This window comes from Chloracidobacterium sp. (genome assembly GCA_016720705.1).
In the GTDB taxonomy this organism is placed as follows: Bacteria; Acidobacteriota; Blastocatellia; order Pyrinomonadales; family Pyrinomonadaceae; genus OLB17.
The window spans coordinates 1-57,671 of the sequence record JADKKB010000008.1; the positions used below are offsets into that span (position 1 = coordinate 1).

A 57,671-nucleotide genomic window follows, 5' to 3' on the forward strand; every position below is an offset into this window, starting at 1 on the left:
GGGTTGATAAAACAATTTCTCCGGCAAAGTTGAGCGAGCTCGCCGAGTTGAGATTTGTTGGAATGTTTTGTCCGACAATAACGAGGCCGAAACTGGAGTTGTTGAGCCTTGTCTGAAGTTTCCCTAGAGATTGAGGCTCCGTCTACCCGGTTCGCGGATCGTAAAAACCAAAATTGCTTTGCTTTCCCTGAACTATCTCCGTTGCCTTGATCTCCCTTTCAGTCTCCTGGGATATCTTTCAGCGGCAAATGGAGTCGGAAGCGTGCTGCCGAATCTGCCTTGCTGCCTTAAGCCGGCGATACACCTGCACGCCGCGCGAAACACTTAGCCCCAGAGTTTCCATGTACGGCGGACACACGTTGACCGTCCTCCGTTGCGAGGGCGTTGATTATTCGTCCGTTCGACTACAGATTTCGTCCATAAAGATACATAGAGACGGTCCTTCGCCGGCGTTATAAGCAGCTAAAACAGACTCCAGTCTCCAATCAAATAGGCGTCCCAAATACTCCACATACTTCGCTGCCGCTGATAGCGATGAGGTCGCTCATACGGGTTCGTAAACCCAAACCGGGCAACAATCGCGGGCATGAACTGCATCCAATCCCACGGGCGTTCTTTGGACTGGTCAGCCATGGCCGGAACCGCGTTCGTTATGAAGCAATAGTCCATAGGATGAGCGGGTCACGCCTTCGCTTTTGCGGCCTTACTATCGTCGCCTCGAATAACCTGGACGTGAAAGTACGTCCATTCTTCCGGTGATGTTCGAAAGCAGTTGTTTTTCCTGCGCTCTAGCAGCTAAGAAACCAGTAAAAGTATGAATAACAATGCTGATCGGGTGTGTGATTCATTGTTTTCACTTATCACTCGTCCTTCGCTAACCGATGCGCCGCCGATGTGTGCCGCCGATGGGCCGCGTGCCGATCTCGAACGGCACGAACCTTGCAGAGCGGTGAAAGTATTGACGCATCTGGCCCTTTTTCCGGGTTCGTCAACGAAAACTTATAAACCGAGGACGACTATGAAAAAAAACTACTGACACTTATCAAAAGCCATGTACCTGCACTGGCGCCGCTCGGATTAATGTTGCTTTTCACGCAACTGACTTCTGCACAAGGCCCGATCTTCACCGGAGATGCAAGTAACCTCTCAACATCATTCGTGAAGCCCTTAAGCTCATGGCGATCATTCTCTTCTGTCTAGGAGCGGTCGGCGTGGCTCGGTCGATCTATAACAAGATGACCGGAAAGGAATGGGGCAACCAGGCGTTCGGTTCGCTCCTGTCGTTTGCGTTCGGAACGATCGTCGCGGTGTTCTGGCAGCTTGCACAAGGACGTGCGGTCGGGTTGATACGAACTTCTAGGAGGAAGCCATATGAGAAGACGTGCAACACGACCTAATGTTTTCCGTGGTCTGAAGCGGTTCGGGGTCTATTCTACCGACTGGAAGTTTATCCTGATCCCCACTGCGATCGCCTACATCGTTCCTTTTGTTTTCGGGCTTTGGGTGGGCTACGTTCCGCTGGGATTCCCATTGGGACTGCTAGTTTTCTGATTCTTTTGGGAATCTTTAACTATCTGCGTTTGAGTAAGCCTTCCTACTGGCTTTCTCAGAAGCTTGACGCCGAGATAGCCCGATGGACTGAGTATCGCCCGCCGCTCCAAGGCGAACTCGAACCGACAAGTTGGAAGACATCGAACAGGAAATAAGCATGGACACAGCAAACCTAACATTCGCACAAATCGCAATCTCTTTTCGGAGGACTTCTTTCCGTCGGTCTTGGATTGGTAGCCGGATTTCGTTTCATCCCGGCAGTGAGATCGCTATCGAGCCGTACTCCATTGGACCGCGGGTCACGAACTCAACTCATCGAGAATGCAGAAGCAGGTCGGATATTACCTACCGAGATCGCGGGCCTGGACAGGAACACTATCCGTTACCGAGATGGCAGCTATGGAAGGCCTATATTTTCGAACCGTCGAACAGTCTTTACATCGACGGTTACGTGACTGAACAACGGATCGACGAGCTAAAAACGATACTGAAATTCGAGAAGCCGGAGAACACGATCATTCAGTTTCGGTTCCTAAATTCGCTCGACACGGGTGAGGTGCTTCGGTCACATCTCTCATCCAGAGACACCGCATCATCCGATCCGGTCGCCGGTGTGCTTCCAGGCCCCAATCTTGCGCTTCACGAGGAAGCGATCAGATCCGGCGAAGTTGTGCGACAAACCGCAACGGTCTGGATACGGGTTCCGTACGTGATCCAGGGGAAAAGGGAATGATGTCTTTGCTCTTGCCTTCTATTTCAAAGGACGTAAGGGATCACGGGTTTGCACGACTATTCGCTTTCCCCTCAAAAGGATAAGAAATCGCGAAAGTGAATTGATGGTGCAGAGAGGTGCAAAGTGAAGCCGCCTGCAAACTAAAAGCTTCACGAGTATTTCAATCATTCGAAGCCAATTTTCCGCGCAGCTTGCATCTTCAGGAGATGAACCGAACAGAGATATTTGAATCACTCTTTATCAGCCATCGCCGGGAGCACGGTCCTTTCCCCGATCTGGCAAGCTCAGATTGCGTCGATCTGCGGCGCTATCTTTGCAGTACAAATTGAGACAAAACGCGAGCAGTACATCCGTCACAATGGTACGCCTGCAAGTTTAGTCAGTCTCAAGACCCTTCCAAATGGCTTTGTAACGGCCGATATCATGCGGTACGTGACTGCGACGAAGGCCTTAGGTTTTCCGCACGAGATCGTCGTTGATTTGATGACAACTGAAAAACAGGCTGCAAAAAAAGACCTCCAGAAGCGAATCGATCGTATCGACGGCAGCCGCAACACCTGGCTTAGGTTCCGTAATCTCAAAAGGACGCGGTTGTTATCAAGTCAGACCTTGAGGGCCTGCTCGAACAGGTCAGAAGGGACAATGAAGAGATCTGCAATCTCAGACTAAACGTTATTGTCTTTGCGGGCCGCTCAAAAGGGCTAAAGGAAACGCATCGGCAGCTTGAGATTCTCGACGACCGATGTGATGCCGTAGTCTCAGCCATTCGCAAGAAGATCGGCGCGGACGCAATTAGAGAAGATGCGGTGCGGCAGCGAGCTATTTATCCGCGAATGCTTACTGGTGAACTTTCCTCGAAGCCAACAGGTCAGGAACTTACGGAAACGGCCGACTCGGTAATCTCATTTGTCCCAACCGAAACTAGCTGGCGTGGAAGCGGGCGGCCGCACACGGCATCTTTATAACTCCGAACGGCCAGATGTTTGGTCTTGATCTCTACGATCGGGGACTGATCAAATCTCCAACAGTCATCGTCACCGCGGCGTCCGGTGAAGGCAAATCATTTCTTGCGGCGATGCTGATCACGGACATCCGGGCTCACCGCGGAAACGTAAAGGTCCGCGTGATGGACTACCGGCATTCGTTCAAGCCTATCTGTAAACTTTTTGGCGGCCGTCACATCGAGTTTAACGAAGCCGATCCCAAACCGATCAACATCTGGAACTATCCGGGAATCGAGGAAGGTAACCGTCCTACCAAAGCGCCAGCTTTCAATGGTGTTGATGGACATCCTCATTCTAAGCAAGACAGCAAAGACAGACGCGATCACAAGTGCTATTGCCTCCACTGTTATCGATGAGGTCTATAAGATGTCGCTGGCTCGAAACGGAGACGGCAGACCGAAGTTTCAGCCAACTCTCGGACATTTTCTGGATGTTCTTAAGACCTATCACTGGGAGCCTGCACAGCAGGGCCAGGCGAGCGAGCTTTACTTGAAACTTAATGTTCACCGAAAAGACCCGTGGCTTAACTCGCCGACCCATCCCGACTATGACGTGCCATCGATGTTCGATGTGTTTGAACTTTCGGGCATCAGTGGCCTTGACGAGAAGATCCGCGAGAGCGTCGGCTTTCGGATCAGCGCCCAGATAATGCAGGAGATAGGCGAGGAAGACGAGCGGAAGCAAAAGACACCGATTCTGTTCCTTTGCGACGAAATGCGCGAGATCAACAAGCACTTTCCGGCGATTCAGGAACTCATTGCCGAGGCATCAGTGACCGGCCGTAAAGAAGGTCTTGTTACCGTCCTATTCTCGCAGGCTTACGAGCATTTTACGGGAACGACAGAGCGGCCGAATGAGATCGGAATTGACCTTGTAAAGAACTCCGGCGTAAAGATGATCGGCAAACAGATCGGAGGTTTTGACCGACTGGCCGCTGACTGCGAGCTGGCTCCTGAGACGGTTGCAGCGATCCGTGCGATCAGAAACCAATACGGAAGATACACCCAGTGGGTTTTTGTCATCGGCAGCGGAGCGGACAAGATCGTCCAGATGGCCGAAATCCGGCTGTCGCCGGCAATGCTTTGGGCGAATACGAATGACACGAACGAAGCGAATGCGCGAAGACTTGTCGAGAATATTCGGCCCGACCTGCCGCCTGAGATCGTCGTGTCCTGGCTGGCCTCAAAGTACCCGAGCGGATTGACCGCAGTCGGACTCACGGAAATATCTTCTTTTGACCTGAATGAATTGAACGGTTTGGAGGTATCAGCATGATCGGAAATAACGAAACAATAAGACAAATCGTTCTCGGGTAATCCTTTCTTCGATCTTCATCGGGATCGACGTTCGCCCGGCCCAGGCACAGTGGACGGTATTCGATCCGTCGCAATACGTTCTCCAAGTTGAAAAGGGTCGAAGAGGCGGCCCGGTGGCTTGAGACCATCAACCACTATATCGATACCTATGAGCAAGCGGTCAAGCAGTACGAAAAGATGATTGAAAGCGTAACTAATTTGAGAGGGATTCTCGGCAAGGTTGAAGAGCAGGTCATGCGGCACAAGCAGCTGATAACTACCTACGCGACTATCGGACGGCTCATTCGCGGGACCTTCGAACTTAAGAAACGAATTGAGGCGACCATCACCAGCCAAATTCATTCAGTCGTCAATATTGCAAGACGCCTTAAGAACGGCATCTTCGATATGGACGCAAACAAGCGGGACCTTGATGATTTTCTTCGGCATTCGATCGGGCGAAGCGCCGACGCCCACCTAAAGAATCTCGAACGCCTCGCAAAGCTAGATTCGGAACTCGAACGGATGCTCTTTGACCGAGAAAACATGCTTCTCGATCTAGCCAAGCTTTACGAAGAACGCGAGAAGATCGCTGATGAAACGCGAGCGATAGAAGCTAATCCAGCGGCAAATCGGGATGGCGTTCAGTCTCTGATAGACCAAATGTTGGCGATCAATCTCCGCATATCAACCGTCGAAGGTCAACTGCGAACTTGAAGCGAAGATACAGGCCAAATTTATCGCCTACGGCCTCAAGATCGAGCAGATGACCGAGTTTCGGAAAAGAGATCCGCCGAAGCACTGAGATGATGACTGGGATCACACGAGCCTCGGATGACTTTCTACGCGAACTCGAACGCTATGAAGTATGGAATGACGACGTCTATGAAAGCCCTCTTCCATAATCGCCAGAATATAGGATCTAAGAACTAAAACATCAAAGCCATGAAAAACGTGACCTCTTTTCGCCACGCTTTAGCGACAGCTCTATTCATTCTTGCCTACTTCGTCTCGCCATACCTCCTCGCCTCGAAAGCGGCCGGGCAAACCCGGCCGCGCCCTCCTCGTGTCGAAGGGCAGACTCCAGTAGGAACGATGAACGGTCAACCTGTAACGGCAAATGACCTAATAATGACGATCAACTCGGACTCTCCTTTTATGCCGCCGCTGGATGGGAGTCCGGCGCCGATACTTCGGCAGTTCGAGAATAAATATCCAGCTAACCCAGTCGCGAGTCCTTCTCCCGGCCCGGTCGTTCCGCCAAAACCTCCTGCACCGAGTTTCAGCGAACAGATCAAGAATCTCATGCGGACTGGACAGGAATGGCTATTTCAATCCGTTCTCAATACCATCATAAAACCGCTGATGCCCATCCTTATGTTTCTAGCCTGGATCATCGCGAGCTTTGTTTTGATCCTCGCATTTATTCGTAGGTTCCATGACAACCGAGGTCTAGGACCCGAGCAACTCGTTGCCTGGGCGATCCGTTCGATCATTTTCATGGTATTGATCGGAGCGAGCCCGTTCATCATCGACGGCCTCACGATAACCGGCAAGTTCTTTGCGCGGCCAATTCGCGCCTACAACCGCTCACTGGTAGCCGAGTTTGACGACAAGATGAAGAAGTATGTGAAAGCAAACTTTGCCGTTGAAGATCCCAACGAACTGCTTGCTGAACGTCTACCAAACGGGGAACCGGGGCTTGTCGGCATCATCATGGATAAGGAATCGTCTGTGAAAGACATAACCGGTGAACTCAACATACTCGGATGGGATATGCCCCGAATGTTTACCTTTATGGTGATCGGGCAGAACATCATAAAGTTCGGCGGATTGTTTCTTGCGATCGCGGGGCTATTCATATTGATAGGCCTGAAACTGGCGGCTCCTGTGCTGGCAGCTTTCGGCTTTGACGAGAAGTTTGCGGCTCAGATGTTCTACCCATTCTGTTGGGGCGTTGCAACATTCGCGCTGGCATTTCCGATGGTGAAGGAAGTGACTCTCTATGTTTGCTATGCATTCGGCGTTCTTGCTCTTTCGATCTACAACGGCGAAGCCACGTTCTCGCTCGATCCAGTAACCGCCAAAATCATAACCAACGGTGCTTATGATCCGGCTTCAAGTGCACTCATCGTTACATCTCTATTTTTTGTTTCAAGTCTCTGCTTCATTCTTGTACCGTGGCTTAGTTACCGGGTTCTTCGCGGGCAAGTTTACGAAGGCGTTTCACAGATCTCGATGGGCTGGATGCTTTCGAGTATGGGAACCGCTCTTGAAACATACGGATTAGTTGCGGGAGCCGCTATCAATCGACAGGCCGAAAACACCCAAATTCAGGGCATCTACAATGCGGAGCAGACCGCCGCACGAAAATCCCTCGAGGCAGCTAATCAATCAACCGACGCTCGTTTGGTCTCGTCCGTCGCCGGAGTCGAAGGCGGTCTTACCACTAGTTTGGGACAGATCCGGGCAAATCAGGTGACACAGACATTGCTTGCCGAGGCGAGCAAGAACTATGGTCTGAGCAGCAGCGCAGCGGCAACTAAGCGTGAGATCGCAGGAACACTGGCCGAAGCCCAGGGAACTAAAGAAGCTCGAACCATCGACGGAATGAAGGAAGTCGAACTGCGGGGTCAAGGCAATCTTGAGCGGTTTGGAATGAAAACCTACGAATTCACACCTGGTGGTTCCTCGATCGCCGGAACTTCTGTTCCGATTCGCACGGGCCAAGAACTCTTCGACTGGTCGAGAAATAAGCATCCAATTCAAGAAGTGAACAAGCAGATGGACTCTACCACGCGAAGTAACATCGCACTTCAAAACAACAACACCGGCATCGTCGCGGACACGAAGGTAGAGGCAAGCAATGTTTATCAGGGTGAGATCAACCAAGCACTCGAAACTCAAGCCTCGCAAAGCAAGCAGGCTTTCAATACTGGAAGTTCGATCGCCTCTTCTAGCACTAGACAAGGAGCCGGAATCCAACTCTCAGGAATTCGCCGCTCGGCCGACATGGAGAAAGTATCAAATCAACTTAACTTTGAAGGCCGCACTGAGGCTGCGTCGATAAATCAGACCGCAGCGATGGAAGCTGCCAGACTCAGAATGGTGTCATCCGTCGTGACTGGGTTCTTTAGGGACATGGATCGGCGCCTAGAAGAAATGAAGCCAAAGTATTAGTGCTTCGAGAATAGAGCAAGTTCGAAAATCTCCAGTAGACTTTGAAGTTTCTCGCTTGACACTGGTGTTGGGTCGAGGGTGTAAGATTGAATTGTGGCTGAGAATGGAGCGTTACAGATCGGAGAGATTGCTGGGCTGGCTGGCGTCAGCGTAGATACGGTTCGCTATTACGAGAAGTTGAAATTGCTTCCGACGGCGGCACGGACGAATAGCGGTTATCGGGTGTTTTCTGTCCAGACGGCTGATCGCATCAGGTTTATCAAACAGGCGCAAGAAATGGGATTTACGCTTGACGAGATTAGGCAGCTTTTTGTTTCTGATGGCGGTGAGAACCAATGTAAAAGCGTGCGTGACCTTATCCAAGTTAAGTTAACTCAACTCGAAGGTAGAATGCGGCAGATGAAGAGTTTTAAGGGCTTTCTAAATCGACATCTTGTTGCGTGTGAAAACGAATTGGACGCACACGGAAAAGCGGCATCGTGTCCGGTTCTCACGACAATTGAAATATCGAGGAAGTAAGCGAGGTGTTTTTGTATGGAAAAATCTAATGTTTTCGTCGGTGGTGCAATGTTTGCGGCTTTTGTATCAAGCCTGTGTTGCGTGTTGCCGTTGATAGCAGTGATATTCGGATTCGGTGCATTTGGCACAGCGGCGATCTTTGAATCAGTGCGCTATCCGATGATCGGTGTGGCATTCGCGGCCTTGGGTTATGGCTTTTATCGGGTCTATTTTCGACGCGAAGAATGCGCCGAGGGCGAGGCTTGCGCAACTAAGCCAGTCAGTCGTATCAGCAAGATATTTCTTTGGATCGGAGCTATCGTTATCGTCGCGTTTGCTTTCTCGCCGTCATACTTGGGATACATCTCAGCGGCCATAACAAGTCCAACCACTCCAGCGGTGGAATCTGCTCCGATTGTTGTTCCAGAAGAATCGGCAACGAAGAAAACTGTTGTTCTGCAAATTCGGGGTATGACGTGCGATGCATGTGAAACGCACATCGAAGTTCCGCTTCGCAAGCTAAAGGGTGTCATATCGGCAGATGCGAACTACAAAAATCACAACGTAACGGTTGTTTACGATACGGCACAGGTAACAGTCGAGACGATCAAACAAGCAATTTTGGCAACAGGTTACGAGTTGATATAAAAATATGGATTGTTGTAGCAACGGTGCTGTAAAGGCGGACGAATCGCTGCTGACGGCGTGTCAAATATGCGGCGAGCCTGGCCGAATTGTTGCCAAGCAAACAGTCGTTCACCAAGTGATAAGCGAAAAGCTGTCGTCAGTCGGCGATGCGGAATATAGATTTTGCGGATCGGTTGACTGCGATGTTGTTTATTATTCTGTGGACGGAAATGTCTTTACCACGGACGATGTTCGCGAGTTGGTTACGACCAAAATGAATGGTGATAACCGACCGCTTTGTTATTGTTTCGGATTCACCGAGGGAAATGTGCGGCGGGAAATAGTATTGAAAGGCGAAACAACTATTCCGGCTCAAGTCACTCAATTCATCAAAGAAAAGCTCTGTGCTTGTGAGATTCGCAATCCTTCAGGCTCATGCTGTCTTGGTGAAATTAATCGAACAGTGCGACTAGTTGAGGAATTTTATTTTCACGCGGGTTCTGAAAAAGCGATCAAATAGCCGTTTGGGTCTTGAACTGCAAATTCTTTCATGCCGTAGTCCATCGTTTCGGGCCCCCAGGCGAAATTAACCTTATCACGAAATTCTAAAGCGAGAGCGTCTACTCCGTTTGTGAAAACATAGAACGTACCGCTGCAAATTGGAGCCGCAGGTGTTCCGTGCGGAGGTTCGGAATAAAACTGAAAGGTGATCTGTCCACGCGAAACCTCAGCCCACGTCGAGCTCGTCTCCGCTCCGTCACAGCCTGTTACCTCGAAGCCGAGTTTGCGATAATATGCCAATGTTTCCCCGATATCCCGGACGAGGAGAGAAGGAACGAGTAGTTCGCTTAATCGAGTGTTTTCCATAAATGATACTCACTGAATAAAGATCAACAAAACTCCGCATGGATCCCAGACGTGGCAAATCTTTGTATCGCCGATCATTTCCGGTTCGTCGTAACGGGCGTTTGAGTAATCGCCATCGTCGATTACTTTCTTTGCGTGTTCATGCCACGCGTGAACATCATCGACAAAGAACTTCATCATAAAATTCTCCGCCCAGTCTTTGACGTAGTAATTCTGCAGACGAAAAACTGCCCCGCCAAGACGACAATCCATCGTTCCGCCCCAGCCTTCTGTTAGTTCGAAGCCAAGAGCGGCGTAGAAAGTCTTTGAGATAGTAAAATCTTCGGTCGGAACATAAACTACAAGCTCATTTATTGTTGGGAGTTTATTTTTGGCTTCGAATTCAAAATCTTGGGGTTCCAGTTCTTCCGTACCGAGATCATCCAGAAATGTTTTCGTCTTGTCATCGAGCGTAGAGATGTCGGTTCCGGCTTCCAATAGAAGCCTTACGCACGTTCTTTGGTGATGAATATTATTCTTTTCATTTTTCATCAAAGGTTGAAGTGCCCAAACAAGCGGCGTGCATTTGTAGGTCTTATCAAGTTGGTTAACGTCCACTCCAGTACGGATCAATTCGTCAACTAACATGTCTCGCCCGCAATATGCAGCCCAATGCAAAGCAGTCGCCCCGTCTCTTTTATCAGACAGATCGATCCTCGCACCGTTTTGAATGTAAAAAATGCCAAGATTCTCAGCATGAAGGCTGGCAGCCGCCATTAACGGCGTATCCGCATTTTCCGTTGACGAGTCGCCGTCGATCCTTGCTCCGTGTTCGAGAAGTATTTTCGCGACCTTGACGGCTTCATCGTCCGAAATCAATTTTGCAAAGACAGCATCACAGATTCGATGCAAAGGATGAGCCTTCGTCGAACATGGCGGACCAAGCGTGACACCGGCATTCGCTAAACTCGGCTCTCGCGAAAGCAGACGCCTGATGCCTTCGTAATCTCGTTCTTGAACGAGCATTCTTATATCTTTTTCCATCACTTTGTCTAGATTATAAGACAATTCGCGAATGTTCGAAACGTCGCACGCCGCCGTATTCGTCTTGTGTCCCGAGATCAACCTGATCTTCGAAACGAAACCAAACACAGTCGTTCAAATCCGTCTCGGCACTTCGTTTGGCGCATTTCAGGATCGATTCGACATCTGACTTTACAATCAAGGCATCGACATCTCCCGTGTATCGTGCAGAGTTATAGACTTTAAGGCCAAACGAATCCGCCCCCGGAAGACAAGATGTTTTTGAAGCTCTGCGTCAGCGGTCAGCCGTGCAACAAGCCGTTCGAGAATGAACGCCGTTTCCAGATTCTGAAACGGCACACCGATCTCAACACTCAGGTTTATGAGCCTTTGCCGCACTGAAGTGCCTTTTGCTTTGGTGGTCATGGCACGATGACCTCCAGATGTTTGGTCAGTACCGATTCAAGTTCAAGCTCTTTTGCGGCTTTTGCAAGTTTGGCTTCGGTTGTCTTTCTTGTTGCAAGGGCCTCGCGGGCGGCCTTTATTGCTGTTCGTTCACCTATCTTTGTGATGAATTTGAGAGCCTCCAGGACCGCCCGTTCGACTGTGACGATTCGATAGCCCTTTTCATCCACGATCTGTTTGTCGAGCCTCGTTTTTGTTCGAATCAGTTTATAACCGGTTTCTCGGGTTCTTTTCTCCGGAGGAACCATTACCCATATTTCTCCCGGCACTTGTTCGGCAAGGTTGTAATGAGATAGAGCTGAAAGGCCCCCAATTGCTGAACCCGGCCCAAACTTTGAATACGCGATTTGGAATCCTACATCTTTATCCAGCGACGCCTTGGGATGGAGGTAGATCCCACGACCGATACGAACGAGGTCCTTTGCAGCGACAAGCCGGGATATGTCTTGCTGACTAATTCCCACGGACTTACCTTGAGCCAGTGTAAAGACCCCGAGTTTTTTGATTTGTGGCTGCCGTCGCTTGTCCATCATTTAAAGGATGCGGTGAAAAGTGACATTTGTCAATGAATAATGTCGCTATGCACCACATTGGGAATTCAAGAAGATGCCATCACACAATAACAAAGAAGCGGTAGGAAAGAAGCGGAAAAGTATGGCAACCGGATACCAACGAGTATCGAGAAGATCTCCGTGCCGAATTTGCGGAAAACCGGACTGGTGCAGCACAACCAAAGATCACAACATCGCATTCTGTGCCCGTTCCGCGACAAATGCCGATAGACTCAGTAGCAAAGGTTGGGGCATCTTTTATAACGACATTCGAAACCCATCCAGAGCCGGTCCAGTCTCAGCCAAAAAAGAAACTTTCACGCTCAAAATCAACTTCTGTAGCCTCCATCGAAATCAGGGATAGGATCTATCAGAGACTCATTAAGCTTTCGCCACTGCCGGCAAACGGCAAATAATTTACGGTAACGAATGGCTGTTTAGACAAGGGCAGGAATTCGGACGCTGCGGAATACTTCCCAAAATTAGTTATCGAAAGACATCGTCTAGTCCGATTGCTTATTGAGTTACTGGTAAAAGAAGAAGGTACTATTCCGCCTTTCAAAGGTATTCCCGGATTTTGGCGAGGACTGAACCGAAGACCACGACTGGGTAGTGATTTCGACTATGACGCCGATCTTCTTCTGATTCCATTCTTAGATTCGACTGGATTGATTCAGGCTTGCCAGCTCAAAGCTATCGGAAAGGCTAAGAATACGCCCGGAAAGTATCAATGGCTGTCGTCGATCGGAAAGCGTGAAGGATGTAGTTCTGGCACACCGCTTCATCACGAAGGCTCTATAGGTTTCAGAGGAAAGACGACTAAGACGGTGCTTGTTACCGAAGGTGTACTGAAAGCCGTGACCGCCCAACACTTCCTGCCGGATCGATACGTCGTCGCGAGTGGCGGAGTCGCAACATCGCATCAGGAAATTGTTAAAGTCGCGCGGCAAAAGATTCTGGAAATCGCATTCGACGCAGATTGCTTCACAAATCCACATGTAGCGAGAGCATTGGCTTCACTACTCGCTCTTCGGATTCGGGAACAGCAGTTCTTGTCCTGCGACAAACCTACAAAAATTCTCGCGTGGGATAGCCGTTTCAAAGGTATTGACGACGCTCTGATCGCCGGAGCCTCTCTAAAATATCTGGAAGTTTCCGATTGGCTTGGATTGCTGACTCCTGAATGCTTAGACGAGGCTAGCCATCAACTGGCCAGAATCTTGCCATAAGAAAATTAGCGGCTGACAGTTCGCGTCGTGAGCGAGCCAACCGTTTCCCGTACCACATTAAGCGATCTCATCGAACAAGTCGCAGGGATTATCGACAGCGACCGAACGGTCTCCAACAAAGAACTTATTCAGATCTGCAATGGATGTGGTGGGTTTGATGACAAAGTCGATGCTCATATCTATCACGAGATAGCTGAAACTTCGTTGAATCTACTCATTCTGAAAAAGTACGGACATGATCTACTGGCATCAACGAATCCAGTCGAAGGAGTTTCGACTGTCTTAAGACCTTTACAAAAAAGGCTTCCGACGCAGACCTGGCGAAGTGAAACGCAGATCGCCTATCAACAGTTCTCGACGCCGGTTACTATTGCATTTCTAGCCACCTATCTCTTACACGTTCGGCTCAGTGAAACAGTTCTCGAACCTTCCTGTGGTACGGGTTGTCTTGCGGTATGGGCGTTTGCTGCTGGAGCCAAAGTGATAGCTAACGAGATCGACCCTAGGAGGAGAGGCTCGGCTTTGGCGTTGGGGTTCCAGCCATATTCTTTCGATGCAGAGTTCATCGACGATCTTCTGCCTGAGGATTTACTCCCTGACATAGTTCTCGCTAATCCGCCGTTCTCTTCGACTGGCGGCCGTGTGAAAAATAACAGTCTCGAGTTCGGGTTTCGTCATATCGAATCAGCATTACGAAGGCTAAAGAAAGGCGGGCGATTCGCGGTGATACTTGGTGAGAGCGGTTCTCCGAGATCCCGCAATGGAAATCGGTTCTGGGAATATCTTTCCCCTGAAATACAGGTAAGAGCTTCCATCGAACTGCCTGGGCGGGAGTTCTACTCCAACGGAACGAGCGTCAAGACGACGCTAATTCTCGGCACCAAGTCGCCTGCGATCGATACGCCGCTAAGTTTACAACTTGAAGCGGCTCCGCATATTGTTGCTCACTCGGTCGAGGATGCCTTCGAACAAGCCATATCGTTAAATCTCCGTTTTTGACCAATAGAAAAAGCAATGTATTCCATTCAAGAACGAAGTTCGGAAGGACTTCCTGCGGCTGTACTTACTTCGAGCAATACGACCCCAACCGTAGCGCATCATTCCCAACCTGATCTAGACATAAACATTTATTCCCCGCGATTTATTACCGGCGGCTCGCCACATCCGGGAGTGATTGTTGAACCTCCGGGCCTCGCCAATGTTGAACCGCCACCGCTTCGTTACCGGCCGCGACTTCCAAAGTACCTGTCAGAGACCGGAAAGCTCTCGGCAATGCAATTGGAGAGGATCATTTATGCGGGACAGGCACATGAGCAGCGTCTTGCGGACGGTTCGCGAGCGGGCATCAGCATCGGCGACGGAACCGGAACCGGCAAGACGGCGACGCTTGCGGGGATCATTCTGGACAACTGGTTCCAGGGACGGCGGCGAGCCGTTTGGTTTTCAGTAAAGGCCGATCTGATCGAAGCTGTCTCCGATGAGTTTAAAAGACTTGGGCTGACGCCGCCGATCAAGCTGATCAATGACTTTCCAACCGATCAGGAGATAGACATTCAGGACGGAATTGTTTTCTGCACATATCGATCGCTAATAGCCAGATCGAAAAAGGGCAATAAACGGCTCGATCAGATAACCCGTTGGCTTGGAGCAAACGGAGTCGTGATCTTCGATGAAGGGCATAAGGCTAAGTACGCTTTTGCCGACGACCGCGGCAAATCTACACAGACAGGAGCCGCCGTACTTGAGATCCAGAATCCAGAAAGGTTTCCGGATGTGAGAGTGGTCTACTCTTCCGCGACATCGGCAGGTGAGGTGCGACATCTCGCTTATATGTCACGGCTTGGTTTGTGGGGAGCAGGAACTAACTTTCCGATAGGATTCGAGCAGTTCGCTGAAGAGATCGAATCCGGAGGTGTCGGTGCTCTGGAGATGGTGTGTCGTGACCTTAAAGCGATGGGACGATACCTGTGCGGCAACCTGAGTATGGGAACCGATCCGGAGTCGGGCCTGTCGGTTGAGTTTCGTGAGGTGATTCATAAACTCACGCCTGCTCAGCGAAGGATGTACGACAACATGGCCCAGGGCTGGCAGGAAGTCTTTCGGAATATCCATCGAGCCTTGGATCTAACTAACTCCGGCAAGGCCACCCGAAGCAGTGCTCTCAATCAGTTCTGGGCAGAGCATCAACGCTGCTTTCGCAATCTGATCACAGCATTTAAGGTTCCGACGCTGATCCGCGAGATCGAAGATGCACTCAGCAGAAAAGAGTCAATTGTGGTGTCGATAACGGGCACGGGCGAGAGCCAGACCAAAAAGCAGATCGAAAGGGCAGCAGATCAGGAAGAAGCGATTGACAGTCTCGATTTTAGTCCGAGAGAAACTCTTACTCGACTCGTCGCAAATTGTTTCCCAACCGCGTGTTTTCAGGAAAGAACCAATCAATACAGCGGAACGATCGAATACATCCCTCTCATTGACGCAAATGGTAATCAGGTCGAGAGTCGAGCAGCTTTGCAACTGAGGTCGGAGCTTTTGGATAAGCTGTCAATTCTGGAAGTTCCCGAGCATCCGCTTGATCAACTCGTTAACTATTTCGGGGTAGAGAATATTGCAGAGATGACCGGACGGAAGAAACGCCTGATCCGGACGGCGAAAGGCACACTGGAGTATCGGCCGCGCCAACTTGCTGGTGTCCCTTCAAAGCTTATCAACCTCCATGAAAAGAATGCCTTTCAGAATGGTGATAAACGGATCGCGGTCATGTCCGAAGTGGCATCGACCGGAGACAGTCTTCATGCAGGCAAATCCGTTGGGAATCAGCAGAGACGTCTTCATATCGCTGCGGAGCTAAAATGGTCAGCCGATAAACAGATCCAGGACTTCGGGCGCACACATCGGACAGGTCAAGTGGCACCGCCAGTCTATCTGCTTGTCTTCACGGAACTCGGCGGTGAGAAAAGGTTCTCCTCAACTATCGCCCGAAGGCTTGGCAATATGGGAGCCCTTACAAAGGGCGACCGGCGTGCCGAAAAGGCCGGCAACCTTGATAAATATAATCTTGAATCCAGAGAAGGGCGTTCGGCATTAAGTGTTGTACTCACTGGCATCATGAAAGGCCGGGAGATCGAGGGGCTCGAAGATCCGAAACAGGCGCTGAGAGATATGGGTCTTGTTAAGACGGTCGATGGTGACGAGCAGATCCCCGACAGCGAAAAGACAAATATTCCTCGATTCCTAAACAGGCTGCTTTCGCTTGAGGTGGACCGGCAAAATGCGCTATTCGACTACTTCTATTCAACATTCCTCGAAACCATTGAATATCTAAAGCAGAAAGGAAAACTCGATGACGGAATGGAAGACCTGAAAGCGATGTCAGTCGCCATCTCGGGATCGCCCCAGGTTCTTAATTCAGATCCCCTGACCGGAGCAAAGACGGTTTATTACAAATTGGAACTTAAAGTCGCGACGACGCCGGCAAGATATCTTGACATGGCGGCCAGCGAGATACACCAGTTCTATCAGGACCGGCGAGACGGATCGTTTATATCGGTCAGAAGAACTTTATCCCATACTGATCCCGGAAACAGGGGAACGGTATCAGATGTTCTCGATAACAAAGCCTTCCGGCCGCAACGTAGCCTATTTACGCGAGAGCGAGTTGAATCAGCGGTATCGGATCGTTCCGAAAACCAAGGCGGAAGACTGGTGGATCAAAGAGGAGACCAAGATACCTGAATTTGAGAACAGGACCGTCCATATTCTCAGCGGTGCATTGCTTCCCATATGGAAATATCTTAAGACACTCAGCCACGATGCGCTGAATATCGTTCGAACCACCACTGATGACGGTACGAGGCTCGTTGGCGTGAAGATATCGGAAGAATGGCTCAGAGATATCCGTCAGCACTTTGGCCTTCGATCAAGTATTCCAACAACGGCGAATGAAGTAATGCGAGTAGTCGATTTTGAAAAGAACAGCGTCAATTTGATCGACGATGTCACCGTGCGGTCATCGCGGTTTCAGGGTCAACTGCTCACAGAAATTTGTCCTTCCACTTTCGAGCAGATCAGAGAACTACGTGGAATGGGACTCGTCAATATCGTACAGCACGGGCGCCAGAGATTCTTTCTTCCACAGGAATCACCAGGGCTCGCTCTTGAAAAAGTCTTGTTTCTTTATCCGCCGGAATCGACAAGCATATCGTTTCTTCCGGAATTACAGGCCGCAACCGAGGAACTCACAAAACAGGAACCTGTAATCCTACCAGAATGGCTTATCGAACCAGCTCTCGAATCCGTGACCAGTCTCGGCGGCTCCGCGAAAGTGTTTGTAGATCAGAACGGTATTCCGCTATTGAACGAAACATTCGCGATGTAAAAAAAATCAGAAAAAAAGGGCATATAAAAGGTAACCACCGCGTTTATCGCGGGTTTTTAGTTATGCAGGCTTAAGTATCGAAAGGGTGAATCGGGTTTTTCTCGCACGGGAAGACCGGATTTGTAGCCGAAACAGCTCTGCAAGCCGAAAGTTGTTCGTGGGAGAAGTTACCTTATGGCCGATAATTATGTTGATGACAGTGCTTTCAAGGGAAGGTCGATCTTGGATGAAAAAATCCTCCTATTCGCCAGAGTTCCGCATTACGTCCTCATTACTGGGGAAAGAGGCACTGGAAAGACAACCATTGCCCACCAAATGCACGATCTTAGTCCCAGGTCGAAACGAGATTTTGTAAGCGTCAACTGCGCCAGTTTTACGTCTGAACTTTTGGAGTCAGAGCTTTTTGGATACGAGCGAGGTGCCTTCACCGGTGCAATCGCTGCGAAAGCGGGTCTGTTCGAAGCCGCACAAGGCGGAACACTCTTCCTCGACGAGATCGGAGAACTCTCGCTTGGACTTCAGGCGAAGTTTCTGAAAGCGGTCGAAGAAAGACGCATTCGTCGGGTTGGCGGAACGATGGAACGCGAAATTGATGTGCGGGTTGTTGCTGCGACTTCAAGAGATCTCCGATCAATGGTCAAGAACGGGACATTTAGGGCCGATCTCTTCGACCGTCTGAATATCCTACAGCTTGAAACCTTGCCGCTTCGTTATCAAAAGGAAAGAATTGTCGAGACATTCCTCGACCAGCTAGAGACCGATAGAGGCACTATAGGGATTGAGGAGCCTCTGCAAATCGAAAAAGAAGTTCTTGTAGCGATCCAGGAACTCGAATGGAAGGGGAACTATCGAGAGATTAGAAATTTCGCAACCCGCCTTGCAGTCGAAACCATTGACGAACCGGCGATTGCGTTTTGGGTTTGAGAATACGAATAAAAAGGCGAACTGATGAAATAATCTTGTCGTCCAGTTTTGCGTTGAGTGAAGTGTGGGTGCGATGCCCGCAAATAGTTCCACTAGGTCACGTTATCAACGTGGCCTTCTTCTTTTAATCCTCAAAACTTCCATCGGACCGTTGTGACGATTTGTCCGTGGACAAATTGTCTGCACGCTTCAAACTAAATCATATGAATAACTTACTCACCACTCTCGGTGAACGGATTCGTTTTCATCGAGAACAGCTTGGTTTGTCTCAAGAAAAGCTAGCCGAGAAATGCTTTTGACCGCACATACATCAGCCTTTTGGAACGCGGAAAGCGAAATCCATCTTTTACAAATCTTCATCGTCTTGCGGAAGGCCTTGAAACCACTCTTTCACAGCTAATCGAGAAACTATAATGGCACTGACACCAATAGACGAGCAACACGCGCTTCAAATTCAAGCAGGAACAATAGGACGCAAGGCAGGACACGCGTTCGAAGACGAGATTACACTTCGAATCAATTCTCTTGAAAAGCCTTATACAGCCACGACGGGGATCGGCGACAACTCGCATGTAATCAAGGGGCGACCTGAATTGCTACTTCTTGATTATGTTTGCACCCGGCTCGGGCTCACAACTATAACGAATGTTGTCGCTCTTTCGACCGGAGCACTTGCAACTTCCGAAGACGGTAAAAAATGGCTTGAGGTAAATGGTGTTAAAGTTTCCAAATGCAAGAGTGACCTTATTCTGACAATAACCACTACGACGGGTGATCTAATTACCGCTGGCATTTCAACAAAGCAATGTAGCAACAAAAACCCGACGAACGCTCAGTTGTTTTTCACAACGGCGCGCAGTTTTTGTTTGCTTCTTAGAAGTAACGGTATCGCTGTTTCGAACGACGCTGAAAATGCCTTGCGTCAGTTCTGTGGAGATGCTGGTTTTCGCCCCTTAGACACTCCAGAACTTATCGCTGGTCGCCAGACTGATCCACGACGTTTTTTCTGGGAAGAGATTGCAGATGATGGAAAACAGGAATGGGAAGCAATCTTCGCTGACGGACAGGATGCTATCACTCGCTTGTTATTACAAAAGCTTATCTTAACGATCCTTTCGCTCCCGACTTTGTTCTACACAAGACGAGGCTGGCTGAATCTTGGGAAACCACCGAACTAGCTCTTTACTCTATCGACGAACTTGTCGAACTCTCAAGGAACTATGCAGGGTTTGTACTTAAGCCCTATTCTGTAAAGAAAGGGAGCTACCGTGATCCCGTTGGCGTTAGCCACGAAGCCCCTAGATTTGGAATCGTTCAAATGCAACGAGGTGGTCAATCTCAACACCCGACCCAACTTCAGTTCAATCTAAAGGCTGGCTACTTTTACGAGATTTAGGATTTCCTTTTTGACATGCGTTGCGATGGAATAAGAAAGAAGCGGCGGTACTGCGTTGCCGATGGTGCTTCGGATATCGCCAAGAGTACCAATAAATTTGTATGTATCGGGAAACGACTGAATTCTTGCCGCTTCCCGAATTGTTAATGAACGGGTCGCAAATGGATGCACATTTCTACACCCAGAAATCATTCCAAAAGTAGTCTGAACCGTCGATGCTGGTTCATCCCAAATCTGTCTTTTGTATGTTGTATTGTAGCCTGACGGCGGACGAAGCGTCTCATCTTCGTTGTCGTGTGCGCTTTTACCTTGCGGGACATTCCACAACCATTCTATGACGTGATCGGGATGATTAACCGCTACATGAAAAGGATCCGACTGTGAAATTCCACCAGACTCAATGAAGTCGAGGTCGGAACAGGCATCGCCAAAGCTTCGATATGGCAATGACTCAGAAAAAAAGGCTTGTCGATACGCCGTGTGTAGGCCTCATGGAATACTCGGTTGAATATTTAGGTCATTTCTCGTTGCCACAAAATCACTCTTTCGCGGTGTTGTGGAACTCCATAGTCTTTTGCGTTAATTTCAAAGTGTTTGACCTGATAGCCAGATTCCTGGAAATCTTCGTAAATGTGATCTAAAACGAGTTTACCATCCGGCCCTTTCATCGAGGTTAAGAGACGAACATTCTCCATTATCGCGACTTTAGGATTTAGTTCGCGAACCACACGCAGGTAATGGCGAAAGAGACTGTTTCGTTGGTCGGTAGCATTCCTTTTACCAGAAAGGCTAAAACCTTGACACGGCGGTCCACCAATGATTACATCAACATCGCCAAGTCCCGCTTTCCAAACTTGAATGTCCTCCATTTCTAATTTCCGAATATCATCCCCAAGTTCATAGACCGTCGGAAAGTTCTCACGATATATCGCCCTATAAGCTTCTTCGAGTTCCAGAAAACCCATAACCTCAAACCCCGCCCAAGAAAAACCTAAACTAAAGCCGCCACAGCCGGAAAAGAGCGAAATGACTTTTCCGCTTTTAGGCAGCGTACTTCGGTTTCTTTCAAGGCTGTTAATCAGGGAAACGTAGTTGCGATTTTCGGGAGTTATTGTAGCAAGTTCGGTTCGATCAGCATCTCTAACAAACCCGTTGAATGAATGAGTTTGGTATCTTTTTTTCCTACTAACCTTAATTTTAGCCGAGGAAATTTCCTCTAAAAGATTTACAAGCGTGCTAAGTGAGTGTTGATTAATAGTCGATTTCTCAAGTTCAAAAGAAGATAGTATGTGCTGAGGAATATTACTTAATTCCGACAATCGGGCTTGTGAAAGTCCTATTTCTTCTCGCTTCTGTCTGAGAGCTACGCCAGTAAGGTTCATAAGGATAATGCAAAAACTGAAATGATGTCGTTTCGATTATGTATTATTATCACGATTTTCTGCAAGATATGGAGTCCGTATTGCTTGACAGTGAAATCGAAAAAGTTGAAAATTCTCTTGTTCTCAAGTAATCAACTAAACCTAACTTCGGATGGCGCTTATTAGCTTTTTTTGTTGTCCGAAAAGACGCATAAGGAGTATAAAACTATGGCTGAAACTGGACACGCAAAGAACGTAGAAAACTGGCAGAAGATGATCGCGGCTTGTACGGGATTTGGGGGCGATTATAAGCCTTCGAACGTGAATCTCACGGTTGCCTCGATGACCACGTTGCTGACCGATGTTGAGACTGAGATGGACGGTGTTCAGACCAGTATCGTGCCGTGGAAAAACAAGGTTGCGGATCGCGAGAACATTTACACCGGAGTTCGTCCGCGCACGACGCAGATGCTTGCGGCGTTCAAGGCCAGCGGTGCCGCCGCGAACAAGGTGGACAACATGAAAACCTATCAGCGTCAGGTCCACGGCGCCCGAGCCAAAGCAAAACCGGTTGACGACCCGAACACGCCCGGCGACGAATCAAAAGGAAACTCGGTGTCGCATCAGTCTTATGTTCAGATCGCCGAATCGTTCGGCCAAATGGTCGCTTTAGCGGCTGGTGAACCGCTCTACACGCCTAACGAAGCTCATTTGACGGTCGCCACGAACACAACGCTCCATACCGATATGGAAACCGCCAACGACGATGTCATCGGCGCCGTGCCGGCATGGAAAAACTCGATGGCCTCGCGCGATGCCCGACTCTACGACGACGCCGACAGCATCTACGAGCGCCAAAAGCTGGTCAAGGAATACGTTAAATCGCTCTACGGAGCAAGTTCACCGCAATACGCTCAGGTTAAAGGGCTTGAGTTTAAGAAAGTAAAATAACTTTTGTTTAAAATGTCCGCTTTCAGCCTCGCGATCCGAACTTCGGGTCGCTTTTTGTTGCCTGCGAGTCGCGAAATACGAACTTCGGAACGCAAGATTCGACCTGCGAAATGTGAGAAAGAACCTGCGAATTCCAATATTTGAGATGCGGTTCACGAACTCCGAACTGCGACGTGCGAACCTCGAACTGCGACATTCGAGATTCGACCTGCGACTTGCGAGACGCGACCTGCGACTGTCGAGAAACGACCTGCGGCGTGTGTAGAGCGGACTGCGAAATCGCTCGGACCTACAAATCCGCAGAATTGCTGATCGTCGATCCAGATATAGTCGAAGCCAATAACATTCCGCGAAGCAATTTCTGTTTTGCAGAGGTCGGGCGATACAAAGCCCAGACCCTTGCAGAGCGGGTTACAACGGCATGGGGAATTGAAACAAGCTTCTCGTGCGAGAGTTTCGATCCGGAGAAACATTTCAAAAACTCGAACAGTGATTATCGGATTCTCACGATCATTGTCGGCTGCGTCGATAATTACCGAGCTCGCCGAGAGATGCATCGAGCACTTGATGAGTTTCGAAGTTACGGTGAATCGTCGAGGGTATGGTGGATAGACGGCGGAAACGGCAAGACATCGGGCCAGGTGCTGCTGGGCTCGACGACAAAGGCACTCAAACCCGAGCAGTACTTTACGGGAACGAGTATCTGTCGGGCACTCCCGGCACCATCGCTTCAACATTCCGATCTTCTTAAGCCAGAAAAAGTTGAAGCCAAGAGCGATGCGTCGTGTCCCGAGCGCGTTCGACTAGGTGAGCAGGGGCTTAACGTGAATCAGCGAGTGGCGGTCGAAATGGCGGAGATGCTTTCGTCAATGCTTTTGACACGTACCCTCAAGCGATTTGCGGTCTATTTTGATCTGGAGAGCGGTAGTACTAGATCCGCCTACTGTACTCCATCAGCCGTGCCTGACGTTCACTGCAACTTGTAGATCAAAAACGGTTATGTCGGAACTCTTACCAAAAGAAATTGAAAGTGTCCTGCCACGGATCAGTGACCAAGAGGGGAACAAGAATCCGACCGTATATGCCGTGTTCCAATTTCCATTGAGCGGATGGATTTGGTTTGTGACAGAAGGCGATGCATATATAGACGATTTTTGCTTCTTTGGCTATGTTGCCGGGCTTGAGCGCGAATGGGGGTATTTCTGTCTCAGTGAATTGGAATCCGTTGATATTGACGGGCTCAAAGTCCTTCGAGATGAAAATCACGTCCCGAGGCCATTATCCGAGTGTCTTCAGCAATATGGAATCGTTGAAAATTAAGCGGTGGACAGGATGCGAATGGAAACTCAAACATCTGCCGGAGTCGCCGGCACGCAGCTATTGCCATCTTTAGCATCTTCGGTGCTCCGAAACGTGTTCGGTGGTCCTCGGACCGAGGAGACATCGAACGAAGAAATTTCCCGAGATTCTTTAGTGGAACAGCCATCTGAAATTGCCAGGGAAGTACTGGCTCGGCTTGAAACCAGAAAGGACCGGGCTGCGACGGAGTTGGGTATCAGTGCTGAAGAGGTTGAATCTCTTCCATTCGATCTATCGACGCTGGAAAGTGAAGGCATCTTCATGAATATCGATTGTCGAGGGTTCGGTAGTCTTGTTCGGCAACTGGAATGGAAAACTCTCGGAGTTCAGCTACCTGAGAATGCGGCCGTCAGAGTGAGTCCGCCGCGAGCGGGGTTGCTGCCTGATGTCTATCGGAATCGCCTGATGCGAGGTGCGGCCCAGGCTCATAACGCTCTCAATAAATTTGGCTTCAGATTCACCCTCTGCGAGACCGTCTGGGGAACGAGCGAGTACAAGTGGATTCCCTGGACCGCGTTTGAATCTTTCGAAAAGACATACCTTCAAGCCTGCGAAATTCTCGCCGCAGCAAAGAGTGAGGTTCTTTCCAAATACGACGAGATCCTCGATATCCTTCAGGACAGTTTCTATCAGCTTGCGAGAGATTCTGCCGACAGGTTCGAGGCGACAAGCGATGAACCTTTTGATCGAGAGGAGTTCGTCAATGCGGTTGCGGCACAGGCAATCGGAATGGTTCCGACACGCGAGATGATACGCGATGGTCTCGTGATAACCATGAAGCCGAAGGTGATCATTCTAGGATCGGAGATGATCGCCGAGCGAAACCTCGCAAAATCTCTTGCGCTCGAAACCACTCGTATAAATTCTGAGCAGATAAAGATCGATCTTGAGATCGATGCAAAACGCCGTATCGAAGAAATAAAGGTCGATGAGGTGACTGCTGAAACCCGAAGAGAACGCGAGGTAAAGGAACGGATCCGCGAGATGAAGATCGAGGCCGCACAGCGTGAAGCGGAGGAGGCTGTGTCTCCGATCAAGGAAGGCTTTGCACAGATAACTGCGAACATTTTTGAATCAGCTTCGGAAATGGCGGAACGCATGAAGGATGCGAAGTTTGTATCGGGTTCATTAGCTAAACGCGCACGACAGATGTGCGAATGGTATCAGTTGATGAACTTCACAGGTGATACCTCTCTCGAAAGCGTGCTTCTACAATTGCAGACTGCCGCCGGCCGGGAAGCGAAGCAGCGCTCGCCTGAGGAGATGCGTACGGCCTTGAGCGATCTTCTGAGGATGACATCCGTCCATTCGAAGAAACTGCTCGATGAAGACCGCCTCACCGCTCTGGAACTATAAAAACACGAGGCAAAACAATGGCGACTTTTGACCTGAGCAAGTACATACCTGTCCACGCACGAATAACCGAGTTCTATGAGAGATACCCAGACGGCCGGATTGTCACGGAGATCATACGACTCAATGAAGACAGCGGCTTCGTATGTATCAAAGCATCTGCCTATCGGATTCGGGATGACGCCGAACCAAGCTCGACCGGCCACGCTTTCGAGATTCGAGGTCAAGGTTATGTAAACACCACATCCTTCATCGAGAACGGCGAGACAAGCGCGGTGGGCAGGGCGTTGGCGAATCTCGGCTTCAAGATCGATAACGGCATCGCATCACGGGAAGAGATGCAGAAGGTAGAGCGAATGACGAATACCGAAAAGCCGCACGGCGACCCTAGCCATAATGGCTACACGAGAAATAATGGTAGCGGCGGCGGCAACAACCGCCGTCTTGTCACCCAATCCGTTTCTTAGACGCTTCAAAGTAAACAAATAATGTCCGAAATAGAAGCGGGTGCCGACAGCATCCGGAAGTTCCTGCACGAGCTCGATATTAGGATTAGAGCCCGATATCCGCTCATCGCAATCAATACCTTCGAAGAAGATCGCGTAAGAGAGGCGCTGATCGATCTCGTCTTTCAGGAGCGGCATAAGGAAAAGTCTCTCTATTTCTGGAGCCGCCCAAGCGGTCTTCAGAAGGTGGTCGATCCGAAAGAGGGACTGCTTAGCTCGCCTCAAACGATCGGCGATACGGAAGATCCCGAAAGTCTTCTTGGCTTTATTAGCGAGCAGAAGACGGGTATTTTCCTCCTGTGTGACTACGCTCCTTATATCTCACCGTATGGGCAGGAGGACCCTTTACTGGTTCGACGACTTCGCGAGATCGCCTGGAAGCTGAAATCGACGAAGGCCACAGTTCTATTCGTGGGCCCGAACTTTCCCGAACTCAAAACATTGGAGAAGGAAGTAACGCAAATAGAACTCGACCTTCCGAGGGAGTCGGAGATCGAAGACTCGATCGAACTTCAGTTTGAAAACCTACGATCCAACGGGCTCGATATTAGCCTTACCAAAGAAACCCAGGACGCACTGCAGCAATCTCTACTTGGTCTAACAGCAGTCGAGATCAGCAATGTGGTTGCAAAGGCAGTAATTAGCTGTAACGGCCTGAATCAGGACTCGATCAATGTCATTCTTGAGGAAAAGAAGAACGTAATTCGAGGCAGCGGTTCATTGACCTATGTTCATCCTGAACCGGCAAGCAACTTAGGCGGCTACCAATCGCTTCGAGCAATCCTCGAACGTGCAGCATACACGTTCAGTCCGAGAGCGAAGGCCCGACACGTCGAACCATGCAAAGGCATACTGCTTGTCGGTCTTCCTGGTTGCGGAAAGGATCTCTGTAAACGTGTTGCTTCGAGCATTACGAATCGGGCACTGCTCGACTTGGACTTCGGCTCGATCATGGGTGAGGGAGGCGGCGTCATCGGTTCGTCAGCAATGTCGATAAAGCGGGCGTTATCTATCGCGGGCACGATTAAAGGCATTCTTGGTATCAGTGAGTTTGAGAAGGCCGTCTCTGGCATGAAGTCGTCAAACAAGACCGACGGCGGCGAAACGGCGCGAACCATCTCCTATCTTCTCAACTGGATGCAGGACAACAAGGATGTTCTTGTATTCGCTACCGCGAATGATGTTCGAGAGCTCGAATCCGAACAGTTCAGGATCGGTAGGTTCTCATATATACACTTCGTTGATCTTCCCGAAATAGAAGACCGAAAAGAGATATTCCGCGTTCACCTAAAGAAAAGAGCACTGGATGCCGAGCAGTTTGATCTTGAAAGACTCGTAGAAAAGAGCAAGGACTTCTCTGGTGCGGAGATCGAAGGTGCAGTACAAGACGGAGTTCTTGAAGCCTTCATTGACGGCGACCGACAGGCCGAGACTCGCGACATTATTAAAGCCGCCGAGAACATCACGCCTACTGCCCAGATGATGAGCGAGAAGATCGAAGAGATCCGCAAATGGGCTCGGAACAATATCAAAGGCGTAGGCTCACGAATCGAAAATACCGGCCTTGCCGGAAACCGCACCGATCGGATCTATGAACTCTAATTACGGAGAATCTAAATGAGTAAATACATGACATTCGACTCTCAGTCATTTCCGAATCGAGAGTTACTTCTCGAAGCCTTGGCCGAATGTGGTTTCGCATCGCCGACTGTAGGAACTGACATCCCTCTCGAAGGATGGGATAAACGCGATCCACAAACGGCGGACGTCGTTATCAGGCGTCGTGAAGTACGGGGACAATCGCTTTTAGGAGATATCGGCTTCCGGAAATCGTCAAAAGGTTATGTCGCAGTAATTGATGATATGGATTTGTCGTTTCGCTTGGGAAAAGACTTTATCGTCCGACTTCAGAACAGCTATCACGAAGCAGCTGCAAGAAAAATGGCCAAGAAACTCGGCGGCACGCTTATTAAAGAACGAATCGGAAAAACTCTGAAAATAAGAATCAAATACTGAGGAGGCGACCGACAATGCCCGAAGTTGAATTCAAGATCGATACCGAACGCGGAACATGCGAAACCGAGATAAAAGGGTATCAAGGGACTGCGTGCGAGAAGGCTGCTAGACATCTGAAGGAGATTTTAGGTGACCCCTCTATTGAGACTAAAAAGCAAGAGTATTTTGTCACGCCGAGTGTCAAACAGACCAATAAACTACGATGAGTAATAAGATCACCTTCATACTCGAACCAGACAGTGGGAAACTTACCGCTGAAGTCTCAGGCATTCCCGCTGATCAACTGATCGATCTCAGAGACGACCTTGGAACTTCCCAAAATTTGAATTGCGGAAAGCCGATGCAAGGTCAGTCTTGGGAACCGGGTAACCTTAAGGATGATCGCCATTACATCTGGCTTCATCGCATATATCACAACTCGGTGGTTGATGGTCCGGGTCGTCGGAGCGTGATTCAAGTTGCGGGTTGTTCAATTCGTTGTCCAGGTTGCTACGTTCCCGAAACTCATGATCGCCACAACGGGAAAAAGGTTTCTATTTCCTCAATTCTCGAAGAGATCGTTTCAAAACGCTATGAAAACGACGGTGTAACAATTCTCGGAGGCGAGCCTTTTGATCAATCTGATTCCGTGGCGGAACTTGTGTTGAGACTGAATAAACTTGGCTTCCACATTGTCGTCTACACGGGCAATACTATCGAGTATTTATCTACAAAAGACGACCCTAGCATCACCTATACTCTATCCCACATTGACTTGCTCATTGACGGTCCTTTTAAATCATCTCTAGTCGCTGAAACAGGGGAGTATCGAGGGTCATCGAATCAGCGCCTGTTACAGCAGAAATAGGTTGAGCCCGTCTAGTCTCTCATTGATTTCAATCTACACGAAAAATCATCCAAAGTTTTTCATGGCATCCCGTCATATTCGCAGTCGCAAATCTCGTGCTAATCCTCATTCGATTTTCAAAATCAGAAAGCTGGTTTACGTAAGATCTCGCTTACCCGCCCTTGGTGTTTGATAACAGACAACTGCTGTCTCTTATTAGACATCGTGGCCGCATCGCTTCGTCGAACACTCCCGTTAAACCCAATAAACATCGGATAAAGCGAGTGGTACAGCTATTGCCCTTACGTTTCAATATATGAGAGGTCAGATCGCACGATTTTTTGGTTTTTTTATTCTGGGTAGCGTCCTGTTCACGGTTGTCTCGCCTACCGCGATGCTCGCCCATGGCGGCGAGGATCATGGTGACGCGAAGCCAAAGTCCACGGCGAACGCGAAGGGCGTTGTATCCCATTCGACTCGTTTGGGCGAACTCGAGCTAATGGTAAAGCACCCTTCGATGGAGCCGGACAAGCCTACGACCGGGCTTCTTTTTATCACGAAATTTGAGACCAATGAACCTTTCAAGCTTGTCGATGCAAAGGTCGAGGTCGAATCGGCGAGCGGTGCGGTCTTTAATGCGACGGTTGCGGCTGGCGAACAGGCGGGCACATACAGCGTGACCTTTCCGGCGATGCCGTCCGGCGTTTACAAGATGCGGGCTAACGTCTCGCACGATGGCGAAACCGACACCGCCACTTTTTCCGGAATCGAAGTAAAGCCGCCCGCGGTTACGGCCGAGGGCGGAACGTCTTGGTTCACGCAATTGGTGATCGGCGTTGTCTTTTTGCTTGTAATAATTTTGCTTTTCGGGCTTGTGTTTTTCGTGTGGCGTTTCGCCGCTGGCCCTGGAGTTAACGAGGAAGCACTTTCTGCGTAAGAATCTAGCGAACATCGTTTACCGACACTCCATGGGCATAAGGAATATTTTAGCGATCGTAGGTGGGCATCTAGCGAAGCTCGGTTTAGCCGTCCTCTTTTTTGTCAGCTTTCATTCGGCATTCGCCCAGCAAACTGTTCCCGCGCCCGTACCGACTCCGGCCCCGTCGCTTCAATACATTGGTCAGGATGGCTTGAGTGTCGAGCGGCTTGTAGAAAGCGCCGGCAGTCGTCGGGCGGATCTGCTTGCGGCGCGGCAGCGACTCGTGATCGCCGAAGGGCGCCTCGTTCAAGCCGGACTTCGGCCAAATCCGGTCTTTAGTACCGAATACGGCAGCCCCCGTTTTCTGGGCGGCGAAAGCGAGTATGACTTTTCGGCAGGGTTGGCTCAACCTTTTGAGCTCGGAGGAAAACGTGGAAAGCGACGGGCCGTTGCGGAACTCGAACTCCAACAGGTTCGGGCCGAGGTCGCGGCTATCGAACGGAATATCGCCGTCGAAATTCGCCGGGATTATGCTCGGGCTATATCGGCCGCGCGGCAGCTCGATGTATTGGAAAGGCTTCTGGCCGCTGACGCGGAACTGGTTCGGGTGACGGAAGCACGCTTAAACGAAGGCGATGTGGCGCCGCTCGACCTGAATCTAGTCAGAGTCGAAAGCGACCGCCTGAAAATTCAAAGAATCGAAGCAAGAAACGAGTTGGAAACTGCCCTATTAAGAATTCGAACCTTGATCGGAGCTGATGTCGCGGAACCGCTTCGCTTGGCGCCTCAGTCCGACCGGCCGCCACGCCTCGATCTGGGACTTGGCGAACTTACCCAAAAAGCACTGAGCGATCGCTCCGACTTACAGGCCGCTCGGATCGGTGAGAGGCTAGGAACTGCCAGGCTGAGCTTGGCTCGCGCTGAGGCGGCTCCAGATATCACACCATCAGTGCGTTTTTCGCGTACCAAAGCATTTACCGATCTGCCCACATCGGCCGGAGGCGGGCGTGCCAATAATTTAGACAACGAGCTCACATTCGGCGTGTCGATAGATCTTCCGGTGTCCAACCGTAACCAGGGCGGAATTGCAGCCGCTGTCGGTGAACAGGTTCAAGCGGTGCGGACGCGGGAATTCTTAGAGGCAACAATACGGCGTGATGTCGCAGTTGCATACGGCCAGTATCGGGCCGCAGCAGAAAAGCTGGTGTTGTACACAACTCAAATCCTGCCGAGATCTGAGACAAATCTACAGACCGTTCGGGCGGCGTATAATGCCGGCGAGTTTTCGGTGTTCGAGGTCGTTAACGAACAGCGTCGTTTGAATGAGAACGTCACGAATTATAACCGGATTTTGGAAGAATACTACACGACCTTAACAGCACTCGAGGCAGCAGTCGGTGCAGCCCTGCCGCCATCCGCATTCATGCCGGGATCAACATCTGTCCTTCCCGATACCAGGATAGTGCCGAGACAGTTTACCAGGGAAGAATTTTTGAAGTCGAATAACGAGAATAAAACCGAACGGATCGGTTCGTTAGAGACGACCAAAAGGAAAATAGAAGAGGAGAAAAAATGAAAACACTCATATTCGTAACTTTGATTGCCGCGAGCCTACTAGCACGAGCGTGTTCCAGTGGAACAACAACGCCTGCCGCTAACACCGCTACGGCGAATAAGGCGCCAGCGAACTCGACCGCAGCAAATAACGCTGCCCCACCAGCGAAAGCCGATGAGATTCCGGCCTCGGTCAAGGCGGCACTTCCTGGAGCGCAGACATTTACGGCCATGCACAAAGAGCTGACCGATGCTCAGATCGCGTCTATTGAAAAAGACACGGGCGGGAAAGTCTCCGAAAAAGATCATCACTCCTATCCGGGATTTTCCACTGCGAATGGTACCAAAACGCAGATCGGAGCGGTCACGATCGTCAAGGCGGCCGGGAAGGAGATCATAGTTATATATGAGAACAAGGAAGGGTCGCCGTCGATCAAAGAGATCAAGGCCGAGGGCGTGCCGGCCGGTTTTCTCAGCCAGTTTGCTGGAAAGGGCCATGATGACGATCTGCTGCTAGGGGCTGATATCAAGTCAAACGGTGCGAAGGATGATCTGGCTAAAGCGATCACGGACGCCGTGCGGATCGATGTTCTGTCAATGCAGGCTCTGTACGGTAAGGCACACGCACATTAATGTATAGGTTCATCAAAAACTTAATACTCAAGGCTTGTTCCGGTTGTCCAAGTGTTAGGCGATTTCAGAAATCGTTCCTTACCTCAGTCTGGGTGTTCGCTCTGAGTCTCATGGCAGCCTTCGCTGCCAACGGACAAGCTCCGGCAGGAACGGCGTCAGGTGCGATCTCAACGATTACCTCCGAACGGAATGTGAAAAATGACAGCGGAGAGCTGACTGTCATTATGAAACGCCTACCGGGTGATCCGCGCTCCGGTGAAACGGGACATCTTCTCGTCTCATTGAGCGAGACGGTTCAGGGCGGATTCGGATCGGGGCCGCTTCCGGTCGAAAAGGCCGCAGTCTTGTTTAGCATCACAAGGCCTGACGGTGTGGTAGTTGCCGGGAATATCCCGGCGAAGGAAGAACTGGGCGGTTTGTACCGGGGAACTTATGTTTTTGACAGCGCGGGCGACTACAAAATAGTTTTTTCGATAACCACGGAAGACAACAGGACGTTTTCGTCCGACTTTCCGGTCACAGTATCACGAGCACCGATCCGGACGTCTTTTTGGATCGGTCTTCTGGTCCTGCTTGTTCTTTCTGGGGTTTCTCTCGCGGTCGTCTTTTACGCTTTGAAAAGAAAAGGGGATACTTCTTTCCGGCGACTTGCCCCTGTAGGAGTGGTTGTTCTCACGGTCTTTTTTCTCAGCTCGGTCGCTCTGGCCTATCTTCTTCCGCCTTTTCAGACGCGCGAAACGGCTGCGATTCCGCCAGACGCCTTTTCAACTACAGCGGTTAACGAGTTGCCGAAAGGAACGACGATCACCGTGCCGAAAGAATCGCAGCTACTGTTTGGGATAAAGACTCAGTTGATCGACACGAGGCAAATCACGAGCGGTTTGAAAACCACGGGAGTGGTTAGAGCCCGACCGGATGCCAAAGGAGTTGTGACCGCACAGGTACCGGGAAGGATCGTCCTTAATCAGGCGGTATCTCTAGGTTCTGCTGTCGGTCGCGGCGAACAGATCGGATACGTTGAACAGGTGCTTGACGTTTCGGGACAGACCGGGCTTGAAACGCAAAGACTGGAGGTCGAGGCGCAGCAGCGGGAGGTTGAAGCTCGGAAGCTGGAGTTGCGAAATACAGTTCTTTCGCTACAGTCGCAGCAGGCACAGTCACGAGCCGCGGCAGGGCAAGCAAGGACCCGTCTGGCTCAGGCCCAGCGCGAGCTTCGAAGAGCGCAGAACCTTTTGGAGGTCGGGGCAGTACCGCGAAAGCGTGTCGAAGAAGCTCAAACCGCCGTAAAAGTTATCGAAGATGAAGTAGCCTCAGCTGAGAAACAAGTGGTTTTGTTGGGCGAGCAGATCAAATCCGCCCAGGCCGGACAAAGTATTTTCCGCTCTCCCACCATCAGACAGCCGTTGCGGAATTTCCCGTTAATATCGCCAATAACGGGAATAATCGATCAGATCAAAGCCACGAGCGGCCAGCAAGTCGCGAGCGGGGCGGAATTACTCAACATCGTCAACTTGTCCACCGTCCTTTTAGAAGCTCAGGTTTTTGAGAAAGACCTCACGACGGTTCGAGAATCCACACGGGCAAGTTTTACATCTTCGGCTCTGCCCGGCGAGGTTTAAACGATAGGTACGGCTGACGGTGATGGACGCCTCCTCTCGGTCGGCCAAACCGTTAATGAGCAGACACGAACAGTGCCGGTGATATACGAGGTCAAGAATCCATTCAACCGACTCAAGGATGGCAATTTTATTGAGATCACTATCGACACGAGCGGCAACAGGCAAGTTCTGGCTGTGCCGAAGTCAGCGGTGGTTCGTGAACAGGCAGAGACCTTTGTGTTTGTCTTCGACGGTGGCGAGACGTTCGAGCGGCGTCAGGTCGCGCTCGGAGCGGAAGGTGCGGACTTCTACGAGATCGTGTCAGGTTTAAAAGAAGGCGATCGGGTAGTCATTGAAGGAGTGTATCAGCTGCGGACTACTCAGACGGGTGAATAGGTCAAGAGAAGAGATTGGCGGGGCAAGTAAGCGAAAGAAAAGAATTATGAGAAGAATTTTAGTTTTTGGAACGATCGTATTTATCACAACACTCGGCATCTTTTTAACGGCATGCAATGCCGGGGTAAATTCGCAGGGGATTGGCGACGCAAATGCCGCGAATACGGCTGTCAGCGAGACTAATTCCGCGAATACGGTCGATTCGGATTCAACCTTTAAGGTTGATTTCAAAACGGAACCGGGCCAGATACAGGCCGGTACGGCGGCGACGCTGGTTTTTACTGTTAAGGACAGTAAGAACGCGGTCGTGAAAGACCTACAGGTCGTTCATGAAAAGCCAATGCACTTGCTGATCGTCTCGAACGATCTTGCAGAGTTCTACCACGTGCATCCCGAGCCGACCGCCGACGGTTCATACCGCGTGCAGCACACATTTCCGAACGGCGGCGATTACAAGTTATACGCCGACTTCACACCGCCAAATGCCAAGCAGGTTGTCGAACGGATCGAAGTCAAAGTGGCCGGGGCTGAACGGTCGAAGGTTGCTCTTGTCGCGGATAAGAAGCTTGAAAAGTCGGTCGATGGTTTGAAAGTGGTGATGAAACCGAGTGCAAAGATCGAAGCGGGACAGGAATTGACGCTCGATTTTGCGGCATTCGATGCCAAAACCAACAAGCCCGCTACCGACCTGCAGAATTACCTTGGCGAATTAGCGCATTTCGTCATCATCAGTGAGGATCTCGTTGATTTCGTCCACGCTCATCCGATGGCGAAGGGCGAAAAAATGGACGGGATGAAGATGGACGGCGATAAAGAGGAAAAAGATCATAACGCCGACGGCCATTCACATGGGGCGGATTCGAAAGAGGCGAACAGGCCGAGCGCTTATGAAGTTTCGGCACATACTGCTTTCCCGCGTCCCGGCCTGTACAAGCTTTGGGCTCAGTTTCAGCGCGGCGGAAAGGTCATCAGCATTCCGTTTATCGTAAATGTTCCGGCAGGTTCGGCAAAGGCTGTAAAGGCGGCGAATGTTCCGGCGGGTGCGACAAAGATCACTGTTTCATCGGACGGTTATGAGCCGTCATCAATCTCGGTCGTCAAAGGGCAGCCCGTTAGATTGGCCTTCTATCGAGCCGACGCTGAGAACTGCGGCGGCGAAGTCGTCTTCGCCAAGCAAAAGATCCGAAAGAAACTACCTGTCGGTGAGACAGTCATGGTCGAATTCACCCCAAGCGAGGCTGGCGAGATCGCGTTTGGCTGCGGAATGGACATGCTGCGAGGAAAACTCGTCGTTATTGAGCCATAAGATGTGATAAGGAACAGAATCCCTGTGACATAAAACGCAAATTTCAAGACATGGAACAAAAAATAAGCGACATAGAGCGTAAGCGTAGTCACATGGAATGAAAAATAAGCGATAAGGAACGAAAAATACGCGACATGGAACACGAATTTAGTCACATGGAACAAGAATTAAGCGACTAGGGGAACTACACATGCGAGCAAATTCGCGAGATATGTGACGTAAATATCAAGATTACGAAGAAAAACTGACAGATATTGGAGGAAACATTATGAAAAGATCACTGATTACCCTATTTTTACTTGTTGCCGGCGTCGTTGGCGTCGGTACCATTGCGGCTAGCGTCGAGGCTCACACACGAACGGTCAAAGTCAAAGTTGACAAGAACGGCTTTTCGCCGTCGTCCATCGACATCGAAGCGGGTCATAAACTAAATCTCGTGTTCAACCGTGCTGACAAGAACAACTGCGGCAGCAAGGTCGTCTTTGCAAAGCTGGGTATTACCAAAAATCTGCCGGTGGGCAAAGATGTTGTCGTTAGCATCACGCCGACCGAGGCGGGACAAATATCATTTGCCTGCGGAATGGGAATGTACAAGGGAAGCATCGTCGTTAGCGAGGGCTGAGACAACTCGCCTAAGTTAAAAGGGGGAAGAAAATGAAAACACTATTGTTAACGGCCACGTTGGGGCTGGGAGCTATAGGCTTGGCCGCTTGCGGTCAGACGGGCAGCAACGCTAATTCCATGAATCATAATGCGATGATGACGAACTCGAATTCATCAATGAATATGAACGGCATGGATCACAATTCGATGCCGATAAACTCGAACATGTCGATGGATCATTCGGCAATGAAAAGTTCACCGAATGCCGCGAGCCAGCCGTACGATCTTCAGTTTATCGATACGATGACCGCCCATCACAAGGGAGCCGTGGACATGGCGAAGATGGTTGAGGGCAAAACGCAAAATCCCGACATCAAGAAGTTTGCCGCACAGATCATCGCAGATCAAGAAAAAGAGATCAGCCAAATGAAAGACTGGCGGGAGAAGTGGTTCGCGGGCAAACCGGCGGCCATGAACATGGAAATGCCGGGCATGATGGATTCCATGAAGATGGATATGGCAAAGCTTACAAATTCGAAAGACAAAGACTTTGACCTCGCGTTTATCGACATGATGACTCCTCATCACGTTGGGGCCGTTACGATGGCGAAAGAAGCGTTGCAGAAGAGCGAAAAGGCAGAGATCAAAACGCTCGCCGGTCAAATTATCAAAGCTCAAGAAGCCGAGATAAAGATGATGAGCGAGTGGAAGGCAAAGTGGAGTAAATAGTTCCGGTCGTATGTGATTTAAATGCTCAATGGAATTATCAAATGGTCTCTCAAGAACCGGTTGATCGTCGTCGCGATCGCTGCCCTGTTGCTTGTCTGGGGCAGCTACGTTGCGTTCAATTTACCGGTCGATGTCTTTCCCGATCTTAATAAACCGACGATCACGGTATTGACCGAAGCTAATGGCTTAGCACCCGAAGAAGTCGAGACACAGGTATCATATCCGATCGAGACGGTGATGAACGGTGTGCCGGGCGTTTCACGGGTTCGCTCAGTGAGCGGCATCGGATTGTCAATTGTTTACGTAGAATTCGAATGGGGAACGGATATTTATCGAAACCGGCAGTTGGTTTCGGAAAAGATAACAGAAGCCCGCGAACAGTTGCCGCGAGGAGTCTCGCCGTTTCTAGCTCCCATCTCCTCGATAATGGGCGAGATCATGCTGGTCGCTGTGTCTAGCAAGGACGGAACGACTGATCCGTTAGCGTTGAGGACCTTGGCAGACTGGACAATTCGACCCAGGCTGTTGACGATTACCGGTGTTTCTCAGGTCATCCCCATCGGCGGCGGCGTGAAACAGTATCAGGCTCTTGTATCACCCGAAAAGCTTAGACAATTTGGTGTCACAATCGAAGACGTTTCAGTCGCGTTAGAAAAATCGAACATTAATTCCACCGGCGGCTTCGTCGATGCCCAATCGCAAGAATACCTTGTTCGGAACCTTGGCAGGTTTTATTCGATCGACGAACTGAAGCAAACGGTTGTTGCGTATCGTAACAACACGCCTATTCGTTTAGGTGATGTAGCCGAAGTACAGTTTGGCGCGAAAATTAAGCGGGGCGAGGCCGGAACGAACGGAAAGCCCGCCGTTATAGTTTCAGTTCAAAAACAGCCCGGTGCCAGTACTCAAGATCTGACAGAAAAGGTTGACGAGGCGGTGCGGGAACTGCAAAAAACGCTTCCACCCGATGTTGAGATCAACCCTAATCTCTTTCGACAAGCGAACTTCATCAACGCGTCGATTGGCAACGTCACCGAAGCATTGCGTGACGGTGCGATTCTGGTCGCGATTGTATTGTTCCTGTTTTTGCTTAATTTCCGAACCACGTTTATTACACTCACGGCGATTCCACTTTCGTTCATCGTTACATTTCTTATCCTCTATGCGTTTGGGATCTCGGTAAATACAATGACCCTCGGCGGTTTGGCGGTTGCGATCGGCGAGTTGGTTGACGATGCGATCGTCGACATTGAGAATATCTTCCGTCGACTCGGCGAAAACCGGAACCTTGAAAATCCTCGTCCATCTCTCGAGGTGATCTATCACGCATCGCTTGAGGTGCGCTCGTCCATCATTTATGCCACGGTGATCGTCGCCCTCGTGTTTATTCCGCTGTTCGCCTTATCGGGTGTCGAAGGCAGATTGCTCGCTCCCTTGGGCCTCGCGTACATTACTGCACTCGTGGCATCTCTGTTCGTAAGTTTAACCTTAACGCCCGTCTTGGCGTCGTATCTGTTGCCCCAAACATTTAGGCGAAAGGACGACAAAGAGTGGTCGATGGTCCGGTTGAGATCGAACAGGAAGCAGACGACAAGCCTTCCATTTTTTCGAAAATGTGGCGGCGTTTTCGCTCTCCATCGGCGGACGAACATCAGGACAGCTTCCTAGTTCGCTGGTTGAAAAAATACGACAGTCGGCTTCTTCACTGGACGCTTCGTCATCCATATAAAGTTATCGTCGGGGCAGCCGTTGTATTCATTCTGACGATGGCTACTTTGCCATTTGTTGGCACATCGTTTTTGCCGGACTTCAATGAAGGAACGCTCACCGTCAATGTCCAGGCCCAGCCCGGGACGTCTCTGGCGGAATCTAACCGCATCGGCCAAATTTCCGAGAAATTACTGTTAGAGGTTCCTGAGGTTATTTCTACGGGGCGCCGGACGGGAAGGGCTGAACTCGACGAACACGCCGAAGGCGTTCACTATACCGAGATCGACGTTGATCTGAAGAAATCCGACCGGTCACGGGAGGAGATCCTTTCGGCGATCCGAGATAAACTCGCGGTCGTTCCCGGAGTTACCTCTAACGTAGGACAGCCGATCTCTCATCGGTTGGATCATTTGCAGTCTGGTGTTAGGGCACAGATCGCGGTCAAGTTGTTCGGCGACGATTTGGCTACACTGCGTTCAAAGGCTGAGGAGATTCGGAATACGATTCAAACCGTCGAGGGGGCAACGGACGTGTCGGTTGAGCGACAGGTTCTGATCCCGCAGGTGCGTTTTAATGTCGACCGGGTCAAAGCCGCCCAATACGGTCTTCAGCCGGGCGAAGTTACGCGAACGCTGGAGACGGCATTGAACGGGCGAACCGTCTCGCAGGCCATTGATGGAGCCCGGCGTTACGACGTGGTGGTTCGTTTTGATGAGGCGTCCCGCAACAGTCTGGATGCATTGCAAAATGTCACCATCGACACGCCGCAAGGAACTCAGATTCCCATTTCTGCCGTAGCTGTTGTTGAGAATTTTCCCGGACCCAACCAGATCCTTCGAGAAGACACGAAACGCCGAATTGTCATTGGGGCAAACGTTGCCGGACGTGATCTTGGCTCCGTCGTCAATGACATTCAAAGCCGTGTCGCGACACAGGTTCAACTGCCAACCGGGTATTTTCTTGAGTATGGCGGCCAGTTTCAGGCATCGCAGGAGGCAACAAGAACTCTCTCATTACTCTCAATTTTTTCTCTGTTAGCAATCTTCTTTCTGCTGATAAAAGCCTTTGGTGACTGGCGGGTAGCCCTTCAGGTGATGATAAACATCCCCCTAGCGTTGATCGGAGCCGTCTGGGCCTTGCACCTCTCGGGCGGCGTGTTTTCGATCGCGACAATGGTCGGCTTTATTTCTCTCGTCGGGATCACGTCACGAAACGGGATCATGATGATCTCGCATTATCTTCACCTGATGAAAGAAGAAGGCGAAGATTTTACCGAACACATGATCGTACGCGGCTCGTTAGAAAGGCTCGTTCCCGTCCTGATGACTGCCCTGACCGCGGGACTGTCGCTAATACCCTTCATCCTTGCGGCGGACGCTCCGGGCAAAGAGATATTGCACCCACTCGCGGTGGTGGTGCTGGGCGGAATTTTAACTTCGACCCTACTTGATCAGATCGTAACCCCGGCTGTCTTTTACAAGTTCGGACGGCCGAGTGCGGATCGAGTTATCGCGGAACGCGAGCACGGGATGTTCGGGGCCGGTGAGTGGGAAGGAGATCGGGCTGATACGACAACGGACTTCCCGGCTAGGAATCCGGTTCCTGCTACGGAAAGTTAAAGGATTCCAAGAGTTGTTTGAGATATTTAACTATATAGAGGAGAAAAACTATGAAGACAACAAATTTGCGCGGGGCTTTGATCGTTGCGCTGGTGCTTGGAGCCTGCGTGCTGGTCTTAAATTTGACCTTCCCCGTCAATGCACAGACCGACGAAGTTAAAGCTGTCACGGACGTCATGATGAGCGAAGCGGCGGCGGTCGAAAAGGGCGATCTAGCGGCCCTCGATAAAATTTGGGCCAACACCGAAGATGTCACCGTCTTCGAAAGCGGACACGCCAATTACGGTTGGAATGATTACCGCAACACCCATCTCGCTCCCGAACTAAAGGAATTCAAAAACACGAAATACTCGTTTTCGGATATGAAGGTTAAAGTCGATGGCAAGACGGCGTGGGCAACTTTTAAATATTCTCTTGCCGCCGAAATGGGTACTCGCAAGGTAGAAAGCGGCGGTTTGGGCACAGCGGTTCTAGAAAAGCGCGATGGCAAATGGCGAATCGTCCATTGGCATTCAAGCGCTCCTCGCAGGGCTCCGGCAGCCCAGCCCTCGCCGTCTCCAAAGGGTTAATCCGGTTTCTAGACACGAACTCGGCGGCAATACGGCTCAATTTTTGTGAAATTCTTTATGAAGACAGGGGGAATAGTAATAAGCGTTATAGGGATCGCCCTCTTTGCGTGGCATCTGATTAGAGTGAGTTCTAATCCGGACTATATAGGTTATGCCTCACACCAGGTCATGTCGGTTAACGGCGTGATCGTTCTCATTTTTGGTGTCACCCTTTACTTTATGGGCCGATGGCGAAAAAAACGAAAGGGCAGGCCACCTGCGCCTCAAGATAAGTAGAGGGCACCGGGGCGGTTCCAATTTTGGAAGTAGAACTTCAAGGAGTGAGTTGTATGGATCTATGGAAAGGCGTGTTGTGATAGACACGCTAATCGGCCGCAGGAAAGGGAAGATCTTTTTGAGGCGATTACTTAATGATAGTTCTCAAGGCGAGCAACCTATTATTTTTGCTCGACCCTGTATAAGGACAAGTTTGAAGGGAGTCCAGAAGTTTATACGGGTCAATGAGCAGAGGCGTCGGGCAGTGCCAATTTGCCCGATGCCGTCTTCAGCAGGGGATTTGGACGTAGTGAAACGCTATTCCATCAGGGTGAATAACTTTTTGTAAAAAGGAGGTAAAAAACACATTAAAGACATGAAGAAAGCAAAAAGCATGTACGTGAACCTCGCCATCATGGCGATTCTGTCGTTTATTTCGATGTTCGTATTTATGTACATGATGGTCGATTCGTTCGGAAACGTCTATCCAAACTTAAATCAGTTTTACATGGCCGGACTTATGACCGCCCCGATGATCGTGATCGAGATCTTTGTGATGTGGTCGATGTATAACAACAAAAAGGCCAATCTGATCATCGCGGGTGTCAGCATTATTTTGCTTGTCCTGTTTTCGTTGTTTATCAGAAAGCAGACCGCCATCTCCGATAGAGAATTCTTGAAATCTATGATCCCGCACCACGGAGGAGCCGTTCTGATGTGTGATAACCCGAATCTCCAGGACACGGAGATCAAGGAATTGTGTAAAGGTATAACCTCGTCTCAACAGTCGGAGATCGAGTGGATGAAGAAAAAACTTGACGAAATAGATCGAAAATAGATGAGGAGTAACCCAATCCAATGATGACCGCTACGGTATTGGCTAAACAATCCGACGTGTCTCTCTACACGATCAGGCACTATACCCGCATCGGTTTGCTGAGGCCGGCCCGAAATACACAAAATAACTATAAGGTTTATCAGCCTTCGGACGCCGTGCGGGTGCGTTTTATCAAGGCAGCCGGCAATCTGGGATTTTCGCTCGCCGAGATCGCGGATATTTTGAAGGAGGCGAAAGAAGGGAATACGCCGTGTCCGATGGTTCGGGAAATTATCGTCCGCCGTATTGCGGAGAATAAACGAAAGATCAATGAGATGCGGAAGCTCCAGCGGAAAATGGAGGGAGCCCTTAAGGATTGGTCGCAAATGAAGAATTCAATGCCGACGGGTGATTCAGTTTGCCACTTGATCGAGTCGGTAAGCGAGACAGAAAAATAGCGCTTGACCTGACCCCTGCTAACAGGTTGTAGAATAGTTTTTGTCGTTACTTTTAACGACTGGAAGATAGAAATATGATTGAGAAAACAACAACTACAACAACAACCGACACTTTTACCGACCCGATATGCGGAATGCAGGTCATGGCCGCAACGGCTGCCGGCAGCCTAAACCAGGACGGAGATACATATTATTTCTGCTCGACCGCCTGTCTACAAAAATTTATCGAGCCTACGGACGAGAAACCGGCGAGCTGCTGCAGCGGCAAATAAACAGGTTGATAACGGTATTTATCCCGCGAGGAGGGGCCATGACAAGAATTGTAAAAAAGATCGCAGCAGAAGACGAATTTATCGATCCGATATGCGGAATGACGGTCGATCCGGCGACGGCGGCGGGGAGTTTTATGCATGAGGGGAAGATCTACTATTTTTGCTCTAAAGACTGTTTGCAGAAATTTATCGCCAAGACGCAAGACGTCAGCGCGAGTGGTTTTGAAGAGATCGGTCGCGAAAGAATAGAAACTGTCTCGCACGGAGAGATGAATGCTACGCCTGAAGGGGAATTTGTTGATCCGGTGTGCGGAATGACAGTCGCGCCGGAAACGCCTGCGGGAAAATATGTTTTCGAGGGCGAAACTTATTATTTTTGCTCGGCGGGCTGTTTGAACAAGTTCAAACAAAATCCGGCAAGCTTTCTTCAGGAGAAAGAGGAAGAAAAACTTGAGGCCGAAAGCAAGGGGGTCGAATACACCTGCCCGATGCATCCGGAAGTTGTGCAGATAGGTCCGGGAAGCTGTCCGAAATGCGGAATGGCACTTGAGCCTAAGGTGATGACGCTCGATGATGCTCCTGACCCGGAATATCTCGATATGAAACGGCGGTTCTTGATCTCCTCCGCATTGACCCTTCCGGTTTTTGCTCTGGCGATGTCGGAAATGCTGCCGAGTTTCCACGACATACATTCACCCAAGATTTCATTTGGACACAGCTCGTTCTTGCGACGCCGGTCGTACTCTGGGGCGGATTTCCTTTCTTTCAGCGTGGATGGGCTTCCGTTAAGAATGCCAGCCCGAATATGTTCACGCTGATCGCCATCGGCACCGGAGCAGCTTATCTTTTCAGTCTTTTTGCTCTGTTCCTGCCCGATCTGTTCCCGGCATCGATGCGAAATGAGCACACTGGGTTGATCTCCGCTTACTTTGAAGCGGCAGCCGTTATTACGACACTTGTTCTCCTCGGGCAGGTTCTCGAACTTCGAGCCAGAAGCCAAACCTCAAGCGCCATCAAAGCCCTGCTCGGCCTCGCGCCGGAAACTGCGATCGTTGTATTCGACGACGGCACGGAGACCGAGATCGCGCTAAAAGATGTACAGATCGACGCGAGTTTGAGGGTTAAGGCGAACGAAAAATTCCAACGGATGGCTCAATCTTGGAAGGCGATACTTCGGTTGATGAGTCGATGGTGACGGGCGAATCGATCCCGGTCGAAAAGACGGTCGGCGATAAGGTTATCGGCGGAACGATCAATGGCCGACGCGGCTTTGTAATGAAAGCGGAAAAGGTCGGCAGCGACACGCTGCTCGCGCAGATCGTCCGTATGGTCGGCGAGGCTCAGCGTTCGCGCGCTCCTATCCAGCGTCTCGTGGATGTCGTATCGGCCTATTTTGTCCCGGCGGTTATTCTCGTAGCGATCGTCGCGTTTGCCGTTTGGCTGATCTTCGGTAGTTTCGCTTACGCGATGGTCGCGGCGGTTTCAGTTCTGATTATTGCCTGCCCATGTGCGTTGGGACTGGCCACGCCGATGTCGATCATGGTCGGCACGGGACACGGTGCGCGGCACGGTGTATTGGTCAAGAAGGCCGAGGCACTAGAGATCCTGGAAAAGGTGAATTCCATCGTCGTTGATAAAACCGGAACCTTGACCGAGGGCAAACCTCGGCTTCAGAAGGTTATCTCGTTATATGGATCGGATGAAATCGAGATCTTGCGCCTTGCAGCTAGTCTTGAGAGATCGAGCGAGCATCCGCTGGCGGAAGCGATTATCAAAGGAGCCGAAGAGAAAAATATTGAATTGGCAAAGGTTGAGGGTTTTGAATCCATTACAGGGAAAGGAATCACTGGATCGATCGACGGGAAAAAGGTGTTACTGGGTAATGCGAAGTTGATGACGGAAAACAACATTGATTTCCCGGCTGATGGAAAAGCCGACGAGCTTCGTGCGGAAGGGCAAACGGTAATGTTCGTCGCCGTTGACGGGAAACCCGCCGGGCTTGTCGGGGTCGCCGACACTATTAAAGAGTCTGCTAAAGAAGCAATCGACGAACTGCATCGACACAAGATCGAAGTCGTCATGATGACGGGCGATAATGCAATTACGGCCGACGCAGTTGCCAAACGGCTCGGCATCGACAAGGTTTTCGCTGATGTTTTGCCCGAACAAAAAGCGGAAAAGATCAAGGAGCTGCAGACGCTGGGCAAGATCGTCGCAATGGCCGGCGACGGCGTAAATGATGCACCGGCCCTAGCTCAGGCGCAGGTCGGGATCGCAATGGGGACGGGAACAGACGTGGCTATGGAATCCGCTGATATAACGCTTCTAAAAGGCGACCTTCGCGGAATCCTGAGGGCGAAAAAACTGAGCGAGGCGACTATGAAGAACATCCGTCAGAACTTGTTCTTTGCATTCATTTACAACCTCGTCGGCGTGCCCATCGCGGCCGGCGTTCTATTTCCAATTTTCGGCCTCCTTCTGAGCCCAATGATCGCGAGCGCCGCGATGACTTTCAGCTCTGTCTCGGTCATCGTCAATGCGCTGCGTTTGCGGAACTTGAAATTGTAAGCAAGTGAAGAATGAAAGATACATTCCTGCGTTGAGTTACGAATGGCTAACGCCTTTTTATGATCCGGTGGTGCGCCTGACGACGCGGGAGAAAGTTTTCAAGAATGCTCTTGTTTCAGAAGCTCAAATCAAAATCGGCCATCGTGTTTTGGATCTGGCCTGCGGTACGGGAACGCTCACAATACTGATTAAAAACGCGCAGACGCAAACCACTGTCATCGGTATTGACGGTGATTCTACAGTTCTTGATATAGCCAGGGCAAAGGCAAAAGACTCGGGCGTTGAGATTGAATTCGATGAAGGAATGTCGTTTGAATTGCCCTATGAAGATGCATCTTTTGACCGCGTCGTTTCGAGCTTGTTCTTTCATCATTTGACGCGGGAGGATAAGTTGAGAACATTGAGCGAGGTAAGGCGAGTTCTCAAACCGAATGGCGAGATACATATTGCCGACTGGGGACTGCCATCCAATTCATTTATGAAATTTCCTTCATATTTCATCAAACTGCTCGACGGTTCGGAAACAACGGACGACAGTTTTAATGGCCTATTGCCGAGTTTGATGACGGATACGGGTATTGAAGCGGTGGAAGAAACGAAAAATTTTGATAGTTTATTTGGGACAATCCGGCTCCATAAAGGGACGAAGACGAAACGTTAGGAGGATATGATGACGAAGAGAAATTTAACAGGCGGCGTTTTACTTTGCTCGCTATTAACTGTGGCCGCTTTCGCACACGACCTGTTTCTTAAGTCAGACAGCTATTTCCTGAAGCCTAACTCGAAGTTTACTGTCAAAGTCATGAATGGAACGTTTCTGACGAGCGAGGGAGCGGTTGCATTCGCCCGGCTAAATGACGTGAGCGTCGTTTCGGGTGGGAATCGTGTGCATCCGAAGGAAGCCGATCTTACTAAAGACGAAACGACTGCCTTTCTAAATCTGAAGACCGGAGCGGCGGGAACCTACGTTGTCGGGCTTTCGACCAAATCACGCGAGATCGCGTTGAAAGCGGCGGATTTCAATGAGTATCTCAAAGAAGACGGCCTCCCTGACACGCTCGAGGAGAGACGGAAGACCGGCGAACTGAAAAAAGACGCGGTGGAGCGTTACAGCAAGCATGTGAAAGCGATCCTACAGGTTGGAAAGAAGCAGACCGACGATTACAAAATGATTCTCGGCTATCCGGTAGAACTCGTACCGCAGCAGAATCCGTATAAGCTAAAACGGGGCGACACGATCGAACTCCTTTGTCTCAAGGATGGTAGGCCGCTCGTTGGCCAAGTGGTCCTTGCCGGACGGGACGCTAGGGGAAAGATAGTTTCGTCGCCAGAACTTCGCAGCGACGAGAAAGGCCTTGTCATGCTGCGGCTTGACGGTTCAGGCAAATGGTATGTCAAGTTCATCAATATGGCAAAACTCGGCGACCTGAATTTGAATTACGAGTCGAAATGGACGACGCTGACGTTCGAGATCAAATGAGTTCACCGGATTAATGATACCTTATGGATCTTCAATATCTGTTAGTGATCGCAATCATTCTCGCGGCTGTTATCTTTGCGGTGAGAACACTGGTGCAAAGACGCAGTGCCTTTTCGTCAAAATCGGGCTGCGGCGATGATTGCGGCTGCGGTAAGTGATGCGGAATGTCGTCGCTAAGCTCCACGCGTTCCCTCGAAATCCACTTACACACCAAGCATCGCACGGAAACTAAAATTCACAAGGTGTTCGGAGCGGAACTGATTTGGAGTTTGGTAAAATGAGGTCGTCATGACAAAAGCCCCTGCCAAAATTTTGCTGGTCGATGACGATGAGTCGCTGCGTCGGGTTCTTGAATTTCAGCTATCGGAGGCCGGGCATTCGGTCGTGAGCGAGAGTGATGGCCGAGAAGCATTGAGGTTCTATTCGGCAGACGACTTTGACTGCGTGATCACCGATTGGCGCATGCCGAAGATCACGGGGTCGCAGTTGGTCCAACAGGCAACGGCGATCAACAGCGAAGTACCAATCATTGTTATTACCGCTTTCGGAGATGTCGATACAGCGGTCGAAGCTATGCGCGGCGGGGCCTTTGATTTTATTACAAAACCTTTTAACCGCCAGGAAATTCTGCTAACGGTCGAAAAAGCCCTAAGATATGGCCACGCTTTAGCGGAGAATCGCCGGCTAAGACGTCAGATTCACGAAGAATTTCGAATCGAGAACGTTATCGGATCATCTGAAAAGATGCTTCAGGTTTTTGATCTGGTTGAGCGAGTGTCAAAAACAAACGTCACCGTCCTAATCGAAGGTGAGTCGGGAACTGGAAAAGAATTGATCGCGAAAGGAATACACTTTTCCGGCACGCGCAGAGACAATCCGTTTGTTGCTATCAACTGTGCCGCTATACCCGAAACGCTCATCGAAGCAGAGTTATTCGGATATAAAAAAGGTGCTTTCACTGGTGCGGTTGGAGAATCGAGGGGCAAATTTGAGGAAGCCAATGGCGGTACCTTATTCCTTGATGAGATCAGTGCTATGCCTCTCCAGTCGCAAACACGGCTTTTGAGGGTTCTGCAGGAGCAGGAAGTGACACGCCTAGGCGAAAATACCCCGCGCAAGATAGATGCTCGAATAATTGCTGCCACCAACGAAAACCTGCCCGATCTTATAAAAGAAAACGCCTTCCGCGAGGATCTTTTCTACCGACTCGCGGTCGTTCCAATCACAATTCCACCGTTGCGTGAACGCCGTGAGGATTTGCCAGTCTTGACCGAACATTTTGCAACCCGATCTGCGTCGAAACATGGGATAAGACCGCCAAAGATATCGCGCGAGGTATTCAAGGTATTTTTCGATTACCCATGGATGGGAAACGTTCGCGAATTGGAGAATCTGGTAGAAAGAATGGTTGTTCTTTCGGATGGGGATCCTTTAACTCTTAACGACGTCCCGGAAACCGTGAAGAAGCCTTTTTCAACGAAGGGGGAATTGTGGTTCGACCTGCCTTCCGAGCCGATTAATCTAGAGGCCATCGAACGGGAAATTATACGTAGTTCGCTTCTTCGGCATAACGGAAATCAGTCGCAAACCTCAAAATATCTAGGTATTACTCGAAGCGCCCTTATATATCGAATACAGAAGTACGACTTAGAGGAGTCCGGTCCCAGCATTTCGGACGACTAGATGGATACGCAGACCTTCAATATCACATCCTCCCGTAACCGTTTGTACGTATGGATTGTAATTGCAGCGGTGATCATCCTCATTACCGTGCTGCACTTTCTCACGCCTACAGATCAAATCGTTTGGCACGAGATATATCAGCGGATCTACTACGTACCAATTATAGCCGCCGCTTTAATATTTGGTCTCAGAGGTGGGCTCGCGGCATCTCTTTTTACAACCATCATTTACTCGCCACATGTTTATTTACATTGGCAACACGGACATTTTGATTACTCCATCAACCAGTATGCCGAAATCGTGATCTTCAATCTCGTTGGCGGGATAATGGGAGCTCTCGGCGACCGTTTAAGAAATGCCAGGGAACGAGCTGAAAGAAATGCCGAGGAGAAACGAAGGGCTTACGATGAGTTGCAAACAACGTTTCAACAGCTGCTTCAGGCGGAGAAATTAACCTCGCTCGGAGAACTTTCTGCCGGAATCGTTCATGAGGTCCGCAACCCGCTTGCGTCAATAAAAGGGGCCATCGAAATATTAGAGGACGAGCTGACCGTTGACAGTCCTCGGCGAGAGTTCGTCGGTCTTGCAAAAGGTGAAATAGATAGGTTAGATCGGCTAGTGGGTGAGTTTCTACGATTCGCACGACCCAACGCACCGTCTAAAACTCCAACTGATCTTAACGAAATCGTGGACTCAATCACAGGTTTGATCGAGAACGAGGCTTCGTCACAGTCGGTTGAAGTGATTAGAGATCTCCAGAAGAATCTTCCGCTGATTCTCGTCGATGCCGAGCAGATCAAGCAGGTGATACTAAATTTAGCTATCAACGCTCTACAGGTCATGACCCAGTCAAACGGTGCCGGTCAGACGATTACGTTTAAAACTTTTCAGCAAGACAGTGATTTTATCGTCCAAGTCACTGACACCGGTTCTGGGGTTGACGAAGAAAATCTCTCGAAGATTTTCGACCCGTTCTACACGACTAAGGAAAAAGGGGTAGGACTCGGCCTTTCAATTGCTCATAAAATCGCGACCCAACACGGGGGGAAACTTCTTGCCCAAAACACCTCTGATGGAGCTCTGTTTTCGCTAATCCTTCCAACAACGACAATTGCGTAAAGAGTGCGGCGTTCCTATTATGCGTTGTGTAGTTTAGCCTGTTACAACGTCGTCAATAGCACGCCTGAACATGGGGGCGGTTAAGATTCATGCCGCTTTTGATTCGACGGACTAGACAGACCAGTTAAAAATTTGAGACCATCGAGTCGTGAGAATCGTGACTTACATCTTTGTGGCGTATTTGCTTGTCCTTTCGGTGCAGCCGTGTAAGGACAGCCTATTGCCACGCGACAACCAAGGTCACCCGGTTCAGAAGGTTGCCCACTTGGACCCGCTTTCGCAGGATAGTGACAGTGATTCCAATGATGATTGTTCGCCGTTTTGTGTCTGCTCATGTTGCGGAAGCAACCCTGCTCAGACGATCGTCTACTCTGTGGCTGTGACCTTTCCGAAAACCGTTGAGCAAGCGAGTTCTGATTTTTCTCACTACAAAGCCCCTTACGAATCCACCCGCTCCTTCTCAATTTGGCAGCCGCCAAAAGCCTAACTCAAATACCATTGATGCGCCTTTATTTGGCTAGTGTGCGAATCCGCGCCTAGCAGGCTAGCAGATTGTTTTTGAGATAGGTTTATAAATGTTCAAAAAATTATTGTACGTGGTCGTCGTTACGACGGCGGCTACTGCGTATTCGCAGGAGAATACCAGAGCGAATGCGTTCGATATCGGATCAACTAGTATCGCTTCGCAACCGGCGGCGAGCTTACCTGAAAAACGGCTAGTGGCACCGTTTGCCAATCGCTATCACAACCAAACGGACGGCATTTCTCTTGCCGAGATCGTACGTCTTGCGGTAGCGAGTAACGGAAATATCAAGATCGCCCAGCTTGAGATCGAAAAAGCCAGAGCCCGGCTTACGCAAGCCGGGCTGCGCTCGAATCCGACACTCGAGGTTGAGCAGTCAACCGGAAGGATAGTGGGTTCGCCTGGAGATCGCGAGTTGAGCGTTGGCTTTTCTCTGCCGGTCGATGTTTACGGACAGCGGCAAAAGCGGATCGATCTCGCGCGAGCGGAGATCACATTACGCGAAGCGGAACTTACAACTCGACAGCGTGAGGTCACCGGTCAGGTTCTTAATACCTATGCCGAAGCACTTGCGGCTTTAAAAGAATTACAGGTATTGGACGACCTGTTGGAACTGGACACACAGACGGTTCGTTTTGTGCAGACTCGGGTCAACGAGGGCGAAACCGCTCCTCTGGAATTGAGTCTCCTGCAAACCGAGGTCGAGCGGCTTCGGGCACGACGCGAGATCGCAGACGGCAACATCCAAACAGCGTTAACCAGACTAAAATTCTATGCCGGTGTCGCTTACGACCAGCCGCTAAAGCTACGCGAGGAAATTTCCGCAGCTCAAATTCCACAATTGCCTACAACAAGCGAAACCGGCATCTCGCTCGCTCTAAGGTCGAGACCCGAATTGCGAGTTGCAGAGCTCGAAGAACAACTCGCGAGCGCTGGGCTTCGGCTCGTTCGTTCACAGAGTAAGCCGGATGTCACAGCGTACACGCGTTACACGCAAGGGCGTTCGAGTATTGATCTGCCGGTTGGATCATTTCCGCAGAGTACCGATCGCAGCCTTACATTCGGCGTTTCGATCGGATTGCCGATCTTCGACAAAAAGCAGGGAGCCAAAGCTGAAGCCGAAATAGCAATTCGCCAAGCCCAGGAGAGACGCTCGTTTGCCGAAGCGATAATTCGAAACGAAGTTGTCACGGCCTTTCAGCGCATCGAGTCGGCAAAACGGGCTTTACGAACGCTTGAAACAACGGTGATTCCCCGCTCATTAGAAAACATCGAAACGATCCGAAAGGTCTATGAGCTAGGACAGCTAAAGATCACCGACCTCATTGCCGAGCAGCGAAAATTGCTTGATGCCAATCGCGACCTAACCGAAGCACTAACCTTACGATATCGTTCGCAAGCCGAACTTTTCATCGCCATCGGAGCCAACTTAGAGAACTAAAAATATTATGTCTGATCTAAATATAAATGAGCAGAACGAGCATCACCAGAACGACGAAGCGGAACTAGACCGTCTCGAATCGAACCTAGAGAACGACGGAGATCGCAACCCTAAGATCCCGACGACGAGGGGATCACTCGTGGCATGGATAATAACCGCGGCGGTAGTCGGGCTTATCGCGATCATTGGGGTTGCGTGGATCGTTAGTAAGAACTCCGCCAGCGGCGACAAAGCGGCCACTGAGGAACATAAAGAAGAGCCGGGACATTCTGAGGACGAGAAGGGCAAGGAAGTAAAACTCGATCCTGAAATGCTCACATCTGCCGGTATCGTAACGGAATCAGTAACCCAGCGACCTGCCATTGCCAGATTGATGGTAACGGGTGCTGTCGAGTTGAATCCTGAGACAACCGAAATGGCGACGGCACTGGTTGGCGGTCGGATCGAAAAAGTTTTCTACGGTGTTGGTGACAATGTTCAGAAGGGAGCAGTGCTTGCCGTTATTTCGAGTCCGCAGCTTGCTCAAATGCACGGCAAAATGCACGAGGCTAAGACGAAATATGAACTGGCCCAACGCAACCTTTCACGTGTTCAGAAAGCTGAGAACCGCGTTGCAGTATTGCAGGCGAAAGCCCGGCTGGATGAAGCCGACGCTACCTTGAAAAGGACAAAGCGGCTGATCGAGCTCGGTGCCGGAGCCGGAAAAGATCTAATGACAGCCGAGACCGCGTACAGAACCGCCAAAGCAGATTTCGATTTTCAATCCAATATCGCTCTAAATAAAGAATTACAGGAATCACAGGCGGAGGTTGAAACCGCCAGGGTTGATCTCAAACACATAGAGGACGAATTACGTTCGCTCGGCGTTCCTGTCGAATCGAACAAAACGGACGATCATCGTAGCGATACGTCGCTCGTTTCCTTAAGATCCCCACTTTCCGGTGTCGTCACCGAAAGAAAATTCAATGCCGGTGCAGGTATCGAAGCGGCAGTTCCCATATTTTCTATTTCAAATCTCGGCACTGTTTATGTCATCGCAAATGTTCCTGAAGCGAACATGGCGAGGCTCCGGGTTGGTTCCGTTGCGGAGATCACGTCGCCTGCTATCGGCACGGTCAGCGGACGCGTGTCATACATTGATCCGCAGTTGGACGAGACAACTAGAACCGGACGTGTTCGGCTTGAGGTTCCAAATGTCCAGGGTAAATTACGGGCTGGTATGTTCGCTGAGGTTGGTTTTTACACGGGAACAAATGAAGCTACGGGCGAGGAACTAGTTGTGCCTTCGGCCGCAGTACAGCGAACGGGGGACAAAACGATAGTGTTTGTTCCACGCGACGATGAACCGGGTGCATTTGAGGTCCGAGAGATCGAGGCCGGAGCCGATATCAACGGCTACACGAAAGTCATCGAAGGCCTAAAACTCGGGGAAAAGGTCACCACGAAGGGCAGCTTTACATTAAAGACGCAGCTCGAAAAAGGAGCGTTGGGAGACGATCACTAAAAATATGATCAACGCATTAATTCGATTTTCCATTGCTCAGAAGCTGATAGTTCTTCTGCTCGTCGCGATCATGGCGGCCGCCGGGGCTTACAGTCTTATTAATCTACCGATCGACGCCGTGCCTGATGTCACCAATGTTCAGGTTCAGGTTTTGACCAACGCTCCAAGTCTTGCACCGCTGGAGATCGAACGCCAGATCACCTTTCCGATCGAAGTTGCGATGTCGGGCATACCGGGCGTCGAAGAAATTCGTTCGGTTTCGAAGTTCGGCATATCGAACGTAACCATCGTTTTCGAAGAGTCGACCGATATCTATTTCGCACGCCAGCTAATTCTCGAACGCATGGCGACCGCTCGCGAGAATATTCCGCCGAGCATCGGTTCGCCCGAAATGGGGCCAATAGCTACCGGCCTGGGCGAGATCTACCAGTACGAAGTTCGAGCGGAACCCGGAAGCAATTATACGGCGACGGATCTCAGGACGATTCACGACTGGAATATTCGCCGACAGTTGATGGGCGTTCCGGGTGTGACGGAAGTTAATTCGCACGGCGGCTACGGCAAACAGTACGAAGTCCGTCTGTCACCCGAAAAACTGCAATCATATGGATTGACGCTAAGCGATGTTCACGATGCGGTCATGGCAAATAATGGTACGGTCGGCGGAGGCTACATCGCGAAAGGGGCCGAGCAGTATCTGCTGCGTGGTGTCGGACTCGTCGAAAGATGGATGACATTACGAATATCGTGGTCAAAACCGGCAAAGAAGGCGTTCCCGTCTTTGTGCGTGATCTTGGGGAAGTAGTAGAAGGTCAAAGCATTCGTCAAGGTGCGGTTTCCACAAATGGCGAGGGCGAGATCGTGTCTGGTATGGCGATCATGCTGAAAGGCGAGAACTCGCGAGTTGTGGCTGAAAGAGTCAAGGCAAAGATCGATGAGATCAAGACGACTCTGCCGAAGGGCGTGACCATCGAACCATTTTATGACCGAACCTCGTTAGTTAAACGCGCGATCTGGACAGTTGAAAAGAATCTGCTAGAAGGTGCAGCGTTGGTGATCTTTGTGTTGCTCCTTTTGCTTGGCAACTGGCGTGGCGCTTTGCTTGTCGCGACTATCATTCCATTATCGATGTTGTTTGCCGCGATATTGATGCGAGCTTTCAATGTATCGGGGAACCTGATGAGTTTGGGGGCATTGGATTTTGGGTTGATCGTTGACGGAGCCGTCGTCATGGTCGAGAACGTGGTTCGCCGCCGCGCCGAGGCACAGCACGAGAAATCACGAGAGCCACCGGAACGCACTATCCTCGAAGCCTGTCTCGAAGTCGCGCGTCCAGTAGTGTTCGCCGTGGCAATCATCGGTATCGTTTATCTTCCGATCCTTAGTCTTCGGGGAATCGAGGGCAAGATGTTCGTTCCAATGGCTTTGACTGTGATCTTCGCGCTTCTCGGATCTCTTCTGCTCTCGCTGACCTACGTTCCGGCAATGTTGGCCTTGACGCTAAAGGGCAATGTTTCAGAATCGGAGAGTTTTCTTATTCGTTGGGCGAAACAAATCTACAGGCCATCGCTCGCATTTGTGATGAAGTTTCGGGCACAGGTTTTGGCGATTGCGGTTACGGTCGTTGTGATCTCTGGAATCATTTTCCCATATCTTGGCGGCGAATTTATTCCGCGTCTCGATGAAGGCGATATTTTGGTCGAAGCAATAAGTTTGCCAAGTGTTTCTCTCGATCAGTCAATGGTCATGACGACTGCCGTTGAAAAATCACTCAAGGTCTACCCAGAGGTCAAGACAATCGTATCGAAGTGCGGAGCACCAGCAGTAGCGACGGATTCAATGAGTTTGAATCAGTGCGATGTATTCGTGATGCTCAATCCGATCGAAGAATGGAAGTCAGGCTGGTCGAAAGAAAAGCTGATCGAGGAGATGTCTAAAAAGCTCGAAGCCGAAGTCCCAGGTGCGGCATCTTTTGGTTTCATGCAGCCGATCGAGATGCGCGTCAACGAACTTATCGCCGGAACACGAGGCGACGTTGCGATCAAGCTCTTTGGCGACGATCTACAGGTACTAGCCGACAAGGGCGAAGAGATCGAAAAGGTTTTAGCAACAATACAGGGTGCGGAAGAAACAAAGGTGGAGGTTACGACGGGTTTGCCTCAATTGCAGATCAAGCCGGACCGTGCGGCCATTGCACGATACGGGATCAATGTCGAAGATGTCAACGAACTGGTCGAAGCGATCTTTGCCGGGAAGAAGGCGGGCGAGGTTTTCGAAGGCGAGCAACGTTTTGACATTGTTCTGCGTTTGAACGAAGACGCGAGCAAATCTGTCGAGTCGGTTCGAGCGTTGATCCTAACCGCTCCAAATGGGCAACGCGTGCCCCTCGCACAAGTTGCCGATATCGCACTTGTCGAAGGGGCCGCACAAATATCTCGTGAAGCAACGCGGCGCCGGATCGTCGTATCGACTAATGTCCGTCAACGCGACATTGCAAGTTTCGTAACCGAAGCAAAAGAAAAGATCGGTAAGGAAGTGACACTTCCGCCCGGATATTATTTGCAATGGGGCGGAGCTTTCGAAAACCTCGAGCGGGCGACTAGTCGATTGCTGATAGTGGTGCCGATTGCATTGTTTTTGATCTTTGTGATGTTGTTCTCGACGTTCGGCTCGGCAAAGCAGGCGCTAATGATCTATACCGGAATTCCGTTTGCGATCGTTGGTGGCGTTGTGGCGTTGGCCTTGCGGGGAATGCCATTTTCGATTTCCGCAGGCGTTGGGTTTATCGCATTATTTGGCGTTGCCGTTCTAAACGGTGTTGTGATGGTCAGTTTCATCAACCATCTCCGCGAAGAAGGAAAATCGGTGCTCGACGCCGTTAACGACGGGGCCATGACGCGATTGCGTCCGGTACTTATGACGGCTCTGGTTGCCAGCCTCGGGTTTATTCCGATGGCGTTAGCAACTTCGGCGGGGGCGGAAGTTCAGCGGCCGCTTGCCACAGTTGTGATTGGCGGACTCATAACATCAACACTGTTGACTCTATTGATCTTGCCGACGCTTTACGCATGGTTTGAGAAGGATGTCGAGGGAGAGTTCACGGAGGGATAAAATGATGATGAAACTAATTATCGCGATAGTGCGGCCGTTCACGGTTGAGAAGATCGTAAATGCGTTTGAGGACATTGAGGGCTTTCCGGGAATGACGGTGATCGATTCCGAAGGTTTCGGCCAGCGGTTGCGAACTTCTGCCTATGACGCGCTAGATCCGTTCAAGCCAAACAAACGGATCGAGGTAGCGGCGAGCGAGGAAATGGTTGAGGCGATAGTCGCGGCCATCAGGCACAACGCTCACACGGGGAAGAAGGGAGACGGCATCATAACCGTTGTTCCCATTGAATCGGTTACGTTGATCTAATCAACGGAATTTATGTCGTCTGCGAACCCAGTTCACATGCTCATCGGAGCGGTCATCGGAACGTCCTTGATCTTCGGACTGACCTGGCTGATGCTCTTCCTGAATAAACGCGGATTCAAGACGCACCCGAGCGAGAAAAGGTTAAGCCGGTACAAGCGGCTGGGACAAGCAAAGGCGGAGAAAAGACGAAGAAATCGAAGGTACAGATTCTAGGTACGAAATATGGGACACGGACACACACACCAAGTATCGGCGGCGGGCAGAAACAAAAAGCCATTGATGATGGTCTTTTGCCTGACGTTCTTCTATTTGATCGTTGAGGTAATTGGCGGGTTTTGGACGGGAAGTCTAGCGTTGTTAGCCGATGCCGGGCATATGCTGACGGATGTTGCGGGCGTCGGTTTGGCGTTACTCGCTATTTGGTTTGCAGAAAAACCAGCATCACCGGAACGAACGTATGGCTATTACCGTGTCGAAATACTCGCGGCTCTTACTAACGCAGTAGTTTTGATCTTCATATCGCTCTACATTCTTTACGAAGCATACGAACGATTCAAAAACCCGCCCGAAGTGCAAAGTGCCGGAATGCTCGCGGTCGCATCCGTTGGCCTTGTGATAAACATTGCCGGAGTCTTTATTTTGCGTTCCGGCTCAAAGGAAAGCCTGAATATGAAGGGAGCATATTTCGAGGTTTTGTCGGATATGCTCACGTCTGTCGGGGTGATAATCGCCGGAATAATCATGCTCACGACCGGATGGTATTATGCCGATCCGTTAATTTCCGCGGGAATCGGCCTGTTTATCTTGCCGCGAACGTGGACGTTACTGAAAGATGCCGTTGCTGTCTTGCTGGAAGGTACGCCGTCTGACGTAAACATTGCGAACGTGCGAGACAAACTTTCAAAGATCGAAGGCGTTGCCGAGATTCACGACCTTCACGTATGGTCGCTTACCTCGGGCGTAAATGCCTTAAGCGTCCACGCCGTGCTTGCCGAGGGAGCCGAACATGACGATGTTCTGAAACGCGTTCACGATTCATGCACGAGCGAATTTAAGATCGCGCACGTAACCGCCCAAACAGAACGCGAGGGCTTTGCGTGTCACGAGACACACATATAAGAATGCAATGGAACAAGAAGCAGACTTTTTTCATGTTTTTACTCAACATCAACTTATAATTTTCGTAGGTGCGAGTTTACTGATTATTGCCATGTCAATTGGTATAGGTATTCTTATCGGTAAGCGGTCAGAGAGGCGTTCGAAGGGAGGTTCAAAATGAAAACCGATAACAATCAAATGTTGGCAACCGCCATTTCTCAGGAGTTAGCATTGGCCGAATCGCTTATTGAAGGCGGCGACTTGAATTTAGCCTTTCATCACCTCGAACGAGCTCACGTTCTAGGTCAAGCTTCGACATACCAGCACACGCGTATCCATTGGCGAATGTTCAAGCTCGCGATCAAACAGGGTTCGCCCCGCGAGATTTGGGGACAGATCGTTCGTCTTATCGGAGCTTCGACAAAGACGCCGCTCGGTATCTATCCGACCGGGAACACAGGCGGCTCGAATGTATGGTTTTTTAAGTCGATGTCCATTCCCCGCGATTTACAGGCGATTATTGAACATGGTAAGAAGGAGGCTATTGAACAGTAAAGTTGAGAGTTCTATTGACATGTCCAAGTCACCGGGAGTATGTTCGAAGATGATGGTGAGACGTCTCACAATGTTATTCCTGTTCTTGGCACTCGCCTCCGGCGTCGTGTCAGGTACGTCGCTTCACGCGTCGAATGACAAGATGATGAAGTGCTGCGACAAGGCCAAGAGCAAGGATGGCTCGCCAGCAGCCACTTCGGCCGGTTTATGCTGTGCAGTTAATTGCTCGGAGTCAGCACCAACCTCTTCTTTTAGTTACTCGCCATCAAGCTCAACTATTACAAGGTCCGTTGTAGAGCAAATAGTCGCGTTGTTCCCAACAACGAGGGCTAAAACGCCAGATGCTTCGCCCTACCTTCCTCGGATTCTTCCGCAGACTTTACAACCCAAATATATCCAACACCACTCGTTGTTGATCTAGTTACTGAGGAGCAGTGCGCCTTTTTTTCAGGCGAACGTGCGCCTTTTTGCGCTATTTCAATTTCGGCCATCGGTGCGCCTTTCGGAATAAAGGGCCGCCGAAATAACTCTAGCTCTAGGAGACAACTATATGAGAAAGACTGTTTTATTTATTGGTTCAATCACACTCTTTGCGTTGATCGTATTTACCGCGGCTTGCGGTTCAGAAACGCCAAAGCCTACCGCTGAAAACCCGATCCCCGGTAAAGCTATAAAAAGCGGCCCGGCGGGAAACAACCTTACCGCGACGATTTCAAACTCGGACGGAACGTTAAAGAAAGGTTCGCAGGAATTCATGCTTACATTCACCGAT

At 50.2% G+C, this 57,671-nt stretch carries 57 protein-coding genes and 3 pseudogenes (1 of these 60 running past the window's edge); 53 read left to right on the forward strand and 7 right to left on the reverse strand.

The window, feature by feature from the left end:
* Nucleotides 1-1,175: 1,175 nt before the first annotated feature.
* From IPQ00_17440 to IPQ00_17490, 11 genes are all read left to right on the forward strand, one after another.
* Complete coding sequence (locus tag IPQ00_17440; GenBank protein MBL0242352.1) at nt 1,176-1,397, forward strand: hypothetical protein; 222 nt, start codon at nt 1,176-1,178, stop codon at nt 1,395-1,397.
* Nucleotides 1,372-1,551, forward strand: a complete 180-nt coding sequence (locus IPQ00_17445) for a hypothetical protein (protein MBL0242353.1) — start codon at nt 1,372-1,374, stop codon at nt 1,549-1,551. The genes IPQ00_17440 and IPQ00_17445 overlap by 26 nt, the downstream gene beginning before the upstream one ends.
* Nucleotides 1,552-2,002: 451 nt before the next feature.
* Nucleotides 2,003-2,284 (forward strand): hypothetical protein, encoded by a 282-nt coding sequence (locus IPQ00_17450; protein ID MBL0242354.1) that lies wholly within the window; start codon nt 2,003-2,005, stop codon nt 2,282-2,284.
* Nucleotides 2,285-2,509: 225 nt separating this feature from the next.
* Nucleotides 2,510-2,953 (forward strand): hypothetical protein, encoded by a 444-nt coding sequence (locus IPQ00_17455; protein MBL0242355.1) that lies wholly within the window; start codon nt 2,510-2,512, stop codon nt 2,951-2,953.
* Between the two features lie 310 nt (nt 2,954-3,263).
* Complete coding sequence (locus tag IPQ00_17460) at nt 3,264-3,644, forward strand: hypothetical protein (protein ID MBL0242356.1); 381 nt, start codon at nt 3,264-3,266, stop codon at nt 3,642-3,644.
* Nucleotides 3,568-4,563: a hypothetical protein gene (locus tag IPQ00_17465; GenBank protein MBL0242357.1), complete on the forward strand. Its 996-nt coding sequence runs from the start codon at nt 3,568-3,570 to the stop codon at nt 4,561-4,563. The genes IPQ00_17460 and IPQ00_17465 overlap by 77 nt, the downstream gene beginning before the upstream one ends.
* Before the next feature lie 128 nt (nt 4,564-4,691).
* Nucleotides 4,692-5,300: a hypothetical protein gene (locus IPQ00_17470; protein ID MBL0242358.1), complete on the forward strand. Its 609-nt coding sequence runs from the start codon at nt 4,692-4,694 to the stop codon at nt 5,298-5,300.
* A 378-nt stretch (nt 5,301-5,678) separates the two neighbouring features.
* The gene (locus IPQ00_17475; GenBank protein MBL0242359.1) at nt 5,679-7,763 is read left to right on the forward strand and encodes a hypothetical protein; all 2,085 of its coding nucleotides are present in this window, start codon (nt 5,679-5,681) and stop codon (nt 7,761-7,763) included.
* A gap of 93 nt (nt 7,764-7,856) precedes the next feature.
* Complete coding sequence (locus IPQ00_17480) at nt 7,857-8,282, forward strand: heavy metal-responsive transcriptional regulator (GenBank protein ID MBL0242360.1); 426 nt, start codon at nt 7,857-7,859, stop codon at nt 8,280-8,282.
* A 15-nt stretch (nt 8,283-8,297) separates the two neighbouring features.
* The gene (locus tag IPQ00_17485; protein ID MBL0242361.1) at nt 8,298-8,909 is read left to right on the forward strand and encodes a cation transporter; all 612 of its coding nucleotides are present in this window, start codon (nt 8,298-8,300) and stop codon (nt 8,907-8,909) included.
* Between the two features lie 4 nt (nt 8,910-8,913).
* The gene (locus IPQ00_17490; protein MBL0242362.1) at nt 8,914-9,408 is read left to right on the forward strand and encodes a hypothetical protein; all 495 of its coding nucleotides are present in this window, start codon (nt 8,914-8,916) and stop codon (nt 9,406-9,408) included.
* Here IPQ00_17490 and IPQ00_17495 read toward each other — a convergent pair.
* The 4 genes from IPQ00_17495 to IPQ00_17510 all read right to left on the reverse strand — a co-directional run bounded on the left by IPQ00_17495 (nt 9,378) and on the right by IPQ00_17510 (nt 11,755).
* Nucleotides 9,378-9,755 carry a VOC family protein gene (locus IPQ00_17495; protein MBL0242363.1) on the reverse strand — a complete coding sequence of 126 codons (378 nt, stop codon included), beginning with the start codon at nt 9,753-9,755 and terminating at the stop codon, nt 9,378-9,380. The genes IPQ00_17490 and IPQ00_17495 overlap by 31 nt on opposite strands.
* 9 nt (nt 9,756-9,764) lie before the next feature.
* Nucleotides 9,765-10,886 carry an ankyrin repeat domain-containing protein gene (locus tag IPQ00_17500; protein ID MBL0242364.1) on the reverse strand — a complete coding sequence of 374 codons (1,122 nt, stop codon included), beginning with the start codon at nt 10,884-10,886 and terminating at the stop codon, nt 9,765-9,767.
* A 69-nt stretch (nt 10,887-10,955) separates the two neighbouring features.
* Nucleotides 10,956-11,183: a hypothetical protein gene (locus IPQ00_17505; GenBank protein MBL0242365.1), complete on the reverse strand. Its 228-nt coding sequence runs from the start codon at nt 11,181-11,183 to the stop codon at nt 10,956-10,958.
* Nucleotides 11,180-11,755 (reverse strand): type IV toxin-antitoxin system AbiEi family antitoxin domain-containing protein, encoded by a 576-nt coding sequence (locus IPQ00_17510; GenBank protein MBL0242366.1) that lies wholly within the window; start codon nt 11,753-11,755, stop codon nt 11,180-11,182. The genes IPQ00_17505 and IPQ00_17510 overlap by 4 nt, the downstream gene beginning before the upstream one ends.
* Nucleotides 11,756-12,285: 530 nt before the next feature.
* On the opposite strand from IPQ00_17510, the gene IPQ00_17515 reads away from it, so the two are divergent.
* The 7 genes and pseudogenes from IPQ00_17515 (at nt 12,286) to IPQ00_17545 (ending at nt 19,482) form a co-directional block, all read left to right on the forward strand.
* Nucleotides 12,286-13,002 (forward strand): hypothetical protein, encoded by a 717-nt coding sequence (locus IPQ00_17515; protein ID MBL0242367.1) that lies wholly within the window; start codon nt 12,286-12,288, stop codon nt 13,000-13,002.
* A gap of 27 nt (nt 13,003-13,029) precedes the next feature.
* Nucleotides 13,030-14,001 (forward strand): SAM-dependent DNA methyltransferase, encoded by a 972-nt coding sequence (locus tag IPQ00_17520; GenBank protein MBL0242368.1) that lies wholly within the window; start codon nt 13,030-13,032, stop codon nt 13,999-14,001.
* A 15-nt stretch (nt 14,002-14,016) separates the two neighbouring features.
* Nucleotides 14,017-16,737 carry a strawberry notch family protein gene (locus IPQ00_17525; protein MBL0242369.1) on the forward strand — a complete coding sequence of 907 codons (2,721 nt, stop codon included), beginning with the start codon at nt 14,017-14,019 and terminating at the stop codon, nt 16,735-16,737.
* A complete protein-coding gene (locus IPQ00_17530) occupies nt 16,661-17,380 on the forward strand; it encodes a hypothetical protein (GenBank protein MBL0242370.1) in 720 nt (239 codons plus the stop codon). The genes IPQ00_17525 and IPQ00_17530 overlap by 77 nt, the downstream gene beginning before the upstream one ends.
* Before the next feature lie 174 nt (nt 17,381-17,554).
* Nucleotides 17,555-18,304 (forward strand): sigma-54 factor interaction domain-containing protein, encoded by a 750-nt coding sequence (locus tag IPQ00_17535; protein ID MBL0242371.1) that lies wholly within the window; start codon nt 17,555-17,557, stop codon nt 18,302-18,304.
* Nucleotides 18,305-18,507: 203 nt separating this feature from the next.
* Nucleotides 18,508-18,718: pseudogene (locus tag IPQ00_17540) on the forward strand (helix-turn-helix transcriptional regulator).
* A complete protein-coding gene (locus IPQ00_17545) occupies nt 18,718-19,482 on the forward strand; it encodes a hypothetical protein (GenBank protein MBL0242372.1) in 765 nt (254 codons plus the stop codon). The pseudogene IPQ00_17540 and the gene IPQ00_17545 overlap by 1 nt, the downstream one beginning before the upstream one ends.
* A 188-nt stretch (nt 19,483-19,670) precedes the next feature.
* Here IPQ00_17545 and IPQ00_17550 read toward each other — a convergent pair whose 3' ends face one another.
* Together IPQ00_17550 and dcm are read right to left on the reverse strand one after the other, a co-directional pair.
* Complete coding sequence (locus IPQ00_17550) at nt 19,671-20,147, reverse strand: DNA cytosine methyltransferase (protein MBL0242373.1); 477 nt, start codon at nt 20,145-20,147, stop codon at nt 19,671-19,673.
* A 65-nt stretch (nt 20,148-20,212) separates the two neighbouring features.
* Nucleotides 20,213-21,082, reverse strand: a complete 870-nt coding sequence (gene dcm, locus IPQ00_17555; GenBank protein MBL0242374.1) for a DNA (cytosine-5-)-methyltransferase — start codon at nt 21,080-21,082, stop codon at nt 20,213-20,215.
* A 207-nt stretch (nt 21,083-21,289) separates the two neighbouring features.
* Between dcm and IPQ00_17560 the strand changes: the two genes are divergently transcribed.
* The 11 genes from IPQ00_17560 (at nt 21,290) to IPQ00_17610 (ending at nt 31,178) form a co-directional block, all read left to right on the forward strand.
* A complete protein-coding gene (locus IPQ00_17560; protein ID MBL0242375.1) occupies nt 21,290-22,012 on the forward strand; it encodes a hypothetical protein in 723 nt (240 codons plus the stop codon).
* A gap of 257 nt (nt 22,013-22,269) precedes the next feature.
* Nucleotides 22,270-22,998: a ThiF family adenylyltransferase gene (locus IPQ00_17565; GenBank protein MBL0242376.1), complete on the forward strand. Its 729-nt coding sequence runs from the start codon at nt 22,270-22,272 to the stop codon at nt 22,996-22,998.
* A gap of 352 nt (nt 22,999-23,350) precedes the next feature.
* Nucleotides 23,351-24,727, forward strand: coding sequence for a hypothetical protein (locus tag IPQ00_17570; GenBank protein ID MBL0242377.1), 1,377 nt, complete (start codon nt 23,351-23,353; stop codon nt 24,725-24,727).
* Nucleotides 24,728-24,744: 17 nt separating this feature from the next.
* Complete coding sequence (locus IPQ00_17575) at nt 24,745-25,191, forward strand: hypothetical protein (protein ID MBL0242378.1); 447 nt, start codon at nt 24,745-24,747, stop codon at nt 25,189-25,191.
* Between the two features lie 21 nt (nt 25,192-25,212).
* Nucleotides 25,213-26,832 carry an AAA family ATPase gene (locus IPQ00_17580; GenBank protein MBL0242379.1) on the forward strand — a complete coding sequence of 540 codons (1,620 nt, stop codon included), beginning with the start codon at nt 25,213-25,215 and terminating at the stop codon, nt 26,830-26,832.
* A 15-nt stretch (nt 26,833-26,847) separates the two neighbouring features.
* Nucleotides 26,848-27,246 (forward strand): DUF1257 domain-containing protein, encoded by a 399-nt coding sequence (locus tag IPQ00_17585; GenBank protein MBL0242380.1) that lies wholly within the window; start codon nt 26,848-26,850, stop codon nt 27,244-27,246.
* A 14-nt stretch (nt 27,247-27,260) separates the two neighbouring features.
* Entirely contained in the window at nt 27,261-27,452 is a 192-nt protein-coding gene (locus IPQ00_17590) for a DUF2997 domain-containing protein (GenBank protein MBL0242381.1), read from the forward strand.
* Nucleotides 27,449-28,093, forward strand: coding sequence for a 4Fe-4S cluster-binding domain-containing protein (locus tag IPQ00_17595; protein ID MBL0242382.1), 645 nt, complete (start codon nt 27,449-27,451; stop codon nt 28,091-28,093). The genes IPQ00_17590 and IPQ00_17595 overlap by 4 nt, the downstream gene beginning before the upstream one ends.
* A gap of 295 nt (nt 28,094-28,388) precedes the next feature.
* On the forward strand, nt 28,389-29,009 hold the full coding sequence (locus IPQ00_17600) for a hypothetical protein (protein MBL0242383.1): 621 nt from the start codon (nt 28,389-28,391) through the stop codon (nt 29,007-29,009).
* A gap of 31 nt (nt 29,010-29,040) precedes the next feature.
* Nucleotides 29,041-30,567: a TolC family protein gene (locus tag IPQ00_17605; GenBank protein MBL0242384.1), complete on the forward strand. Its 1,527-nt coding sequence runs from the start codon at nt 29,041-29,043 to the stop codon at nt 30,565-30,567.
* Entirely contained in the window at nt 30,564-31,178 is a 615-nt protein-coding gene (locus IPQ00_17610; protein ID MBL0242385.1) for a hypothetical protein, read from the forward strand. The genes IPQ00_17605 and IPQ00_17610 overlap by 4 nt, the downstream gene beginning before the upstream one ends.
* Nucleotides 31,179-31,242: 64 nt before the next feature.
* Here IPQ00_17610 and IPQ00_17615 read toward each other — a convergent pair whose 3' ends face one another.
* Nucleotides 31,243-31,401 carry a hypothetical protein gene (locus IPQ00_17615; protein ID MBL0242386.1) on the reverse strand — a complete coding sequence of 53 codons (159 nt, stop codon included), beginning with the start codon at nt 31,399-31,401 and terminating at the stop codon, nt 31,243-31,245.
* A gap of 1 nt (nt 31,402) precedes the next feature.
* Here IPQ00_17615 and IPQ00_17620 point away from each other — a divergent pair, with 1 nt between their 5' ends.
* From IPQ00_17620 to IPQ00_17735, 24 genes and pseudogenes are all read left to right on the forward strand, one after another.
* Nucleotides 31,403-32,797: an efflux RND transporter periplasmic adaptor subunit gene (locus IPQ00_17620; GenBank protein MBL0242387.1), complete on the forward strand. Its 1,395-nt coding sequence runs from the start codon at nt 31,403-31,405 to the stop codon at nt 32,795-32,797.
* Between the two features lie 72 nt (nt 32,798-32,869).
* Nucleotides 32,870-33,172, forward strand: a complete 303-nt coding sequence (locus tag IPQ00_17625; GenBank protein MBL0242388.1) for a hypothetical protein — start codon at nt 32,870-32,872, stop codon at nt 33,170-33,172.
* A gap of 46 nt (nt 33,173-33,218) precedes the next feature.
* Nucleotides 33,219-34,478 carry a cupredoxin domain-containing protein gene (locus tag IPQ00_17630; GenBank protein ID MBL0242389.1) on the forward strand — a complete coding sequence of 420 codons (1,260 nt, stop codon included), beginning with the start codon at nt 33,219-33,221 and terminating at the stop codon, nt 34,476-34,478.
* A 268-nt stretch (nt 34,479-34,746) separates the two neighbouring features.
* Nucleotides 34,747-35,100 carry a cupredoxin domain-containing protein gene (locus tag IPQ00_17635; protein MBL0242390.1) on the forward strand — a complete coding sequence of 118 codons (354 nt, stop codon included), beginning with the start codon at nt 34,747-34,749 and terminating at the stop codon, nt 35,098-35,100.
* 32 nt (nt 35,101-35,132) lie between these two features.
* Nucleotides 35,133-35,810: a DUF305 domain-containing protein gene (locus tag IPQ00_17640; GenBank protein MBL0242391.1), complete on the forward strand. Its 678-nt coding sequence runs from the start codon at nt 35,133-35,135 to the stop codon at nt 35,808-35,810.
* Between the two features lie 21 nt (nt 35,811-35,831).
* On the forward strand, nt 35,832-37,478 hold the full coding sequence (locus IPQ00_17645; GenBank protein ID MBL0242392.1) for an efflux RND transporter permease subunit: 1,647 nt from the start codon (nt 35,832-35,834) through the stop codon (nt 37,476-37,478).
* Entirely contained in the window at nt 37,424-39,139 is a 1,716-nt protein-coding gene (locus tag IPQ00_17650) for an efflux RND transporter permease subunit (protein MBL0242393.1), read from the forward strand. Before IPQ00_17645 ends, IPQ00_17650 begins: the two co-directional genes overlap by 55 nt.
* 50 nt (nt 39,140-39,189) lie before the next feature.
* On the forward strand, nt 39,190-39,708 hold the full coding sequence (locus tag IPQ00_17655) for a nuclear transport factor 2 family protein (GenBank protein MBL0242394.1): 519 nt from the start codon (nt 39,190-39,192) through the stop codon (nt 39,706-39,708).
* A 631-nt stretch (nt 39,709-40,339) separates the two neighbouring features.
* Complete coding sequence (locus tag IPQ00_17660) at nt 40,340-40,801, forward strand: DUF305 domain-containing protein (protein ID MBL0242395.1); 462 nt, start codon at nt 40,340-40,342, stop codon at nt 40,799-40,801.
* Nucleotides 40,802-40,821: 20 nt separating this feature from the next.
* Nucleotides 40,822-41,238, forward strand: coding sequence for a MerR family transcriptional regulator (locus tag IPQ00_17665; GenBank protein MBL0242396.1), 417 nt, complete (start codon nt 40,822-40,824; stop codon nt 41,236-41,238).
* Nucleotides 41,239-41,312: 74 nt separating this feature from the next.
* The gene (locus IPQ00_17670; protein MBL0242397.1) at nt 41,313-41,510 is read left to right on the forward strand and encodes a YHS domain-containing protein; all 198 of its coding nucleotides are present in this window, start codon (nt 41,313-41,315) and stop codon (nt 41,508-41,510) included.
* Between the two features lie 38 nt (nt 41,511-41,548).
* Nucleotides 41,549-44,078 (forward strand): annotated as a pseudogene (locus IPQ00_17675) (heavy metal translocating P-type ATPase).
* 4 nt (nt 44,079-44,082) lie between these two features.
* Entirely contained in the window at nt 44,083-44,739 is a 657-nt protein-coding gene (locus tag IPQ00_17680; protein MBL0242398.1) for a class I SAM-dependent methyltransferase, read from the forward strand.
* A 9-nt stretch (nt 44,740-44,748) separates the two neighbouring features.
* A complete protein-coding gene (locus tag IPQ00_17685; GenBank protein MBL0242399.1) occupies nt 44,749-45,558 on the forward strand; it encodes a DUF4198 domain-containing protein in 810 nt (269 codons plus the stop codon).
* A 23-nt stretch (nt 45,559-45,581) separates the two neighbouring features.
* A complete protein-coding gene (locus tag IPQ00_17690; GenBank protein ID MBL0242400.1) occupies nt 45,582-45,716 on the forward strand; it encodes a FeoB-associated Cys-rich membrane protein in 135 nt (44 codons plus the stop codon).
* A gap of 130 nt (nt 45,717-45,846) precedes the next feature.
* On the forward strand, nt 45,847-47,241 hold the full coding sequence (locus tag IPQ00_17695; GenBank protein MBL0242401.1) for a sigma-54-dependent Fis family transcriptional regulator: 1,395 nt from the start codon (nt 45,847-45,849) through the stop codon (nt 47,239-47,241).
* Entirely contained in the window at nt 47,242-48,360 is a 1,119-nt protein-coding gene (locus IPQ00_17700; protein ID MBL0242402.1) for a hypothetical protein, read from the forward strand.
* A gap of 575 nt (nt 48,361-48,935) precedes the next feature.
* Complete coding sequence (locus IPQ00_17705; protein ID MBL0242403.1) at nt 48,936-50,324, forward strand: TolC family protein; 1,389 nt, start codon at nt 48,936-48,938, stop codon at nt 50,322-50,324.
* Between the two features lie 7 nt (nt 50,325-50,331).
* Nucleotides 50,332-51,828 carry an efflux RND transporter periplasmic adaptor subunit gene (locus IPQ00_17710; GenBank protein MBL0242404.1) on the forward strand — a complete coding sequence of 499 codons (1,497 nt, stop codon included), beginning with the start codon at nt 50,332-50,334 and terminating at the stop codon, nt 51,826-51,828.
* 4 nt (nt 51,829-51,832) lie between these two features.
* Nucleotides 51,833-54,939, forward strand: a pseudogene (locus tag IPQ00_17715) (efflux RND transporter permease subunit).
* A 1-nt stretch (nt 54,940) separates the two neighbouring features.
* Nucleotides 54,941-55,246: a P-II family nitrogen regulator gene (locus IPQ00_17720; GenBank protein ID MBL0242405.1), complete on the forward strand. Its 306-nt coding sequence runs from the start codon at nt 54,941-54,943 to the stop codon at nt 55,244-55,246.
* 222 nt (nt 55,247-55,468) lie between these two features.
* Entirely contained in the window at nt 55,469-56,365 is an 897-nt protein-coding gene (locus IPQ00_17725; GenBank protein ID MBL0242406.1) for a cation transporter, read from the forward strand.
* 156 nt (nt 56,366-56,521) lie between these two features.
* Nucleotides 56,522-56,899 (forward strand): DUF3703 domain-containing protein, encoded by a 378-nt coding sequence (locus tag IPQ00_17730; GenBank protein ID MBL0242407.1) that lies wholly within the window; start codon nt 56,522-56,524, stop codon nt 56,897-56,899.
* 550 nt (nt 56,900-57,449) lie between these two features.
* On the forward strand, nt 57,450-57,671 hold the 5' portion of the coding sequence (locus IPQ00_17735) for a FixH family protein (GenBank protein MBL0242408.1). Its footprint extends 228 nt past the window's final position; the window shows 222 of its 450 coding nt (coding positions 1-222); the start codon lies at nt 57,450-57,452; its stop codon lies off the right edge, out of view.

Excerpts from the sequence above, each read along its gene's own strand:
- IPQ00_17610 (MBL0242385.1), top strand. The coding sequence starts at position 30,564 with ATGAAAACACTCATATTCGTAACTTTGATTGCCGCGAGCCTACTAGCA.
- IPQ00_17580 (MBL0242379.1), top strand. The coding sequence starts at position 25,213 with ATGTCCGAAATAGAAGCGGGTGCCGACAGCATCCGGAAGTTCCTGCAC.
- IPQ00_17635 (MBL0242390.1), top strand. The coding sequence starts at position 34,747 with ATGAAAAGATCACTGATTACCCTATTTTTACTTGTTGCCGGCGTCGTT.
- IPQ00_17655 (MBL0242394.1), top strand. The coding sequence starts at position 39,190 with ATGAAGACAACAAATTTGCGCGGGGCTTTGATCGTTGCGCTGGTGCTT.
- IPQ00_17605 (MBL0242384.1), top strand. The coding sequence starts at position 29,041 with ATGGGCATAAGGAATATTTTAGCGATCGTAGGTGGGCATCTAGCGAAG.
- IPQ00_17620 (MBL0242387.1), top strand. The coding sequence starts at position 31,403 with ATGAAACGCCTACCGGGTGATCCGCGCTCCGGTGAAACGGGACATCTT.
- IPQ00_17545 (MBL0242372.1), top strand. The coding sequence starts at position 18,718 with ATGGCACTGACACCAATAGACGAGCAACACGCGCTTCAAATTCAAGCA.
- IPQ00_17720 (MBL0242405.1), top strand. The coding sequence starts at position 54,941 with ATGATGATGAAACTAATTATCGCGATAGTGCGGCCGTTCACGGTTGAG.
- IPQ00_17705 (MBL0242403.1), top strand. The coding sequence starts at position 48,936 with ATGTTCAAAAAATTATTGTACGTGGTCGTCGTTACGACGGCGGCTACT.
- IPQ00_17585 (MBL0242380.1), top strand. The coding sequence starts at position 26,848 with ATGAGTAAATACATGACATTCGACTCTCAGTCATTTCCGAATCGAGAG.
- IPQ00_17460 (MBL0242356.1), top strand. The coding sequence starts at position 3,264 with ATGTTTGGTCTTGATCTCTACGATCGGGGACTGATCAAATCTCCAACA.
- IPQ00_17730 (MBL0242407.1), top strand. The coding sequence starts at position 56,522 with ATGAAAACCGATAACAATCAAATGTTGGCAACCGCCATTTCTCAGGAG.
- IPQ00_17670 (MBL0242397.1), top strand. The coding sequence starts at position 41,313 with ATGATTGAGAAAACAACAACTACAACAACAACCGACACTTTTACCGAC.
- IPQ00_17445 (MBL0242353.1), top strand. The coding sequence starts at position 1,372 with ATGAGAAGACGTGCAACACGACCTAATGTTTTCCGTGGTCTGAAGCGG.
- IPQ00_17660 (MBL0242395.1), top strand. The coding sequence starts at position 40,340 with ATGAAGAAAGCAAAAAGCATGTACGTGAACCTCGCCATCATGGCGATT.
- IPQ00_17525 (MBL0242369.1), top strand. The coding sequence starts at position 14,017 with ATGTATTCCATTCAAGAACGAAGTTCGGAAGGACTTCCTGCGGCTGTA.
- IPQ00_17485 (MBL0242361.1), top strand. The coding sequence starts at position 8,298 with ATGGAAAAATCTAATGTTTTCGTCGGTGGTGCAATGTTTGCGGCTTTT.
- IPQ00_17590 (MBL0242381.1), top strand. The coding sequence starts at position 27,261 with ATGCCCGAAGTTGAATTCAAGATCGATACCGAACGCGGAACATGCGAA.
- IPQ00_17570 (MBL0242377.1), top strand. The coding sequence starts at position 23,351 with ATGGAAACTCAAACATCTGCCGGAGTCGCCGGCACGCAGCTATTGCCA.
- IPQ00_17710 (MBL0242404.1), top strand. The coding sequence starts at position 50,332 with ATGTCTGATCTAAATATAAATGAGCAGAACGAGCATCACCAGAACGAC.
- IPQ00_17640 (MBL0242391.1), top strand. The coding sequence starts at position 35,133 with ATGAAAACACTATTGTTAACGGCCACGTTGGGGCTGGGAGCTATAGGC.
- IPQ00_17465 (MBL0242357.1), top strand. The coding sequence starts at position 3,568 with ATGGACATCCTCATTCTAAGCAAGACAGCAAAGACAGACGCGATCACA.
- IPQ00_17575 (MBL0242378.1), top strand. The coding sequence starts at position 24,745 with ATGGCGACTTTTGACCTGAGCAAGTACATACCTGTCCACGCACGAATA.
- IPQ00_17700 (MBL0242402.1), top strand. The coding sequence starts at position 47,242 with ATGGATACGCAGACCTTCAATATCACATCCTCCCGTAACCGTTTGTAC.
- IPQ00_17690 (MBL0242400.1), top strand. The coding sequence starts at position 45,582 with ATGGATCTTCAATATCTGTTAGTGATCGCAATCATTCTCGCGGCTGTT.
- IPQ00_17645 (MBL0242392.1), top strand. The coding sequence starts at position 35,832 with ATGCTCAATGGAATTATCAAATGGTCTCTCAAGAACCGGTTGATCGTC.
- IPQ00_17600 (MBL0242383.1), top strand. The coding sequence starts at position 28,389 with ATGAGAGGTCAGATCGCACGATTTTTTGGTTTTTTTATTCTGGGTAGC.
- IPQ00_17495 (MBL0242363.1), bottom strand. The coding sequence starts at position 9,755 with ATGGAAAACACTCGATTAAGCGAACTACTCGTTCCTTCTCTCCTCGTC.
- IPQ00_17490 (MBL0242362.1), top strand. The coding sequence starts at position 8,914 with ATGGATTGTTGTAGCAACGGTGCTGTAAAGGCGGACGAATCGCTGCTG.
- dcm (MBL0242374.1), bottom strand. The coding sequence starts at position 21,082 with ATGAACCTTACTGGCGTAGCTCTCAGACAGAAGCGAGAAGAAATAGGA.
- IPQ00_17650 (MBL0242393.1), top strand. The coding sequence starts at position 37,424 with ATGTGGCGGCGTTTTCGCTCTCCATCGGCGGACGAACATCAGGACAGC.
- IPQ00_17560 (MBL0242375.1), top strand. The coding sequence starts at position 21,290 with ATGGCTGAAACTGGACACGCAAAGAACGTAGAAAACTGGCAGAAGATG.
- IPQ00_17685 (MBL0242399.1), top strand. The coding sequence starts at position 44,749 with ATGACGAAGAGAAATTTAACAGGCGGCGTTTTACTTTGCTCGCTATTA.
- IPQ00_17505 (MBL0242365.1), bottom strand. The coding sequence starts at position 11,183 with ATGACCACCAAAGCAAAAGGCACTTCAGTGCGGCAAAGGCTCATAAAC.
- IPQ00_17615 (MBL0242386.1), bottom strand. The coding sequence starts at position 31,401 with ATGACAGTCAGCTCTCCGCTGTCATTTTTCACATTCCGTTCGGAGGTA.
- IPQ00_17695 (MBL0242401.1), top strand. The coding sequence starts at position 45,847 with ATGACAAAAGCCCCTGCCAAAATTTTGCTGGTCGATGACGATGAGTCG.
- IPQ00_17440 (MBL0242352.1), top strand. The coding sequence starts at position 1,176 with ATGGCGATCATTCTCTTCTGTCTAGGAGCGGTCGGCGTGGCTCGGTCG.
- IPQ00_17595 (MBL0242382.1), top strand. The coding sequence starts at position 27,449 with ATGAGTAATAAGATCACCTTCATACTCGAACCAGACAGTGGGAAACTT.
- IPQ00_17665 (MBL0242396.1), top strand. The coding sequence starts at position 40,822 with ATGATGACCGCTACGGTATTGGCTAAACAATCCGACGTGTCTCTCTAC.
- IPQ00_17475 (MBL0242359.1), top strand. The coding sequence starts at position 5,679 with ATGAACGGTCAACCTGTAACGGCAAATGACCTAATAATGACGATCAAC.
- IPQ00_17510 (MBL0242366.1), bottom strand. The coding sequence starts at position 11,755 with ATGATGGACAAGCGACGGCAGCCACAAATCAAAAAACTCGGGGTCTTT.
- IPQ00_17630 (MBL0242389.1), top strand. The coding sequence starts at position 33,219 with ATGAGAAGAATTTTAGTTTTTGGAACGATCGTATTTATCACAACACTC.
- IPQ00_17725 (MBL0242406.1), top strand. The coding sequence starts at position 55,469 with ATGGGACACGGACACACACACCAAGTATCGGCGGCGGGCAGAAACAAA.
- IPQ00_17535 (MBL0242371.1), top strand. The coding sequence starts at position 17,555 with ATGGCCGATAATTATGTTGATGACAGTGCTTTCAAGGGAAGGTCGATC.